Below are 55,430 nucleotides of genomic sequence, written 5' to 3'. Positions count from 1 at the left end.
TCGACGCCATCGGCCTGCATGGTGGCCGCGCCGTCGGGCAGGATTTCGAATCGAACCGGCGCCTGTTCGCCAAGCTGGAATTCGAGGGCTTCAGCCTGCAGGCCGCCCATGTGAGCCGCACCAAGGCCTCGCCCACGCCGAGGCGCCAGAACGCCTTCAACCTGCCCTACTACCTGGTGGACGAATCCACCAGCGTCAGCGCCAAAGTCGACTTCAATATCGGCCGCGATCTGAAATCGGTATCGCGCCTGTACCTCGGCCGCTACGAGGACAGAACCTTCCGCCAGTACGTCGCCATAGATCCGGACGAACAGTTCCGCCGCAACCAGACCCTGGGCCAATGGTGGGGTCTGGACCAGAAATTTGCGCTCACCCGCTACGAGGGTCACACCCTGGTGTTCGGTGCCGAGTACCGCGACGATTTCCGCCAGCGCATTTCCAGCGTCGGCCTGGACGATCACTACGTCGAGCGCATCGAGTACGACCGCCTGCCCTATACCAACAAGACCTACAGCCTCTACGCCACCGACGAGTTCGTCGTCAGCAAGGCCCTCACCGCCAATCTCGGCGTGCGCTACGACAAGCCCCATGCGGTGGACTGCTCGGTGGCGCCCTGCATCACCTACGCCAGCAAGCCCGCCTTCAGCCCGCGGCTGGCCTTCACCCTGGCCGCCGGCCCCGACACCACGCTGAAGGCCTCCTACAGCCGCGCGTTCCGCCTGCCCAACCCCAACGAGATCAGCGCCTCCACGCAATCCGATCTGTACCGGCCGGAGCGCGTGGGTGCGGCCGAACTGGTGCTGGAGCAGGACTGGTCGCCGACGCTGCGCTTCACCGGCTCGATCTACGACTACCGCCTGGGCAACCAGCGCTACCAGGCCTCCGCCACCGGCGCCGAGCTGCACGATGGCCGCAGCCGCACGCGCGGGCTGGAGATCCAGCTCGACCAGCTCTGGGAGGGCGGCATCAAGCTGCGCGCCAGCGCGGCCTGGCAGGCCGCCCGCGACCCTGAGGGCAAGCAGCTGGTGAATTCGCCGCGCAGCATGGCCAAGCTGAACCTGAGCGCGCCGCTGTGGGAGCGCAGCTGCCGGCTGGGCCTGGAGGCGCAATACCTGGGTCGGCGCATCACCCAGGAGCTGCGCGATGACGATGGCATCGTGACGCGCGAGGGACGCCCCCTGGCCGGCGCCAGCCTGCTCAACCTGACGCTTAGCTCGGCGCAAGGCTGGCATGGGCTGAACTGGTCCATCGGCATCAAGAACGCCTTGAATCAGCGCTACGAGGTGCCGGCGTCCACCGTGCGCAGCGATGGCAACGGCGCCGTGCTCGACACCATGGCCATGGACGGCCGCCACTTCTTCGTGCAACTCAGCTGGGACGCCTGGCGATGAGAGCGGCCCGCGCGCGTCTGCTGCTGGCCGGCTCGCTGGCCCTGGCCCTGAACTTGGCCGCTGGCCAGCAGGCCCACGCCCAGGCCGTGCCCGAGTACGCGATGAAGGCCACCTATCTTTACAACTTCATGGTGTTCGCCGAGTGGCCCAACCAGGACGCCCATGGCGCGCCGGAATCCCTGCAGCTCTGCGTGTTCGGGCCGGACAATTTCGGCACCGCCCTGAACAGCCTGGAGGGCAAGAACGTCAATGGCCGCAAGCTGGTGGTGCAGCGCGCCAGCAGCCTGGCCAGCCTGCGGCGCTGCCATCTGCTGTTCGTCACCGAACGCGAGGCGCCCAATATGGCCGCGATCCAGAACGTGCTGGGCGAGGCCCCGGTACTGACCGTGGCGGACTCGCCGCTCGCCAGCGGCGCCGCCATCCTGCTCGCGCTCGACGGCCGGCGCCTGGTGTTCGACGTGAACGTGCAGCGCATCAAGAAGGCCGGCATCACGCTGTCCTCCAAGGTGTTGCAACTGGCGCGCTCCGCCAGCTAGGGCCATGGTCAGCATCAGCTCCCTGTGGAAGCGCCCGGGCCGTGAGCAGGGCTCCCTGGTCACCCGGCTGGAAAGCATCCTGGCCGCGACCATGGGCGCCGCCCTGCTGATCGCGCTGGTGTTGATCACCTCCAAGGAACTGCTCACCCAGCGTGCCGCGCTCAGCGAAGGCGGGCAGGCCTGGCTCAATACCCTGGCCGTGCAGGCCACCTCGCCGCTGGCCTTCGACGACGCCAAGGCCGCGCAGGAATTCCTGCAGGCCGCCAGCATCTACCCGGGCCTGCAGGCCGCCTACATCCTGCGCGCCGACGGCTCCACGCTCGCCAGCCATCTGGCCGCGTCGCAGCCGGAGCTGTCGGCCGCCGAGCTGGCGCGCGCCAACACCACGCCCTTCTTCGCCGGCGCGCTGCTGATTGCCACGCCGGTGCGGCTGTCGGAGGACATGCTGGGCAGCGTGGTGGCGAAAATCGACCTCACGCGCATGTGGCGCTCGATCCTGCAGTTCGCCATCTCGCTGATCGTTGCGCTCGGCGCATCGGGGGCGGCGGCAGCGCTGGCGGCGCGCAAGTTCCTGCACCGCGCGCTCGCCCCCATCAAGGGCCTCAAGCAGGTGATGGACGACGTCTCGCAGGGCCAGCGCTTCACCGTGCGGGCCGAGGTGGTGGCCGACGACGAGGTCGGCGCGCTCAGCACGGTGTTCAACAACATGCTCGACCAGATCATCAAGAGCGACAGCCTGCTGGCCGAGAACAATGCGCGCCTGCGCGCGCTCAAGGACGCCGCCGAGCAGGCCTCCAATATGAAGAGCGAGTTCCTGGCGCTGATGAGCCATGAGCTGCGCACCCCGATGGCAGGCGTGCTGGGCATGCTCAAGCTGAGCCTGCGCGGCCAGATGGACGCGACGGTGCGCGAGCGCATCGAGCTGGCCAGCCAGAACGCCGCCGTGCTGCTGCAGCTGGTGAACGACCTGCTGGACGTCTCCAAGATCGAGGCCGGCAAGCTCTCGCTCGAATGCGTGGACTTCGAGCTGCAGACCCTGCTCGGCGATGCCATGCGCCTGCTGCACGAGCGCGCCGTCGAGAAGGGCATCGCGCTCAGCTGGCAGATCGACGCCGCCGTGCCGGCCTATCTGCGAGGCGATCCGACGCGCCTGCGCCAGGTGCTCATCAACCTGGTGGGCAATGCCATCAAGTTCACCGAGCGCGGCGGCGTCAACGTCACGGTGCGCAATCTGCCGCCCGACGAGCGCCGGCCGGAGGCGCCGCCGCCGATCTACTTCGCGGTGCAGGACACCGGCATCGGCATCAGCGATGCCGCCCAGCGCCGCATGTTCCAGAAATTCGAGCAGGCCGACATGTCGACCACCCGCAAGTTCGGCGGCACCGGCCTGGGCCTGTCGATCTGCAAGCAGCTGGTCGAGCTGATGGGCGGCCAGATCGGCCTGCACAGCGTGCTCGACCAGGGCAGCATCTTCTTCTTCGAGCTGCCGCTGCCACCCGGGCAGCGCCCGGCCGAAACAAGCGTCGAGGCGCTGGGCCGCCATGCCTACCGGCTGCATGCGCTGGTGGCCGAGGATGCCAGCACCAACCAGCTCATCATCAAGGCGCTGCTGCAGGACATGGGCCACCAGGTCAGCGTGGTCGAGAACGGCGAGCAGGCCCTGGAAGCGCTGACCCGCCAGAGCTTCGACCTGATCCTGATGGACGGCCGCATGCCGGTGATGGATGGGCTGGAGGCCACCGCCCATATCCGCGCCGGCCACTGGCGCGAGCTGATCTTCGCGGACCGCCACATCCCCATCATCGCCCTCACCGCCAATGCCTCCGAGCAGGACCGCGCCAAGTTCCTCGCCGGCGGCATGAACGACTTCCTCAGCAAGCCCGTCGACGAGCTGGCCCTGCACCAGGTGCTCGGCCGCGTCATCGAACAGCGGCTGCGCGCCGGCCTGCCGATGAAGCCGCGCGCCGACGACGCCCTGGGCGCGCTGGACAGCTGGGCCGCAAACGCCGGTCTGACTGGTCTGGACGGCCAGGATGCGCCAGCGCCGCCGCCGCCCGCACCGCTACGTGCCAGCCAGGACGCGATGCAGCAGCGCGCGCGCAGCGTGCAGGCGCAGATGCTGCGGGCCTTCCGCGAGCAGGCGCCGCTGCGCCTGCAGGAGATCGCGGCCGCCGCCGCGGCGGCCGACTGGAACACCGCCGCCATCGTGGCGCATGGCATCAAGGGCTGTCTGGCCTATATTGAGCCCAACGGCAGCGCCTATCTGCTGAGCGACCAGCTCGAGCGCATGGCCGACCAGGGCGAGGTGGCCGAGTTCGACGCGCGCCTGCAGGCGCTGGGGCAGGCACTCGCCAACACATTGAAGCAGGACGCGGGGAGCGGGGCATGAAGGTTCTGGTGATCGATGACGACATGATTTCGCGCATGGCCCTGGTCGACGTCATCAACGGCTGCGGCAACTACCGCATCGTCGAGGTGGCCAGCGGCGACGAGGCCTGGCAGCAGATCAGCGGCCCCGGCGTGCCGCCGATGCTGGTGTGCTGCGACATCCGCATGCCGGGCATGTCGGGCATCGAGCTGCTCAAGAAGGTGCGCGCGACCCCGGCCACCCAGGACATGCCCTTCGTGCTGATCTCGATGGCCAACGATGCCGACACCATCAAGGAAGCGATCCAGTTCGGCGTGAGCGGCTACATCGTCAAGCCCTTCAGCCAGAAGGACGCGCGCGACCGCCTCAGCAAGGCGCTGGCGCTGTCCGGCAGCAAGGTGATGGAAAAACCCGCCGAAACCATGGCCCGGCTGAAGTTCGAACCCGACCGCTACCGCGCCTACCTCACCACCATGCAAAGACAGGTGACCCAGCTGATCGGCGAGCTCGCCACCATCCCCAACAACGACGCCCTGCCCCCGATACGCGAGAAGATGGCGGTGCTGCAGACCGGTTGCGCGCCGCTGGGCCTGTGGCGCGCGGCCGCCCTGCTGCAGAAGTTCTCGGCCGAGGGCTCGGCCAGCGCGGACATGCTGGACTGTCTGGACGAGCTGCAACAGCAACTTCATCACCAGTTGTTCGCGATTGACTGAGCCGCGGCGCACCGACGCAGGCCACAATGCGCGTTGATGAGATCTGCCCGCCCATTTTTCTGCCCGCCATGCTCGATTTCTCCAGCCTGACGCATTACGACTGGCTCGACGTCCCCATGTGGGTGTACGACCTTGAGCGCCAGCGCAATCTGTGGGCCAACGCCGCCGCCCTGAGCTTCTGGCGCGCCGAAAGCGCCGAGGAATTCCTCTCGCGCGATCATGCCGACACCAGCGCCGCGGTGCGCGAGCGCCTCGCCGTGACCGCCGCCGACCATGGCCAGGGCAAGATCGTGCGCGAGCAATGGACCCTCTATCCCAAGGGCCAGCCCACCACCGTGATGCTGACCTCGCGCGGCATCCGCACCCCCGACCGCCGCCAGGTGATGCTGTTCGCCGCCGACTCGCTGCCCGCCGGCAGCGACAAGTCGATGCTGCGCGGCGTCGAGGCACTGCAGCACACCTCGGTGCGCATTGCCGTTTTCTCGCTGCGCGACGGCAGCGCCCTGATGCGCAACCCGGCCGCGGCGATCTGCTTCGCCGCCCTGCCCAAGGCCGCCGGCATGAGCGACTTTGCCGCCATCTTCCCGGACCCCGAACTGGCCAGGCGCATCTACGCCCAGGTGCAGCGCGGCCAGACCTTTGCCGCCGATCTGGAACTCAACACCAGCTCGGGCCGGCGCTGGCATGGCGTGGATGCGCGCCCGATGCGCGACCCGGTGACCGGCGACCTGGTGATGCAGCTGAATGCGCGCGACATCGCCGACCTCAAGGCCAGCCAGGCCGCGCTGGAAGCCGCGCGCGAGGCGGCCGAGGCCGCCAGCCAGGCCAAGAGCAGCTTCCTGGCCAATATGAGCCACGAGATCCGCACCCCCATGAACGGCGTGCTGGGCCTCACCGAGCTGGTGCTGCAGACCGAGCTGAGCGAGCGCCAGCGCAAATTCATCGAGCTGGCCCATGGCTCGGCCAAGGGCCTGATGGTGATCATCAACGACCTGCTGGACGTGGCCAAGATCGAGGCCGGGCGCGTGCACATCGACGATGCCGCGTTCTCGCTGCACGACTGCCTGCGCGAGTCCCTGCACCCGCTGCTGCTGCAGGCGCACGACAAGGGCATCCAGCTGCATGCGCGCGTGCAGCCCGGCGTGCCCCAGCATCTGCATGGCGATGCCTTGCGGCTGCGCCAGGTGCTGGTGAACCTGGTGGGCAATGCGCTCAAGTTCACCGAGAAGGGCGAGGTGCGCGTCGAGGTGCAGCTGATCGCCGAGGATGAGGCGCCCGCCGGCGCGCCGGCGCTGCTGCGCTTCTCGGTGCACGACACCGGCATCGGCATGACGCGCGACCAGATCGCCCATGTGTTCGCGCCCTTCACGCAGGCGGATGGCAGCATCACGCGCCGCTACGGCGGCACCGGCCTGGGCCTGACCATCGTGCAGCGCCTGGTGAACCTGATGGGCGGATCGGTCAGCGTGGAAAGCCAGCCCGGCACCGGCTCCTGCTTCAGCTTCGAGCTGCGCCTGCCAAAAGCTCACACATCGGCGCCGGCAGCGGCGCAGCCCGAAGCCGTGGCGCAGCCGGCCGACTCAGACCAGCAGCACGCCTGAGCCGGTGGTGCTGCGCGCCTCCAGGTCGCGGTGCGCCCGCGCCACCTCGGCCAGCGGGTAGCGCTGGTCCACATGGATGCGCACCGCGCCGCTCTTCACCACCTCGATCAACTCGTCCGCCATCGCCTGGGTGCTCTCGCGCGTGGCCAGGTGGGTGAACAGCGTGGGCCGCGTCAGGTAGAGCGAGCCCTTGGCCGCCAGCGTGCCCAGGGCCACCGGCGGCACCACGCCCGAGGCATTGCCGAAGCTGGCCATCAGGCCGAAGGGCGCCAGGCTGTCGAGCGAGCCGGCCCAGGTGTCGGCACCCACCGAGTCATACACCACCTTGACGCCGCGTCCCTCGGTGATCTCGCGCACGCGCGCGGCGAAATCCTCGCGCCGGTAGTTGATGACATGGGTGGCGCCGGCGTCCAGCGCCAGCTGGCATTTCTCGTCGCTGCCGGCGGTGCCGATCAGGCGCAGGCCCAGCAGGCGTGCCCATTGGCAGGCGATCAGGCCGACCCCGCCGGCGGCGGCGTGGAAGAGCACGAAGTCGCCCGCATGCAGGCCGCCCTGCGGCAGCGTGCGGCGCAGCAGATACTGGGCCGTCAGGCCCTTGAGCATCATGCCGGCGCCGGTCTCGAAGGAGATCTCGTCCGGCAATCGCACCACGCAGCGCGCCGGCATCACGCGCGCCGTGCAATAGGCGCCGGGCGGCTGGCTGGCATAGGCGGCGCGGTCGCCCGGCTTGAGGTGGGTGACGCCCTCGCCCACCGCCTCCACAAAGCCCGCCGCCTCCATGCCGATGCCGGCGGGCATGGGCAGGGGGTAGACGCCGTTGCGGTGGTAGACGTCGATGTAGTTGAGCCCCACCGCCACATGCCGGATCCGCAGCTCGCCCGGCCCGGGCTCGCCCACCTCCACCGGTACCAGCTGCATCTGTTCCGGGCCACCCGGCTGTTGTATGCGCACCGCGAGATCGCTCATCAAAAACTCCTGCTGATGAATAAGGGCTGAGGGAATTCCGCTATCGTGCCAGCCTTTGCCATTCAGCGCTTGCCGTCGCCATGCAGCTCACGCCGCGCCTCGCACTTCTGCTCACCCTGCCGCCGCTGATGTGGGCCGGCAATGCCGTGGTCGGGCGCCTGATGGCCGCCAGCGTGCCGCCGCTGACGCTGAATGCCATGCGCTGGGCACTCGCCTTCGCGCTGCTGCTGCCGCTGGCGCGCGGCCTGTTTTTTCGCAAGCTCGGGCAGGTGCGCGCGCGCTGGCCCTATCTGGCCCTCACCGGCCTGCTGGGCATGGGTTGCTACAACGCCCTGCAGTACCAGGCCCTGCACAGTTCCAGCGCGCTGAACGTGACCCTGATCGCGGCCAGCCTGCCGGTCTGGATGCTGGCGGTGGGCGCCCTGGTCTTCAAGGTACATCCAACGCGCAAGCAGCTGCTGGGCGCCGTGCTCTCGCTGGCCGGCGTGGCCCTGGTGATCGCGCGCGGCCAGCTCGCCAGCCTGGCCTCTATCCATTTCGTCGCCGGCGACCTGCTGATGCTGCTGGCGATCTTCAGCTGGGCGATCTACAGCTGGCTGCTGGCGCGCCCGCCCGCGCACATGCAGGGCGCCGCCCGACCGGACTGGAACTGGGCCGAGATGCTGATGGCGCAGTTGCTGTTCGGCCTGCTGTTCGCGGGCAGCATGGCGGGCGTGGAACAGGCCGTCGGCAGCCAGCCCATCGCCTGGGGGCCAGGTCTTGCCCTGACCCTGGTCTACGTGGCGGTGGGGCCCTCGCTGATCGCCTACCGCTGCTGGGGCCTGGGCGTGGCGCAGGGCGGGCCGGCGCTGGCCGCCTTCTTCAACAACCTCACGCCGGTGTTCGCCGCGCTGATGTCGGCCGCGCTGCTGGGCGAATGGCCGCAGTGGTACCACGGCCTGGCATTCGTGCTGATCGCCGCCGGGATTCTGGTATCGGCGCGGCGCTGATGCGCGCTTAAAAGGTACCGGGGTAGGCGCCGCCGTCGAGCAGGATGTTCTGGCCGGTCAGGTAGCCGGCATGGGCGCTGCAGAGCATCGCGCAGAGTGCGCCGAACTCGGCCGCCTGGCCGAGGCGCTGCGCCGGAATCGCGGCGGCGCGCTTGGCCATCACCTGCTCCAGGGTCTGGCCAGTCTTGGCGGCGGCCGCGGCCATGGTCTTGCCCAGGCGCTCGGTATCGAAGGCGCCGGGCAGCAGGTTGTTGATGGTGACGTTGCGCCCCGCCAGCCGCGGTTGGCGCGCCAGCCCGGCCACGAAGCCGGTGAGGCCCGAGCGCGCGCCGTTGGACAGGCCCAGGGTATCGATCGGCGCCTTCACCGCGCCCGAGGTGATGTTGACGATGCGGCCGAAGCCGCGCTCGGCCATCGCATCCACCGTCGCCTTGATGAGCTCGATCGGCGTGAGCATGTTCGCTTCCAGCGCGGCCAGCCAGGCGGCGCGGTCCCAGTCGCGGAAGTCGCCGGGCGGCGGGCCGCCAGCGTTGTTGACCAGGATGTCCACCTGCGGGCAGGCCGCCAGCGCCGCGGCGCGGCCGGCCTCGGTGGCGATGTCGCCGGCCACCGCACGCACCTGCACCGCCGGGTTGAGCGCGCGCAGCTCGGCGGCGGTGCGTTCCAGCGCCTCGGCGCCGCGCGCGGTGATCACCACGTTCACGCCCTCGCCCACCAGGCTTTGCGCGCAGGCGCGGCCCAGGCCCTTGCTGGAGGCACATACCAGCGCCCAGCGTCCCTGCAGTCCCAGATCCATCACAACTCCTCTAGCGCCAACGCGCCAACAGCCACACGCCCGCCAGCACCAGCAGGGTGCCCAGCGCCACCCAGGGCGTGAAGGGCTCGCCCAGCAGCACGACGCCCATCAGTATCGTGGACATCGGGCCGATCATGCCGGTCTGCGCCGCCATCGAGGCGCCCAGGCGCTCGATCGCCATCATCACCATCAGCACCGGTGCGAAGGTGCAGGCGGTGGCATTCAGCACCGACAGCCAGATCACCGCCGGCGCCACCTCCAGCAGCCCCTGCAGCGGGCGCAGCAGCAGGAACTGTGCAATGCACAGCAGGCAGGCCACCGTGGTGGCCAGGCCGGTGAGGCGCAGCGAACCCAGGCGCTGCACCTCCTCGCCGCTGAAGAGCAGGTAGACCGCATAGCTGAGCGCACTGCCGAACACCAGCGCCGCGCCCAGCCAGACATTGCCGCCCTGCAGATGCAGCTCCTGGCCGAACACCAGCAGCACGCCCGCGTAGCTCAGGCCCAGGGCCAGCAACTGCCGGCCGCTGACGCGGCGCTTGAAGATCAGCCAGCCCAGCGCCAGCACCAGGGTCGGGTTGAGATAGAGGATGAGGCGCTCGAAACTCGCGCTCACATAGGCCAGGCCGGCAAAGTCCAGAAAGCTGGCCAGGTAGTAGCCGGTGAAGCCCAGGCCCAGGATGACGCGCCAGTCGCGCCCCGTCAGCGCCGGCTTGCCGCGGCCGGCCCACCAGGCCAGCGCCAGGAACAGCGGCAGCGCGAACAGCATGCGCAGCATGATCAAGGTGACCGCATCCACCCCATGGCGGTAGGCCAGCTTGACGATGATGGCCTTGCCCGAAAAGGCCACCGCGCCCATGGAGGCCAGGGCCAGGCCGGGCCCCAGGGCCGGTTTGGAACTCATGGCCCCATTCTAGGAAGGCCGCGGCAGCAGCCGCTTCGCGAGCCGGCAAGCTCAGGTTCGCAGGGGGGCCATCGGTGTGGTCGCGGTGAGCAGCTTTTCCATCAGCTCGCGCACGCTGCGGATCTGCTCGCCAAACGGCAGGCTGCCGGCGCCGCGGAAGAACAGGCCCTTCTTGATGTCGCCGCGCAGCGCGGCGGCGAGCTGGTTGTCGATGCAGAACTGGCCCCAGTCCTTCAGGCCGTCGCGCAGGCCGCATTGGGCCAGGCAGTCGAACGCCTTGGTACAGCGGCTCTTCACATGCGCCACCGCCTGCAGCTTCTGCTCGATCTTCAGATAGGCCTTCAGCCAGGGCGTGCCCACCGCGCGCGCCGGCAGGCCCGCGACGCTGGTGAACTCCAGCATGTCCTCGTCGCGCGCCTCGGCCAGCACGCGCTTGAACTCGGGGTGGGCATCGGCCTCCTCGGTGACGGCAAAGGGCGTGCCCAGCTGCACGCCGGCCGCGCCCAGCGCCTGCAGGCGCGCGATGTCCTCGAAGCTGCGCACGCCACCGGCGGCGATGAGCGGAATCCGCCCGGCCAGGCCGGCACGCTCGAAGAACTCCAGGCATTCGGGGATGGCGCGTTCGAAGTCGAAGCGCCCGTCCTGCAGATCGCTGATGCGCGCCGCGCCCAGATGGCCGCCGGCCAGGCGCGGGTGTTCGATCACAATGGCATCGGGCAGGCGCTTCTTGCGCTCCCATTTCTTCACGATCAGCTGCACGCCGCGCGCATCGCTGAGGATGGGCATCAGCAAGGTGTCGGGATGGTCCTGGGCCAGTTCGGGCAGGTCCAGCGGCAGGCCGGCGCCCACCACCACCGCGTCGATGCCGGCCTCCAGCGCCTTGCGCACCGAGGCGGCGTACTCGCTCACCGCCCGCATCACGTTCAGTGCCACCAGGCCGCGGCCGGCCGAGCGCTCGCGCGCACCGGCGATCTCGCGGCCCAGCGCCTCCAGATTGGCGGCATTGATGACGCGCTTGGCCTCCTCGCCGGCATGGTGGCCCTCGGTGCGGGCCATCAGGTCGGGATGGTGGCGGCGCAGGTCCACCGAGCTCAGCGTGCCCATGCCGCCCTCGGCCGCCACCGCGCCGGCCAGGCGCTGCGCGCTCACACCCACCCCCATGCCGCCCTGCACGATGGGCAGCAAGGCGCGGCCGCGCAGCATCAGGGGCTTGAGCCCGCTGCGTTCAAACAAGGGGCCCAGCTCGGGGGCGACGAAGGGAAGATTCATGGCGCGCTCGCATCGGCGAATAAGGGCAGGAACGCGATGCTGAGGGGCCGTGGTCCGTGACGTATTGACGCATATCAGGCACGGTTTCATCTTTTGCACCTCGCCCGCCTCAAGTGCCGCCCAAGCCCTCCGATACAGGCCCCAGCACCGCCCGCGCGAGGCGGCTTGAATGATGCGCACAAGGGAGCCGCCACGGCAGCCAGCCAGCTGCCTCTATGCAGCGCCATGGCGCGTCTGCATAGTCGGGGAACCAGGGAATCAGAGCATGAGGTATCAAGACAGCATCGCACGCAGCGCCGAGTACCTGCGCACCGCCTTGCCCATGATGTCGCGCCAGCGCGCCGCGCTGCATCCGGTCAGCTACGCCGTGTGGTACGAATTCGTCAGTGGCAGCAACCCGGCGCTGGCCCAGGCCCTGCAGGAATTGACCCAGGGCAATCGCCCGCTCGACGAGACCCAGACCTGGGAGCTCTACCGCAGCCATATCGCCGAGCTCGACACCGAGAGCGCCACCCGCCTGGGCGAGGGTCTGGGCAATGTGCTGGGCCAGATCGCCCACAGCGCCGAGCTCGCGGAAGACCAGACCCAGACCTTCGGCCGCTCGCTGGGGCGCTGGAACGAGCAGCTGCGCAGCGCCGCACCGGGCCAGCACACCCAGGTGCTGGCCGAGCTGATGGCCGGCACCCAGGACATGCAATCCACCATGAAGGCGCTGCGCGCGCGCCTGCATGCCAGCCAGTCGGAGATCGAGCACCTGCGCCACGAGGTCGAGCGCACGCGCGGCGAGGTGCTGCTGGACGCCCTCACCGGCCTGGCCAATCGCCGCGCCTTCGAGCAGCGCCTGAATGAATGCGCGCAGAGCGAGCATGCCGGCAGCCCGGTGGCGCCCTGCCTGCTGCTCAGCGACATCGACGGCTTCCGCCAGCTCAACGAGCGCTATGGCCTGGACTTCGGCGATCAGGTGCTGCGCAGCGTGGCGCGCGTGCTGCAGCGCTGCGCGCAAAGCCATCATGTGGTGGCGCGCGTGGGCGGCGAGGAGTTCGCCCTGCTGATGCCCGAGGCCGGCCTGCACGAGGCGCTGATGCTGGCCGAGCAGCTGCGCGAGGGCATGGCCAGCACCGGCATCGCCTCCGATACCCAGGGCCCGGCGCGCGTGACGCTCTCGCTGGGCGTGACCCAGCTGGGCCAGGGCGAGGCGCCGAGCGCCTTTCTGGCGCGCGCCGACCTGGCGCTGCAGGCCTCCAAACGCGGCGGCCGCAACCGCGTCACGGTGCTGTCGGCACAGGAATCGCTGTCCGCCTGAGGGCGCGCGTTGCATCCAGGGCAAGACCCGGCACCGACGGGCTTTGAGCCCTGGTTTTGTGTGGATAATCGCGCCACATCCCGCCGGCTGCCAAGCGGCCGGAGCCTGGGAGACGACATTCAAGCAAAGGCCTGCAAGTGCCCGTGAATCTGCCGCTGATCAATCAATCGCTGCGCATTGCGGTGGTGATGGCCCTGCTGGTGGGCCTGTTGCTGCCCACCGCGGTGGTGCTGGTCTACGAGCAGCAGCTCACGCGCGACACCGCCATGGAGGACCTCAAGCGCGACCTCGCGCGCGCCTCCGAAGTGCTGGCGCTCTCGCTGGCCGAGCCGATCTGGCAGGTCTCGCCCGATCTGGCCGAACCGATGGTGAACGCCCAGCTCGACGACCCGCGCTTCGTCTCGGTGCTGGTGACGGAGAGCTCGGCCCAGCAGGCCTTTCTGGAGCTGCCCAAGGAAAAGCGCGAGGTCAGTGACCCCGCGCTGACGCTCTCCGACACCCGCGCCGTGGTGCGCGACGGCCGCGAGATCGCCAAGCTGACCGTGGTGATGAGTGCCGAACCGCTGCTGGAGCGCAAGCGCGAGGACATGCTGCGCACGCTCTTGCGCAGCGGACTGACGCTGACGCTCTCGCTCGGGCTCATCATCATCCTGATCCAGCGCCGCGTGCTGCACCCGATGGACCGACTCAGCCGCGCCGCCGACGAGCTGGCCGCCGGCCATCTCGAGAAGCCGCTGGAGCTGGGCGGCGAGGACGAGATCGCGCGCGTCGGCAAGGCCATGGAGCGCATGCGCCAGGCGCTCTTGAAGGCCTTCGAGGAATTGCGCGGCCATGCCAACACCCTGGAAGACCAGGTGGCGCAGCGCACCACCGAGCTGACCCAGGCCAACAACGAGCTCACCCAGGCCCTGGGCAACCTCAAGACCGCGCAGCGCGAGCTGGTGGAGTCCGAGAAGCTGGCCTCGCTGGGCCGGCTGGTGGCGGGCGTGGCGCATGAGCTGAACACGCCGCTGGGCAATGCGATGACGGTGGTCTCGGCGCTGGAAGACCGCTGGGCCAAGCTGGACCAGATGCTCAGCGACAACACGCCGATGCGCCGCAGCCTGTTGGAAGACCTGGTGAAGGACACGCGGCGTGGCCAGGACATCCTGCAGCGCAATGTACAGAAGGCCGCCGACCTGGTGCGCGACTTCAAGCAGGTGGCGATCGACCAGACCACCGACTCGCGCCGCGAGTTCGACCTCGCCCAGGTGGTGGAAGACGTGATCGTGATGGTGGAGCCCAGCTTCAAGCACACGCCCTTCCAGATCGTCACCGACCTGGAAAGCGGCATCGCGATGAGCAGCTACCCGGGCGCGCTGGGCCAGGTCCTGACCAATCTGCTGATGAATGCGCTGGTGCACGGCTTCGAGGGCCGCGATGCCGGCCAGGTGCGGGTGCGCTGCCAGCGTGTCGAAGGCGGCAACCAGGTCGAGCTGATCGTGAGCGACAACGGCCGCGGCATGGATGCCTCGGTGGCGCGCCGCATCTTCGACCCCTTCTTCACCACCAAGCTCGGCAAGGGCGGCTCCGGCCTGGGCATGCACATCGTGCACAACATCGTCACGAACGTGCTGGGCGGCTCCATCGAGGTGATCTCCAACCTCGGCCAGGGTGCCACCATGCTGATGCGCATGCCCCTGGTAGCCCCCGAGCGTAGCGGCGATACCGACAACGCCATTCTCTAGGGCTGGCGCCAGGGCGGCTGCAGCGCAGCCATACCCCAGATGCGATAGGCCCAGAAGCTTTCGTCGTCCATGCGGCGGCGCAGCTCCTCGGGCGCGAAGCCGGTCACGCGCCGCGTCTGGCGGCATAGATGGGACTGGTCCGCATAGCCGGCACGTTCGGCCACGTCGGCCCAGCTCCAGTCCGCCTGCTGCACGGCCAGCACCGCCTCGAAGAAGGCGCGCTCCGACCTGCCCATGCCGCGCAACTCACGCAGCGGCTGTCCGGTCCACTGTTTGATGCGCCGCTCGATCTGGCGCACGCTGCGACCCAGCGCCGACGTGGCGGCGCGCAGCGCCAGGCCCTGGCTCCAATCCTCGATGCGATGCACGCCGACCGATCCCTCGGGCCGCGCCGCCTGCCACCAGGCATCCAGCCGCGCCTGCAGCAGGGCGATCCGCGCGGCGTCGTCGGCGGCCTCGCGCACCTCGCGGCAGAGCTGCCACCAGCGCTCGCCCAGCACCTCGCGCGCCGGCGCCACGCGATTCACCCAGTCGGACGGCGCAACGCCCGTGAGCGCCTGCAGCGCGTCGGGGCGCAGCATCAGCTTCATCAGATGCACCGAGCCCGCGCTCCAGCTCGCCACCGGCCGCGTCCAGGGGCCGGCAAAGACAAGCTCCGCCGGCATGGGCCGGCGCGGCCCCTCCTGCGGGCCGCCCGGCGGCAGCTCGAACAGCTCGACCTGGCCGTCAAAGATCCAGGTGATGCTGCACATGGGCGTGCAGGGAAAGTAGCTGCGGCGCTGCTGATCGTCCAGCTGCAGGCCGCGCGTATCGCGCAGCAACACCGCCTGCACGCAATGGCTCAGCGACAGGCGTGGCAGCAGCAGCTGCGCGTACTCGCGACGGCTGGTAGGCTGGGCAAGCGCATGCATGGGCGGCAGTATAGAAGTCGGCCGTCGCGTGTCGCAAAGCTTCAAGACAGGCCGCCCGCGCCTGGCCTAGCATGCGCAGCGATGCCCACCCGCCGCCGTCACCCCTGCTCCCTGCCCTTTCATGACGCCTGATTCCCTCCCCCCGGCCCCAGCCGTGCTGCTGGCCACCTCGGGCACCGGTGGCGACCTGCTGCCGTTCCTGCGCATCGCCCAGGCGCTGCAGGCGCGTGGCCGCCGCGTCTGCCTGTTCGCGCCCAGCCTGTACGAGGCCACGCTGCGCGAGGCCGGCGTCGATTACCGCCTGTTCGGCACGCCCGAGCAGGATCAGGCGCTGCTGGACAACCCGTTGCTATGGCATGAGCGCGAAGGCATGGGCGTGATCCTGCGCAGCCTGCTGCCGCGCCTGCAGGCCTTGCGCGAGCTGCTGTTGGCGCAGTCCGGCGACGCGCCCTGCACCCTGCTGTGCCACCCCATCCTGCTGCCCGGCGCGGCGCTGGCGCGCGCGCGCCGCCCCGGCCTGCGCGTGATCGGCGTGCAGTTGGCACCGTCCAATCTGCGCACCGTGCACGACCCGCTGATGATGGGCGCGCAAAGCATCGCGCCCTGGGTGCCGCGGTCCTGGCGGCAGGCGATGTGGCGGCTGGTGGACCGCTGCTGGATCGATCCAGCCATCCTGCCCGCGCTGAACGCGGCGCGCGCCGGGCTGGGGCTGCCGGCCGTGCCGCATTTCCTGGCCCATATGCAGGAGGCCTGCGACGCCTCGATCGCGCTGTTCCCGGACTGGTTCGCGCCCGCGCATCCCGACTGGCCGGCCAGCCTGCAGGCGGGCGACTTCCTGTTTGCCGAGGCGGCCGGCAGCGCGCCGCTGGCGCCCGCGCTGCAGCAGTTTCTGGCGGCGGGCGCAGCGCCGATCGCCTTCACGCCGGGCACCGGCCACCGCCATGCGGCCGAGTTCTTCGCCGCTGCCCTGCGGGCGCTGCGCGGCCTGGGGCGCCGCGGGCTCTTCATCAGCCCGCATGCCGAGCAGATTCCGCAACCCCTGCCGCCCGAGGTCCTGTGGCAGGCGCAGGCGCCATTCGAGACCCTGCTGCCGCAGGTGGCGGCGATCGTCCATCACGGTGGCATCGGCACCATGGCCGAGGGCCTGCGCGCCGGCGTGCCGCAGCTCATCGTGCCCAGCGGCTTCGACCAGTTCGACAACGGCGAACGCGCCAGGCGCCTGGGCGTGGCCGAGGTGCTGCCGGCCAAGCGCGTGAACGCGCGGCGTCTGCAACGCCGCTTGCAACGCCTGCTGGACGAGCCGGGGCGCCGGCAGCAATGCCAGGCTGCCGCCGCGCGGCTGGCCCAGGGCCTGGGGCGCGCGGGCCTGCTGGACCGGATCGAGGCGCTAGTGGATCACCAGCACCGGCAGGCGTGACTTCGCCAGCACCGCCTTGGTGTGCGAGCCGAACAGCCATTCGCCCAGGCGGCTGCGGCCATGGGTGGCCATCACGATGAGGTCGCAGCCCTGCTCGCGCGCGGCGTCGACGATGGCCTGATCGACGTCGTCGGAGCGCAGCTGCAGGCCCTTGAAGGCCACGCCGGCCACGCGCGCCGCGGCCTCGAACTCGCCCAGCACCTTCTCCGCATGGGCATCGGTGTAGGCGCGGTGCTGGTCGGCCGCGAGCTGGTAATTGCTGGGATGCATGCCCACTGCTGGCAGCACCGGCAGCGATTCGCACACCAGGCCGCTGACTTGCGCGCCCAGCGGCTTGGCCAGGGCCAGCGCGGCCTGCACCGCATGCTGCGACAGCTCGCTGCCGTCGACGGGGACCAGAAGATGCTTGTACATGGCGGACCTCCTGAAGCGGGAGCTTAGCCGCAAGACATCGGTTCTTAGCGCCGTGGCGCCCAGGCGTCGTCGATCTCGTTGAACAGCGCGCCCGGCTCGGCCGCGCGATAGGGTCCGGTGCCGCTGTGCTCGGAGCTCGACGCCGGCACGAAGGCGCCCTTGTTGACGTCGAACACATGCACCTCGCCGGCCTCGATCACATAGTGCCAGCCATGCAGGGCGATGCGGCCCTGCTCGACGCGGGCGCGCACCATCGGGTAGTCCATCAGCCGCTCGAGCTGCAGCACCACCGAGCGCTCCTCGGTGCGGCGCAAGGCCTCGTCGCTGAGCTGCACCGGCAGCGTGGCCTCGCGGCCCAGATCCAGCCAGGCCTTCAGGTTGGTGGCCTCGTTCGGCACCTCGCCATAAAGCGCGCGGATGCCGCCGCAATGGCTGTGGCCGCACACGACGATATGCTGCACCTCCAGCGCCAGCACCGCGTACTCGATCGCCGCGGCCGTGCCATGGTGGCCGGCCGAGCCGTCGTAGGGCGGCACGAAGGCGCCCACATTGCGCACCAGGAACAGCTCGCCCGGCCCGGCGCCGGTGAGCATATAGGGCACCAGGCGCGAATCGGAGCAGCCAATGAAGAGCGTGGTGGGATGCTGCCCCTGCTCCACCAGATCCTTGAACTGGGCCTGGTATTGCGGGAAATAGTCGGTGTTGAAACGACGCAGTCGGGACAGCAGTTCGTCGGGCATGGTGTTACTGCAACAGCGGTGAGTCGGCAGCTTCCAACTCTATGCCTTCCAGCACCGCCTCGCCGGCCAGCAGATTCAGGTACTGGCGCAGGGCCGTCACATAGGCCTGCTGCCTGAGCGTCTGCGCGATCGCCGCGGCCACCGCCTCGAAGGGTTGGGCCACGCCGGGCTCACGGGCCTCCACACGCACGATGTGGAAGCCGAAGCGGGTGCTGACCAGGCGCGGCAGCACGCCCACATGGGCGCTGGCCTCGTCCTGGCCGAACAGGGCCGCGCTGAACTCGGGCACGCAGTCGCCGCGCGCGAGCCAGCCCAGCTCGCCACCATCGGCGCCGCTGGGGCAGTTGGACTGCTCGGTGGCCGCCGCCGCGAAGGCCGCGGCATCGCCGCAGCGCAGCCCCACCAGCAGGCCCTCGGCGCGCTTGCGCAGGGCGTCCACATCCACGCCGGGGGTGACGGCAAACAGGATGTGGCTGGCCTGCACGCGCTCGCCCTGGGCGAAGCGCGAGGCATGGGCATCGAAGTAGCGCTGGCAGGCGGCCTCGTCGGGCTCGGGAATGCGGATCTCGCGCTCCAGCAAGGCCTCGATGGCGGCCGAGGCGGTTTCGCTCAGCACCCCGTCCAGGCTGGGCAGATCGCCCACCGCCAGCAGGCCCTGGCGCTGCGCCGCTTGGCGCAGCAACTCGCTATAGGCGCGCTGGCGCAGCTGCTCCAGGTCGGGGCTCTCGCCCTCGCCCTGCAGCGGCACGCCGTTGACCATGGGCAGCGGCGCGCGCGGGTCGGCCTTCAGCTCCAGCGCGTCCTTGGCGCCGCCACCACCACCACCGCAGCCGCAGGAGCCGCCACCACATCCAGTTGATCCAGACATTTTTTTGTCTCCTCTCAGCGCCGTTGCGGCGTGGTGTGGCCGGGCGGCAGCGAAATACGGCGGCTGCGCACCATCTGGTAGGGCCGCGCGATATAGGCCAGCGTGCCGAAGCCGCTCCACACATGCACCAAGCGGGTGAAGGGGAAGACCAGGAAGATGCTCATGCCCAGGAACATGTGCAGCTTGAAGACCCAGCTGGCATGGGCCAGCATTTCCACCGCGCCGCCCTGGAAGGTGACGATGCGCTGCGCCCAACCGGCCAGCTGCATCATCATGCCGCCGTCCAGATGCTGGGCCGACAGCGGGATGGTGGCCAGGCCCAGGGCGAGCTGAATCCACAGCAGCACCAGCAGCATGATGTCGCTGAACTTGCTGTTGAGGCGGATGCGCTCGTCGGACAGGCGGCGGTGCAGCAGGATGCTGACGCCCGCGAAGCCCGCCAGGCCGGCCAGGCCGCCGCTCACCATGGCCATCAGCTGCTTGTTGCCGGCGCTGATGAAGTGCTCGTACAGAAAGTGCGGGGTCAGCATGCCCACGCTGTGGCCGAAGAACAGGAACAGCACGCCGACGTGGAACAGATTGCTGCCCCAGCGCAGGCTGCCGGCGCGCAGCAGCTGCGAGGAATCGCTCTTCCAGCTGTACTGGTCACGATCGAAGCGCAGCAGGCTGCCGATCAGGAACACGGCCAGGCAGATATAGGGGTAGATGCCGAACAGGGCGAAGTCTAGAGAGCTCATATGCGGGCTCCTTCTTGGCTAGGGTTCTTCTTGACGATATGGATGGGCTGGGGCGCACCGGGCCGGCTCTGGCCCTTGGACGAGCAGCCATCGAAGGCCGGGGGCTCCGCCCAGGCCTCGTCCATCGGCTCATCGGGCGTGATCTGCACCGCCTGCGGCTTCTCGCCGGCCAGCTCCAGCACCGCGCCGATGGCGGCGGCGTAGGGGTTCTCGCGTTTGATCAAGGCCGTGTGGATGGCGTTCAGGATATGCGCCATCTCGCCCAGGAACTCGCGCGCCACCGCCGGCGGCTGGGTGGAGGCGAACTCCAGCACCACCGGCAGATAGTCGGGCAGCTCGCTGGCATCGAAGAACATGCCGGCCTGCTCGTAGGTCTTGGCCAGGTCTACCAGGGCCGGGCCGCGTTCGCGCGAGTCGCCATGCACATGCTCGAACATGTGCAGGCTGGTGGCGCGGCCGCGGTCGAAGCTCTCGACATACAGGGCCTGCACCGCGAAGGCACCATCCTGGCCAGGGCGCGCCAGGCGCGCCACCAGGGCCTGCATCTCGGCCAGCCGCGCCGGGCTCAGCGCGCGCTCCTGCTGCAGGGCCTGCAGCAGCTCGGGCAGCAGCGCGCGGGTTTCGTCGCTGGGATAGTCCAGCAGCTTGGCCAGCACGCGGCAGCTCAGGGAGATCGCTTGATTCTGTTTGCTTGTCATCGTGCGTCTCCTCAGACCGTGGTCTTGATCGGGATGGTGCGCTTCTTCTGGCCGCCGAACAGGCTCACATTGGTCTCGCCCTCCGAGCAGCCGTTGCCGAAGCTGAAGCCGCAGCCACCGCGCAGGTCGTAGGCGTTTTCGGCGTACTCGCGGTGCGTGGTCGGGATGACGAAGCGGTCCTCGTAGTTGGCGATCGCCATGGTCTGGTACATGTCCTCGACCTCGTGCTTGATCAGGCCCACCTGGTCCAGCACGGTCTTGTCCTCCACGCCGTCCACATGCTTGCCGCGCTGGTAGGCGCGCATCGCCAGCATGCGCTCCAGCGCCCGCTCCACCGGCTTCACGTCACCGGCGGTGAGCATGTTGGCCAGGTATTGCACCGGGATGCGCAGCTGCTTGACGTCGGGGATCTGGCCGTTCACGCCGATCTGGCCGGCGTTGGCGGCCGAGCTGATGGGCGACAGCGGCGGCACATACCAGACCATCGGCAGGGTGCGGTACTCGGGGTGCAGGGGCAGCGCGACCTTCCAGTCCACCGCCATCTTGTAGACCGGGCTCTTGCGCGCGGACTCCAGCCAGGCCTCGGGGATGCCGTCCTTGCGCGCCTGCTCGATCACGCGCGGGTCATGCGGGTCGAGGAAGATGTCCAGCTGGGCCTGGTAGAGGTCCTTGTCGTCCTTGACGCTGGCGGCTTCCTGGATGCGGTCGGCGTCGTACAGCAGCACGCCCAGATAGCGGATGCGGCCCACGCAGGTCTCGGAGCACACGGTCGGCTGGCCCGCTTCGATGCGCGGGTAGCAGAAGATGCACTTCTCGGCCTTGCCCGACTGCCAGTTGTAATAGATCTTCTTGTAGGGGCAGCCCGACACGCACATGCGCCAGCCGCGGCACTTGTCCTGGTCGATCAGCACGATGCCGTCTTCCTCGCGCTTGTAGATCGAGCCCGAGGGGCAACTCGCCACGCAGGCCGGATTCAGGCAGTGCTCGCACAGGCGCGGCAGGTACATCATGAAGGTGTTCTCGAACTGGCCGTAGATGTCCTTCTGGACATCGTCGAAGTTCTTGTCCTTCGAGCGCTTGGCAAATTCGCCGCCCAGGATTTCCTCCCAGTTCGGGCCCCACTCGATCTTCTCCATGCGCTTGCCGGTGATCAGGCTGCGCGGCCGCGCCGTCGGCGGTGCCTTGCTCTTGGGCGCCGACTGCAGATGGTCGTAGTCGAAGGTGAAGGGCTCGTAGTAGTCGTCGATCTGCGGCAGGTTCGGGTTCGCGAAGATGCGCATCAGCAGCTTCCACTTGCCGCCCTGGCGCGGTTCGATCTCGCCATTGGCCTTGCGGATCCAGCCGCCATGCCACTTGTCCTGGTTCTCCCATTCCTTGGGATAGCCGATGCCGGGCTTGGACTCGACGTTGTTGAACCAGGCGTATTCCATGCCCGGGCGGTTCGTCCAGACGTTCTTGCAGGTGACCGAACAGGTGTGGCAACCAATGCACTTGTCCAGGTTCAGCACCATGCCGATTTGTGCTCTGACTTTCATGCGTGTGCTCCTTCCACGGCTGCCTCGTCGTCCATCCAATCCACCTTGGCCATCTTGCGCACCAGCACGAACTCATCGCGGTTGGTGCCAATGGTTCCGTAATAGTTGAAACCGTAGGCCAGCTGCGCGTAGCCACCGATCATGTGGGTGGGCTTGGTGACGATGCGGGTCACCGAGTTGTGGATGCCGCCGCGCGTGCCGGTGATCTCCGAACCCGGGGTGTTGATGATCTTCTCCTGCGAGTGGTACATCAGCACCATGCCGGGGTTGACGCGCTGGCTCACCACCGCGCGCGCCGCGATCGCGCCGTTGCTGTTGAAGAGCTCGACCCAGTCGTTGTCAACGATGCCGGCCTTGCCGGCGTCGTCCTCGCTGAGCCAGATCACCGAACCACCGCGGTTCAGCGTCAACATCATCAGGTTGTCGCTGTAGGTCGAGTGGATGCCCCATTTCTGGTGCGGGGTGATGAAGTTGAGCGCGATCTCCTTGTTGCCGTTCGGTTTGACGTTGTGCACATCCACCAGCGTCTTCAGATCGACCGGCGGGCGATAGCTCGAGAAGCCCTCGCCGAAGGCCTGCATCCAGGGGTGGTCCTGGTAGAACTGCTGGCGGCCCGTCAGCGTGCGCCATGGGATCAGTTCATGCACATTGGTGTAGCCGGCGTTGTAGGAAACCTTCTCGCTCTCGAGACCCGACCAGGTCGGGCTGGAGATGATCTTGCGCGGCTGCGCCTGGATGTCGCGGAAGCGGATCTTCTCGTCCTCGCGGTGCAGGGCCAGATGGGTATGGTCCAGGCCGGTCTGCTTGCCCAGCGCCTCCCAGGCCTTCACGGCCACATGGCCGTTGGTCTCGGGCGCCAGCGACAGCACCACCTCGGTGGCGTCGATGTCGGTCTCGATCCTGGGCATGCCCTGGGTCACGCCCTCCTCGCGCACCCGGCCGTTCAGATCGCCCAGCTGCTCGACCTCGGTCTTGGTATCCCAACCGATGCCCTTGCCGCCGTTGCCGGCCTTGTTCATCAAGGGGCCCAGCGCGGTGAAGCGCTTGTAGAGATTCGGGTAGTCGCGCTCGACCACCGCGATCGAGGGCGCGGTCTTGCCAGGGATCAGCTCGCACTCGCCCTTCTTCCATTCCGCCACGCCGAAGGGCTGGGCCAGTTCGGCCGGGCTGTCGTGCATCAGCGGGGTCAGCACCAGCTCCTTCTCGACGCCCAGATGGCCGACGCAGAGCTCGCTCAGCTTCTTGGCAAAGCCCTTGTAGATCTCCCAGTCGCTGCGCGCCTGCCAGGCCGGGTCCACCGCGGTGGAGAGCGGGTGGATGAAGGGGTGCATGTCGCTGGTGTTGAGGTCGTTCTTCTCATACCAGGTGGCGGTGGGCAGCACGATGTCCGAGTACAGACAGGTGGTGCTCATGCGGAAGTCCAGCGTCACCAGCAGGTCCAGCTTGCCTTCCGGCGCCTTGGCATGCCATTCCACTTCCTCGGGCTTGGCATCGTCCTGGCCCAGGTCCTTGCCCTGCACGCCGTTGGTGGTGCCCAGCAGATGCTTGAGGAAGTACTCGTGGCCCTTGCCCGATGAGCCGAGGATGTTGGAGCGCCACACAAACATATTGCGCGGCCAGTTGGCGGGATGGTCGGGGTCCTCGCAGCTCATGCGCAGCGAGCCGTCCTTGAGCGCCTTGACCGCGTAGTCCTTGGCGTCCATGCCGGCGGCCTGTGCGTCCTTCACCGCCTGGATGGGGTTGGTCTGCAGCTGCGGCGCGCTCGGCAGCCAGCCCATGCGCTCGGCGCGCACGTTGTAGTCGATCAGGCTGCCGCCATAGGCCTTCTTGTCGGCCAGCGGCGAGAGCACCTCGGTGACATCAAGCTTCTCGTAGCGCCACTGGTCGGTGTGGGCGTAGAAGAAGCTGGTGCTGTTCATCTGGCGCGGCGGGCGGATCCAGTCCAGCGCGAAGGCCAGCGCGGTCCAGCCGGTCTGCGGGCGCAGCTTTTCCTGGCCCACGTAATGCGCCCAGCCACCGCCCGATTGGCCGATGCAACCGCACATCATCAGCATATTGATGATGCCGCGGTAGTTCATGTCGCAGTGGTACCAGTGGTTCATCGCCGCGCCGATGATGACCATGGACTTGCCTCGGGTCTTGTCGGCGTTGTCGGCGAACTGGCGGCCCACCGTGATGATCTGCTCGCGCTTCACGCCGGTGATGGACTCGGCCCAGGCCGGGGTGTAGGCCTTGTTGTCGTCGTAGCTGGTGGGGGTGTCGTCGCCCAGGCCGCGGTTGATGCCGTACTGCGCCACCTGCAGGTCGAACACCGTGGCCACCAGGGCCTCCTCGGCGTCTTCGTGCTTGCCCAGCTTGAGGCGCACCACCGGCACATTGCGCGAGAGCACGTCCTGCTGCTTGTTGGCGGTGAACTGCGGCGACTCGATGCCGCCGAAATACGGGAAGCCGACCTCGGCCACCTCATGCGCCTGCGCGCCATCCTCGATGATGGAGAGCTTGAGCTTGACGTCGCCGTCGTGGATGGCTTCCTTGGATTCCAGGTTCCACTTGCCCAGGTCGGGGCGCTCGCCGGCGCCCCAGCGGAAGCCGATCGAGCCGTTCGGCAGCACCACCTTGCCGGCGGTGTCGAAGGCCACGGTCTTCCACTCGGGGTTGTTGTCCTGGCCCAGCTTGCCGCCGAAATCGCTGGCGCGCAGGTAGCGGTCCGGCACCAGCAGCTCGCGGCCATCGGCCGTGACCTGCTTCTTCATCTTCACCAGCAGCGGCAGGTCGGTGTAGCGGCGCGCGTAGTCGTCGAAGTAGGCGCTGCGCTTGTCGAAGTAGAACTCCTTCAGGATCACATGGCCCATCGCCATCGCGATGGCCGCATCGGTGCCCTGCTTGGGGTGCATCCAGATGTCGGCCAGCTTGGAGATCTCGGCGTAGTCGGGCGTGATCGCCACCGTCTTGGCGCCCTTGTAGCGCACCTCGGTGAAGAAGTGGGCGTCGGGGGTGCGCGTCTGCGGCACGTTGGAGCCCCAGGCGATGATGTAGTTCGAGTTGTACCAGTCGGCGCTCTCGGGCACGTCGGTCTGCTCGCCCCAGATCTGCGGGCTGGCGGGCGGCAGGTCGCAGTACCAGTCGTAGAAGCTCATGCACACGCCGCCCAAGAGGCTCAGGTAGCGGCTGCCGGCGGCATAACTGATCATCGACATGGCCGGGATCGGCGAGAAGCCGATCACGCGATCCGGGCCATGCTTCTTGATGGTGTAGATATTCGCCGAGGCGATGATCTCGTTGACCTCGTCCCAGGTGGAGCGCACAAAGCCGCCCAGGCCGCGGTCCTGCTGCCATTCACGGCGCTGGTCGGTGTTCTCGACGATATTGGTCCAGGCATCCACCGGGCTCTTGGCCACCGCGCGCGCGGCGCGCCAGTGCTTGAGCAGGGAGCCGCGCACCATCGGGTACTTGACGCGGTTCGCGCTGTAGAGATACCAGCTGTAGGAGGCGCCGCGGGCGCAGCCGCGCGGCTCGTGGTTGGGCAGGTCCGGGCGGGTGCGCGGGTAGTCGGTCTGCTGGGTTTCCCAGGTGACGATGCCGCCCTTCACATAGATCTTCCACGAGCAGGAGCCCGTGCAGTTGGTGCCGTGGGTGGAGCGCACGATCTTGTCGTGCTGCCAGCGCGCCCGGTAGGCGTCTTCCCAGGTGCGGTCTTCACCGGTGGTGCGGCCATGGCCGTCGGCGAAGTCTTCTTTCGGTTGAGCGAAATAGCTCAGGCGGTCGAGGAAATGACTCATGTTGTGCTTCCTTAAAGGGTTCCGCTCAAGGATTCTTGACGTAGGCGTTGGCGCGCAGGTAGAACCACCAGTTCAGCACCAGGCACACGGCGTAGAAGACGGCAAAGCCGTAGAAGGCGTATTGCGGCGTGCCGGCCTTGATCTGCTGGCCGATCAGCACCGGGGCGATGAAGGCGCCGTAGGCGGCCACCGCCGAGGTCCAGCCCAGCACCGGGCCGGCCTGCTGGCGGTCGAAGATGAAGCCGACGCTGCGGAAGGTCGAGCCGTTGCCGATGCCGCTGGCGGCGAACAACAGGATGAACAGGCCCATGAAGGTGCCGAAGTACTGCTCTGGCGTGGCCGACTGGTAGGCCTGCAGCATCACATAGCCCACCGCCGCCGAGGCCACCACCATGATGGCCGAGATGATCTGGGTGACGATGGAGCCGCCCACCTTGTCGGAGATCCAGCCGCCCACCGGGCGCACCGCGGCGCCGACGAAGGGGCCGATCCAGGCATAGGTCAGCGCTGACGGGGCGTTGGGGTTCTTCAGGGTGTGCTGCAGCACGCCGGCGGCATCGGGCACATGCTGGAAGCCGAAGATCACGGTGATCGCCAGCGGCAGGGCCATCGAGAAGCCGATGAAGCTGCCGAAGGTGACGACGTAGAGCGCCGTCATGGCCCAGGTGTGCTTGTTCTTGAAGATCTCGAACTGCTTGGCGACGTTCTCCTTCATGGTGCCGAAGGCGGCCAGCTTCATCACCAGCAGCGCGGCGACGATGTCCAGCGGGATCGCCACCCACATGTTCAGCAGGCCCAGCCCGGTCGGTGCCGGCAGGTAGAGGTAGAGCATGGCGATCGAGGGGACGAAGGCCAGCGAGTACAGATAGATGATCTTGAAGAAGGCGGTGATGGGCGAGCCGGCCGCCGGCGTCACCGTCTTCAGGTTGTTCATGCCGAACCAGCACAGGATGGACAGCGGCACCAGCGAGAGCACCCAGGCGAAGCCGGCGTTCTGGATATAGGTGGGCGTGCCCGCCTTGATCTTGCCGAGGATCCAGCCGCTGTCCTTGATGAGGGCCTTGGCCTCGCCGCCGAAGGCGCCGAACAGGCTCATCGTCATCACCAGCGGGATCACCACCTGCATGGTGGTGACGCCGAAGTTGCCCAGGCCGGCATTCAGGCCCAGGGCCGTGCCCTGCAGGCGCTTGGGGAAGAAGGTGCTGATGTTGGACATCGACGAGGCAAAGTTGCCGCCGCCCACGCCCGACCACAGCGCCATCAGCTGGAACACCCACAGCGGCCACTCGGGATGCTGCAGGGCCACGCCGGTGCCGATGGCGGGAGCCAGCAGCATCGCGGTGGTGAGGAAGATGGTGTTGCGGCCACCCGCCATGCGGATCAGGAAGCTGGCCGGGATGCGCATGGTGGCGCCCGAGATGCCGGCAATGGCGGTGAGCGTGAACAGCTCGGCCTGGCTGAAGGGGAACCCCAGGTTCAGCATCTGCACGGTGATGATGCCCCACATGCCCCAGACCGCGAAGCCGCACAAGAGCGCGGGGATCGAGATCCAGAGGTTGCGGTAGGCGATCTTGCTGCCGGTCTTGGCCCAGAAGGCATCGTCTTCGGGACGCCAATCCTGGATGTCAGCCGTGCTGCCGCCGGAAGCGGTGGCGCCGGTCTGCGTGGTGGTATTCATGGTGCTTGTTCCTTGTTGTGCACCCGGCTCAGCGGGCGAAGGACTGGGAGATCGGCGAGACCGGGGCGTTCTTGCCCATCATTTCGGTCTTGCGCACCTCGGTCCAGTACATCCAGATCAGCGACACCCAGACCACGCCATACATCAGCATGAAGCAGCTGGAGCGGATGCCGGTGAGGTCCATCAGGGCGCCGAACATGATGGGCAGGACGAAGCCGCCCATGCCACCGGCCAGGCCGACGATGCCGCTGATGGTGCCGATATTGGCGTGGTAGTCGTCGCTGATGTACTTGAACACGCTGGCCTTGCCGAAGGCCCAGGCAATGCCCAGGGCGAACATCAGCGCGGTGAAGACATAGACGTTCAGGCCGACGTGGAAGGTCTTCAGGCCGTTGACGGTCTGGATGCTGAAGTCGGTCTGCGGGTAGCTGAGCAGGAACAGCACGATCCAGCTCACCCACAGCACCCACCAGGTGACGTTGTGGGCGCCATGCTTGTCGGACAGCCAGCCGCCGATGGCGCGCAGCACGCCGCCGGGCAGCGAGAAGCAGGCCGCCAGCAGCGCCGCCACGCGGATGTCCAGGCCGTACTCGCCGACGTAGTACTGCACCATCCACAAGCTCATCGCCACATAGCCGCCGAACACGATGCTGTAGTACTGGCAGTACTTCAGCACCTTGGGATCCTTCAGCGCCTTGAGCTGGCTGACGAAGCTGGACTGGCTGGAGACCTGGTGATCATCGTCGGTGGCGCTGAAGAGCCAGAACAGGATGGCCGTGCCCAGCAGCACGGCGGCATAGACCTGCGGCACCATGGTCCAGCCGAAACCCACCACCAGGGCGGGAGCGACGAACTTGTTGACCGCCGCGCCCGAGTTGCCGGCGCCGAACACGCCCATCGCGAAGCCCTGGCGGTTCTTCGGGAACCAGCGCGCCACATAGGGCGTGCCCACCGAGAAGGAGCCGCCGGCCATGCCGACGAACAGGCCGATGGTGAGGAAATGCCAGTAGGCGGTGGCATAGCTCATCAGCCAGATCGGGATCACGCAGGAGAGCATCAGCGCGAAGAACACGATGCGGCCGCCGAACTTGTCGGTCCAGATGCCCAGGGGCACGCGGATCAGCGAACCGGTCAGCACCGGCATGGCGGTCAACAGACCGAACTCGGTGGCATTCAGGCCGAGCTGCTTCTTGATCGGAATGCCGATCACGCCAAACATCATCCAGACCATGAAGCACACGGTGAAGGCCAGGGTGCTGACGATCAGCACCGAAAGCGCCTTGCCGTTGGGCTTGGGACTTGCAGACATGGGATTGCTCCTCGCTTTTTCCATGCTCAGCACTTTCCCGCATGCGCGGCCGCGCGCACATCCTCCGCTAGCAGGGCTCGAGCGCGGCAGAGGGAGGAGGCGCCCACAGCACGCCATCGTTCTGAAGAACTACTCCCTTCGGAATTGCGGTCGGCTTTGCACCAGATCAAATCCGCATACCCCAGTGAAACGGTCAACTTAGGGGCCCTCTGCAATACCCCCTTGGGGCGCGTTTGCGAGAGAACGGGCCGGCGCGTAGGCGCAGCGTGAAGGTCGGGCTTGATGCCCGAAGCCGAGCGCTGCAACGCCCGGGCAGGCCCGTTATCTCGCAAACCCTTCGGGGCGGGCCTTTGCGGGCGCTGGCCGGCGTTACGAACCTTGCCCAGACATCGGTCTGGGCGGCGGTTCGCGCCTTGGCCGGCATCCCGCAAAGATCCCGCCGCGCCCCAAGGAGGTATTGCAGAGGGCCCCTGACCTGGAGGACCGCCACATGAATTCCATCGCCCACGCCAGCCCAAGCAGCCGCCTCAGCGCCGCACAGCGCCGCGCCAGCTATCCCAGCGCCTACCAGCGTGCGCTGGGCCTGGCCCTGAAGAAGGCCCTCGCGCCCGCCGACGACCTCGACTACCTGGCCGACGAGCTGATGCAGCTGGGCCAGCCCCAGCAGGTGCGCGCGCGCAAGCCGGTGTTCCAGGCCGGCGAACGCGATGCCCAGCTGTGGCTGCTGGTGAGTGGCAAGGTGGCGCTGGGCAAGCATGATGCCCAGGGCCGCTGGTGGCAATCGCGCGAGTTCGGCCCGGGCGACTGGATCGACCTGCTGAGCGCCTGGGTGGGCGAACCCCATGCCGAGACCGCCATCGCGCTGACCGAGGTGCAGGCCCATGCCCTGCCGGTGGAGGCGGTGGCCCAGCTGTGCGACACCCAGCCCGGCCTGGCGCGCGCGCTGCTGCGCTGCGTGGCGGCACGCGCACGCGGCGTCACCCTGGACCGCCAGGCCCTGCTCACCAAGGACATCCACGCCCGCCTGGCCGCCTGGCTGCTGGAGCAATCGCGCCTGGCCGGCGATACCGACGAGCTGCAGCTGCAGCTGCAGAAAAAGGACCTGGCCTCGCAACTGGGCGTCACGCCCGAGACCCTCTCGCGCAGCCTGCGCGCCCTGCACGACCAGGGCATCGCCCGCGTCGATCGCTACCAGCTCTCCATCACCGACCGCCCCGCCCTGCAGGCGCTGGCGGATCGGCAGCCGTCGAGGTATTCACGGTAAAGGGCAAACGTCGTGCCCGACCAGGAAGCCACCGGGCCGCACCAGGATCAAAAACCCGTGAGACCTCGAATCGAGCTCAGGGAACCGGGAACAGCAGTCCCTGGCTTGCACCAGCGACATTGTCCGGTGCCGTCACCATCACCCCCAAGAACGGTGTCAGGGCAGCTTCGCCAGCATCACGCGTGATCGTGATTGCCCGCGTTCCATTTGCCGGCACCCCACCGGCGCCAGCAAAGCTCAGCGCCGGCGTGAACGCGTTGAACGAACCAACGCCAGGCACCAGTGCGCCAAAGCCATCGGTGCCGTAGTAGAACACCCGGTACTTGAAGCGCGGCTGGCCCGCCGTCAGGCCCAGACCGCCGGCTCCGGCACGCGGGACCGGCACTTGCAGGACAGAACCGTCGGTGGGCTGCGTCACGGTGAACAAGAGCGTACCGCCACCGTTGATGTTGCAATTGGCATCGGTTGGGAACAGGGCCGTCGTGAATTTGTTGGCCACGCTGGCGTTGGTGGTCAGCGCCGTGCCGTTGATGCCGATCAGGATCTTGTTGGGCGTGAAGCCAGCACCGCCACTAGTATCTATGCAGATGTCAAACTCCTGGAACGCCAGCGACGTGGAGGTGCGATTGTGGGTGTTGATGCCGAAGATGACGTTCGTCCCGGACAAGGCGGCGCCGATTGCACGCACGTCAGCCTGCGTAATGCCCTGCGGCGTCGGTTGGTGCAGCCCCCAGGTAAACAGCCCCGGCGTGGTGCTTGCCAGCGCGCTGCCCGCGTTGCTGAGGTTCAGCGTCGAGCCGTCGATGGAGCCGGCCACGTTGGAGCGGCCATGCGTCACCAGGTAGTACGGTACCGACAGCTTGACGTTGCCATTCAAGCGTGAGCTGGAAGGCGTCAGCTGAACATAGCCGCCGATGTCCTGGAACGTTGTGCCTCCGGTGCCGGCGCTGGCCGGCACACTGAGGGTCACCGGGAACACGGCATCGCTGTTGGCGTTGACGATGACCGAGGCCGGTGTCGTCACATTGACGCCGGCCGGGCCGACGCTCTTGGTGACCGAGATATTGAACTGCACCGCCTTCGGGCCGCTGTTGTGAACGGTGACCTGCTTGGTCGCATTGAAATCGTTCAGCAGATCGGCGAAGCCGAAGGACAGGCTTTCATCCGGCAAGCGCACCACCGCCTGGGTGCTCACCGCGGCCTGTGCCTGCACCAAGCCGGCACCCTCGTTGCGCGGTGAATAATCACCCAGCAGGTTCGGTGCAGAGGTTTGCACCAGTGCCGCGCGCAAATCAGCCACGGACCAAGTTGGATTGGCCTGTTTGAGCAGTGCCGCAACCCCAGCCACATGCGGCGTGGCCATCGAAGTACCCGACAGCACGGAGAAGCCATTACCCGTCCCGGATGCCGCAGACACGGTGGCCACCCCAGGCGCGGTGATTCCCGGCCTCAGGACGCTGTCGCCGATGCGCGGCCCGGCCGATGAGAAGCTCGCGATCTTTTCAAAATTGGCGTTGGCGACAATGCCGGCGCTGTTGGCCAGGGCACTTGCGGGAGCCGGGCCGCCTTGCGGACCGCTCAGCGTGGCGGCATCTGCCTGCGCGACGCCAAGGAAGGGAATGGTCACGGGCTCGTAGATATTGCCCGAATTGGGATCCGGCGCACCACCCGGGATCGGGCCTTCGTAGGCTGGGAAGCCCGCCGAGCTGTTGATCATTGCCGCTGCGGCGGCGCCGAAATGCTGTGCCGCGCCGGCACGGAACACGCGGGCGCAGGTTCCCCGCATCGTGACGACCAGCTTGCCGCTGATGTCGATGCCACCGTTTTGGGTCTTGTCGTACTCCGCGGGGTTGCAGCCCAGCGAGACGGTGCCGTCAGGGTTGCGCAGCACCACGACAGGCCAGTTGCTGCCATTGACGACAGCGGCGTTGTTGGAGTTCTGGACCGTGATCGAAGGACCGGTGCTGAGCTTCAGCGTGTCCATGGGTATGCCGGCCATTGCATCGGTGGCGGCCACCGACACGGCGCCGGGAAACACCGCCGGTGCGCTGGTGATGTAAGGCGTAGGTCCGGCGTTGCCGGAAGCAGCCACGACCACGATGCCGGCTGCTACCGCATTCGCAACGGCGCTCTCTTCGGCAAGGGAGCCTGCGTCAGCGTTGGCAATAACACCCCAGTTCGACCCCAGCGACATGCTGATCACGTTCATGCCGTTGGCCACCGCCCAGTCGATGGCCTCGGCCACGACATTGGTAGAGCCGCTGCAACCGAAAACCCGCACCGCGTACAGGTCTGCCTTGGGCGCCACGCCCGGGCCGATGCTGAAGGCGCCTGGCACATAGGCAGCGCTGTTGTACGGACCGGTGTAGGTGCTGCCGTCAGCCCTCACGCCCAGGCCGGTCGCCGTCCCTGCCACATGGGTACCGTGCCCGACACTGCCGCTGGTGCTCGGGCAGTCCAGGGGATTCGGATCCGGTACCGGCGCGTTGGCACCGGTATAGGCGTCGCCAACCAGGTCCGTGCCGCCCTTGACTTTGAGAGCAGCAGGGCCGAACAGCGCCGGATTGGCAGGCAAGGTGTTGGTGGCTTGGGCGGCACTGTAGGCGGCGACCGTTCCCGGGCCGCCGAAGTCGGCGTGCGTGTAATCGATGCCCGTGTCGATGACCGCGATCTTGACGCCCTGGCCTTGATACTGCCCAGGCATCTGCCAAGCCAGGGGGGCGCCAATCAGCGGCACGCCGATGGTGTTGTTGCGCTGATAGGTGCCCACGGCCTGGATGCTGGCCACGCCCGGTATGGCACGCAGGCTTGCAAGCCGGTTGCGCGCGATTTCAACCTTCATGCCATTGAGCGCGCTGTGGAAGTGCGCCAGCACCTTGCCGCCCAGGTGCTCGATATGCTGGCGCGGCCCGGCGTGTTCGGCGTGCCGCTGCGCGATGATCGATTCACGCTCACTGCGGGTCAGATCGCGCCCGAGGCCCTTGCGCACCAACGCCACCGGATCGCCTCGCAGGATAACGACCACCTTGACCGGCGCCGTATCCGTTGCACGCGGCCCCGAGGAGGTGGCCGTTGGATTGCCTGGCACGGCCTGGATATCCACCTGCGCCGCGGCCTGCCGGCCGTACATCATGCCGAGCGCCAGAATGGCGGCGACAACTGGAGTGCTTCGAAGTTGCAAGCTCATGATCCACTCAGCCTTTGTCAAGGGTCAATGAAATGCGTCACAACCTTTCGGCGTACCAGAGCTATGGCGCCAGCCGGCGCCAGAACCCGATTACCACGCCTAGCCAGGAAGTGCGCCCACCTGGTAGCCTATGCAAGGAATCGTCATCGTCAGAAAGGCAGTTTCCAAATTCCACGCGGTCCTTAGGCGCCAACGGCCGCCTTGCGCCGACGCCGTGCCTGCAGCACAAGCAGGCCACCGCTCAGGCCCAACAAAGCCAGAGAACTGGGCTCGGGAACGTGAGCGGTGACCGAGACATCATCCATGTCCCAGAACGCCGGCGTTTGGCTGAATGCAAAACGCAAGTCGGTCGATCCGGACGAAGCCGTCAACAAGAACGAGTAGTGCGTGTAACCAAAGGGCGCCGCGTCGGCCACGCTCAAGACGGCAGCACCGTCCCAGTCAAACTCGAAGCTGTTCGATGAGGAAACACCCGTCACGTCGGCCTCGTTTTGCAGCCAAAACTCGACCATATAGCTGCCGCCTGCCGTGGTCGCCAGTGATTGGGAAATCCCCCCGCCCACCGGACTACCAAAATAGGCCGCATAGGTGCCGGACAGAGGTACAAAGCTGTCGACCCCGCTGAACGATGAGTCCCCGAAGGTCGTCCATCCAGTGAAATCACCTGTCTCGAACCCGCCGTTGAGGACGAGGTCGGCGCGCGCCGCGGTACCCACAAACATGGCCGCCGCGAACAGGCTGCCCGCAGCCAGAGTTGAAATTCGGCTCTTCATAGGGCGATCTCCAAGGTTGCAAGAAATGAACTGTGCATCAGGAGCAGTCACCGGCCCGCAGCATGGGCTGACCGGTGCGGCACGAGGAGCGCTTGTCCTCGTCGGTGGCCCTTATATTGATCGCGGAATCCCGCCGTGGCTATGGCAGCCTCCCTTCTTTATCCCCCTTAGTCAGGGGCCGGATCTACCCTATTGCAAAACCCTGAAGCTCGCTGCACGGCCGGTGGACGCCCGCACCGCGGGGCCCTGACCACCAACGGCATCCACGCCCGCCAGGCCACCTGGCAGCTGGCGCAATCGCGCCGGGCCGGCGATACCGTAGAGCTGCAGTTGCAGAAAAAGGACCTGGCCTCGCAACTGGGCGTCACGCCCGAGACGCTATCGCGCAGCGTTGCGGGCACGAGCGCAGCGCCACCGAGAGTTCAGAGGCCCACAGGAGACGTTTGCGAGTTCATGCGGGCATCCTCCCCCAAAGCTGAAGCCTTGCTGCGACCCGAATCGGGTGCTACAACTCAGCCACACTTCGAATTGCCCCGCCATGAAGAAGCCCGTACTGCAATCCGTCGCCCTGGCATCACTTGCCGCCGGTTCCATCGGTTGCGCGGAAGCGGCGCCGGTCAGTCCAAGTTTCAGCTGCGTCGACGGCGCGGACCCGTCAGCAGGCGGCAACATCAACTGGCCCTACGCGACAGCGACGGCGCCCTTGCTGAGCTTCGACTTCTACGACAACAGCGTTGATCCCGACATCACATCGAAGCTCGACTGCAGCGGCGGCATATTCTCGGAAACGGTCGTCGGCCGCAAGTCCGGCGAGGGCCAGAAGGATTTCCTCAAGGTCACGCTCACCGAGGTCTTGGTGTCCGGCTTCGCGCCGGCCAACGACAACCACATCAAGCTGGGCTTCACCCAGGTGCTGGGTGAGCTTTTGAATGGCGTCCAGACCTACGATGCCTACTGGGATATCACGGGCGACTACCTGCTCAGCAACTTCGACGGCGGCTACATCCCGTCGTCAAACTTCCTGGGAATCAAACTGAGAACCACGCAAAAGTTCGATGGCCTCTCGGCTCTCAAGTACGACTATGACAACAGGATGCTGACGTTTTCTGCCGAGCTGCAGCAAGGCGCTGGTGCGTTGAGTTTCACCAGCAGCCCCCACGTGGTTGGCGAGCCCGCGACGCTGGCGCTGCTGGGCACCGGCCTGCTTGGTGCCGCGCTGAACCGCCGTCGGCGCGCCTGGTAAGCCTGCACACCCGAGCGTGACAGCGACGCCCTACGACCAGGTCCGCTATCCAGGGAAGTTCTATCCCCAGTCGTCTGCCGATCGGCTGGCCACATTGGGACGGCTCTGCGGTCTGCCAACCACCTTGCCCGCGCACTGCAGGCTGTTGGAACTCGGATGCGGCGATGCCGGCAACCTGATCCCGCAAGCGCTGGCCTTCCCGCAAGCACGTTTCCTTGGCATCGACCTCGCCGCTTCGGCGATCGAGGACGGCAGACGCATGATCACCGCCCTGGGGATCCGGAACATCGAACTCCAGGTGGCCGACATCGCCACCTTCGATCCTGGCCCGGAACCCTTCGATTACATCGTGAGCCACGGCGTGCTGTCCTGGGTGCCGCCGCTGGTGCGGGAGGCGCTGATCTCGCTGTGCGGCCGCTGCCTCGCACCCTGCGGCGTGGCCTATGTCAGCTACAGCGCGCTGCCAGGCGGTCACCTCCGGAACGTCCCACGCGACCTGATGCGCTTCCACACACGCGCCATCGCAGACCCTCAGCTGCGCCCACCTGCGGCGCGCGCGGCGGTGGAATTCATGCTGGCAGGGGCACAGGGCAACAGCTTCACCCGAGAGTTGATCGAGCGCGAGATGGCTGGCTTCGAGGGCAAGGACTATTTCCTGCTGCACGATCTGCTGGCCGACGAAAACGATCCGCTGTACTTTCTTGATTTCATCGCCGCCGCTGCGGAGCACGGCCTGCAGTTTTTGGCCGAGGCGGAGTTCGGCGCAATGTCGACGGAGGCCTACCCGCCATCGGTGCGGCGCCAGCTCGATGCGATGCCCAGACTCGAGCGCGAGCAGTACATCGACTTTCTGCATCTGCGCCGCTTCCGCCAGACCCTGTTGTGCCGCAGCGGACGAGCGGTAGACCTGGACGTGACGGCACAACGCCTTGCCGGGCTGCAGTTCTCGACCCGCCTGCGGCCGCTCCGCTCCGGCGCCGACGCTCGCGACGCCGGCACGCTGGACTTCCAGCATCCCTACCAGGGCAGGTTCCGGGCCGACGAGCCGACAGCCAAGGCGCTGGCCTTGGTGTTGGCCAGCGGCGACCCGCGCGGCACAGAACTCAGCGCGCTGGAGGCTGGCGTGGCCGAGGCCTTGCAGCAGGCCGGGCGAATTGGCGAGGCCCTCCGCAGCGCGCTCCTGCCGGCGCTACTGTCGCTATATGCCCGTGACTTCGTCGAGATTCACGCTGCGCGCTGGGATTTCTGCACCACGGTCAGCGCCCGCCCTTGTGCGAGTCTGCATGCGCGTCTGCTGGCGGAGCGCGGCGCGCCCGTGGTGAACGCGATGCACGGCACCTTTGTGCTCCCATCGCCTTCGCTGCGCCGGCTGCTCATGCTGCTTGACGGCACGCGCCATGTCGACGAGCTGCTCGACGCATTGGCCGCCGCGACGCCGCCCGCCGAGCGAGAAAGCCTGAGCCCGGAGTCATTGGGCCGACGCCTGCAGTTGCTGGCGGAAAACGCGCTGCTGGTGGGCTAACGCCGCGCCATTGTCTGAGCCAGCCAGGAACAGGCCTGCCGCCTTGCCACCCTTGATACTTACGTCACCCCACGCCCGACCACCAACCAGGCCATTGTCAGCCCGAACCACAGCAGCGCCAGCCCGTGGCCGGCCCCTGCCAGCGCCAGGCCAAGGGGCCAGCCCCACAAGCTGGCCGCGCTGCGCAGCAGCAGGCTCAGCCCCAGCAGGGCCAGCGGCAGCAGCGCCCAGCGGCTGTGCCGGGGCCGCAGGCCGGCCAGCGCCGGCAGCATGATGGGGGCGTGGCCGAACACCATCGCGAACACAAAGCCCAGCCACAGCAGATGCCAGGCGATGCCGCCCGGCAGACCCTGACCGGCAAGACCTGACACCGCGGCCAGCAGCAGCCAGCCATAGCCCACCAGCAGGCAGATGGCGGTGTGGCCGGCCCAGCCCGGGGCGCGCCATTGCAGGCGCGCCAGGTCGAAGCGCAAAAGCCAAAGCGCCAGCAGGCCCAGCAGCCCAAAGCCCAGCGGGCGGCCCAGTTCCGGGCGCCAGAGCAGCAGCGCGGCCGCCAGGGCGAAGCCGGCCCAGCCGGCCAGGAAGGCGCGTTGGCCCCAATGGGGCAGCGGCAGCAGGCGCATCAGCTCGCGGCGCTCGCCGGCAATCGTCAGCACCAGGAACAGGCTCCAGCCCCAGCGCGCCAGTTCGGCCTGCCCCGCGGCATGCGCGGCCGCGCCAGCCAGCAGGGCCAGCGCGGCGCTCGCCTCCACCGCCAGCGGCAGCGACCAGGCGCGGTGTCGGCCGGCCCACAGATAGAGTTCCAGCAGGCCGGCCGCCGTCAGCAGCCACAGCAGCGCGGCCGCGTCCGCCTGGCCGGCCAGGGCCAGCAGGCCGGCCCCGCCCGACAGCAGCGGAATCCAGCGGCCGCGCCGCAGCGCCACCACGCGCTCCAGCGTGACCAGGCTGGCAAAGAAGCCCGCCATCATCAGCGCGCCATGCAGGGCCAGGGCCTGGCCGGCCGCGGCGCCGCCGGACTGCAGGGCACCCAGGCGCAACAGGCCGCCCAGCAAGGCGGCGAGCAGATTGGCCACGGCCAGGCCGGCACAGGCGGCGATCAGCCCCCGCCCGACCGCAAGCGGTTTGGCACGCGCCATCAGCCGCCGCCCCAGCCGAAGCGGGCGCGCAGGCCGGGCGCCATGCGCTCGGGCGTCCAGACCTTGTCCCAGTCCATGTCCACCTCGATCACCCAGCCCGGCGGGCATTGCGCCTCGATGGCGCAGCCGGCGTCGTTCATGATCTGGTCGGCCATCGGGCAGGTGGCGCTGGTGGGCAGCAGCACCAGGGAGGCGAAGTCCTGGCGCAGCTCGAGGGTCTCGACCAGGCCCAGATCGACGATGTTTTCGCCGATCTCGGGGTCGGCCACCTTGTGCAGTGCCTGCATGATGGCGGCGCGCAAGCCGGCGAGTTCTGCTTCTGTCATGTGCTTGTTCTTTCTCTTCGCTGTGATGGCCGCAGCAGCCATGGACCATAGCGCAGCAGCCAGGCCGCGGCCAGCAGGGCGAAGCCGGCGGCCGCGGCCGGCAGCCACCAGCGCGGCGCCTGCGGCCAGCAGGCCGTGGCCACACGCAGCGCGCTTAAGCCCTGCAGCAGGCCGTGCATGAGGCGCAGCGGCAGATCCACCACCACGCTGATGCCCTGCTGCACCGCGGTGACGCGGCTCACCATCGCCAGCATGGTGGTGCACATAAAGCCCAGCGTCAGCGCATGCAGTGCGGCCAGCTCGAACTGCAGGGCGGCGAGCGCGAAGCTCGCCATCAGCCACAGCAGGCCATGGTGCAGCTGGCCCACAAAGGGCGTGCGCCGGGCCGCGGCCAGGGCGGGATTGAAGGCGGCACGCGCCAGCAGTGCGGCCAGGGCCAGATAGGCCACGGCGGGCGGCCAAGCCGGCAGCCCGAGCGCCGGTGCCAGGCCGCGCAGCCACAGGCCCAGCAGCAACGCCAGCAACAGACCATCGGCGCGCCGGCCCTCGGCATGCAGAAAGGGCGTGAGGCGCTGCAAGGCGCAGGCAAACACGCTGCCCAGGCCGCCCCACAGCCCGAGCCGGGTGGCCAGGGCCGGCCAGCCCAGCGCCGCACACCACAGCGCCAGGCCCAGCACGGCCATGCCCAGCAGCACGCCCTGGGCATGGCGGCGATCCGGCTTGGCGCTGACGCGCAACAGCGGCGCCAGGCGCAGCAGCAGCCAGCTCCAGCCGGCGGCCACCAGGCCCAGGCCCAGGCCCAGGCCGGGCGAGCCCAGCGCGGCATGCAGGCACCAGCCCAGCATCAGCAGCCCGAGCGGCCCCAGCCAGGCCGAGGCCGGCAGCGCCGCCACGCCCAACCATTTGGGCAGGGCGGTGAGCGCAAAGCCGGCGATGAAGAAGGGCAGAAAGCCCAGCGTGAAGAGCAGACCATGCTGGGGCGCGCCCTGCCCCTGCCAGACCCGCGCGCACCACCAAAGGCCCAGGCAGGCCCAGGCCAGGGCGCCGGCGAGGAACCAGGCGCGGTGCGGGGCCTGGTTCGGGTTCATCGCTCAGCGCGGCAGGTAGAAGCTGGCACTGCTGTCCACCCGCGAGCCCCGGCCGCCCTGGCCCTCAAGCCTGAAGTGGATGGGGCGCGAGCCGCTGCCCAGGCGCGCGGCCTGCTCGGCCGGCAGGCGCAGCTGCAGCACCTGGGCATGGATGGCGGCGGGCGGCAGCACCACCTCGGCCGGGCCCACGCGGTACAGGCCGTCCAGCCCGTCGACCTCGATGTGCAGGGTCAGCGGCCGCTCGGTGCGGTTCATCAGCTGCAGGCGGTAGACGTTCTCGATCGCGCCGTTCTCGACCTGGCGCGCCAGCGTGTTGCGATCCTTCAGCACATCGACCTGGAAGTCGGGCCGGCGCCACAGGCTGGTGGCAAAGCCGATGCACAGGGCCAGCAGCACCGAGCCATAGATCAGCACGCGCGGCCGCAGCGCACGCGCCAGCATCTGGCGCGGCGTCCATTGCTGCTTGACGCCGTTCTCGGTGGCGTAGCGGATCAGGCCGCGCGGCGCGCCCAGCTTGTCCATCACCTGGTCGCAGACGTCGATGCAGGCGGCGCAGCCTATGCATTCGTTCTGCAGGCCCTTGCGGATGTCGATGCCGGTGGGGCAGACCTGCACGCACAGGGTGCAATCGACACAATCCCCCTGCCCCAGGTCCAGCGCCGCGACCTTGCGGGCGCGCGAGCCGCGCGGCTCGCCGCGCTTCTCGTCGTAGGTGATGATGAGCGAATCGGCGTCGATCAGGGCGCTCTGGAAGCGCGCATAGGGGCAGATGTACTTGCACATCTGCTCGCGCAGCCAGCCGGCATTGCCATAGGTGGCACCGGCGTAGAACAGCACCCAGAACCATTCCCAGGGCGAGAGCCCCAGCTGCAGCAGGCTGCTGCCGAGCGCGCGGATGGGCGTGAAGTAGCCGACGAAGCTGAAGCCGGTGACGAGGGCCAGCGCCACCCAGCTGGCGTGCTTGGCGGACTTGCGCGCCAGCTTCTCGGCCCCCCAGGGCGCGCGGTCCAGGCGCATGCGGGCCTGGCGATCGCCCTCGGTATGGCGCTCCAGCCACATGAACATCTCGGTGTAGACGGTCTGCGGGCAGGCATAGCCGCACCACAGCCGCCCGGCCAGGGCGGTGAAGAAGAACAGGCCCAGCGCCGCGATCACCAGCAAGGCGGCCAGGTAGATGAAGTCCTGCGGATAGAGCACCAGGCCCAGCACATAGAAGCGCCCGGCGTCCAGATCGAACAGCAGCGCCTGGCGGCCCTGCCATTGCAGCCAGGGCATGCCGTAGAAGAAGGCCTGGGTCAGCGCCACCATGATCCAGCGCCAGTTGGCGAAACGGCCGCTGACCGCGCGCGGATAGACCTTGGCCTCGGCCACATACATCGAGGTGGCGACCGGCGTGATGGGAATGACTTTGGGAGGCGTGGACACGGAGGAGACGGTTTCTTCAGGCGCGGGCATCGCGGGCCTGAGGCAGGCTGATCTTGGCCAGGCGCTTGGCGGTGGCGGGTTGCAGGAGGTCGGCGAGGTTGTGACCGTCGAGCTCGGCCAGGAAGGCGGCCAGCGCGTCGTTGAAGATGCCGGTGAGCCGGCAGGCGCCGGTGAGCGAGCAGCTGTTGCCGCTGCCCAGACATTCGACCAGCTGGAAGTCGGACTCCACCGCCCGCACCAGATCGCCCAGGCTCAGCTCGGCCGGATTCATCGCCAGCTTCATGCCACCGCCCTTGCCGCGCACCGTGGCGATGAAGCCCTGCTGGCCCAGCTGGTGGGTGATCTTGGTGAGATGGGCCTCCGAGATCTGGTAGGCCGCGGCAATCTCGGCGGTGGTGCAGAGGCGGTCCTGGTGCTGGCCCAGATAGATCAGCAGGCGCAGCGCGTAGTCGGTCATGGTGGTGAGTCGCATGGCAGCATTCTCAACCGGCTTGGCCGTCGGGGCGCGGACGCATCAGCAGCGGGGTGTAACGAAGCAGGTAAAGCACAAAGCTCAGGCTCCACAGCGCCGCCGAGAGCTGCACGCCCAGCATCAGGCTGGCGGGCGCCAGCAGCGGGAACAGCACGCGCAGCAGCGCCGCCAGCAGCATGCTCAGATAGGCGCTGATCTCGACGGGCCCGGCCTTCAGCGGCCGGCCAGTGTGACCCAGCGCGGTGCGCGTGATCATGCCCAGGGTGATGAGGCCGATCACGCCCAGGGTCAGGGCATGGGTGGCCGGGCCCGGCGCGATCCAGCCCAGCGTGGCGCCAGCGCGCAGCAGCAGATGCACGGGCAGCCAGGCATAGGCCAGGTGCAGCACCCAGACGAGCGGATTGCGCCAGCTCTTCCAGGGCTGCCACAGCGCCAGGCGCAGGCCCTGCGCCAGCGCGGCGGCCAGCAGCGCGGCGGCCAGCACCGCGCCCTCGACGGCCAGCAGATCCAGCGCCAGCAGCAGCAGCACCGAACCCAGCGCCGCCTTCTCCACTTGGGGCTGACGCGTGGCGCGCATGCCCGGCACGCCGTTGTTGGAGAACATCGGCACAACGCGGCCGGCCATCACCGCGATCATGAAGAGCAGCAGGTCCAGGCCGATGTTCAGCCCGGGCAACCGTAACACGCCGGCCTGGCCCAGGTGCACGGCCGCGCTGGCCAGACCCATGGCGACGAGCAGGCCGACGAAGAAGTAATTGCGCTTGTTGCCGGCGGCATGCAGCGCGCGCCAGAGCCCCCAGGCGGCCGCCCAGGGCACGGCCAAGTTCATCAGCAGCGAGGCCCACAACCAGGGGCTCAGCACCAGCAGCCGCGCCAGCAGCCACAGCGCCGCCAGCGCCATCAAGGGCTTGCCGGTGGGCGTGGGCTGGCCGGACCAGTTGCGCCCGGCGGTGAAGAGGAAGCCGATCACCACCGCCAGCGCGTAGCCGAACACCATCTCATGCGCATGCCAGGCCGAGCCGCGCAGCACCGGCTGCGTCAGCAGACCCGAGAACTGCAGCGCCCACAGCGGCACCGAGAGTGCCGCCAGCAGCGCCGCCAGCAGGTAGAAGGGCCGGAAGCCCAGGTCCCACAACGCCAGGCGCTGCGCGGCGGGCTGCGGGGGCTCTTCAATGCGCATGAAGGAGACGGTGCTCATGATCGATCAGCCGCCGCAGCAGCCGCAGCAGCTCTTGCCGGCCGGCTTGCGGCTGATGCGCAGGCGCCATTGTGCGGGGCCGGTTTCCAAGGCCTCCCAGTCGAACTGCCCGGGCCACTGGGCCTCGAACTGCTGGCGCAGGGGCAGCGGCTCGTGGTCGCTCAGCAGATAGAACCAGCTGCCCACGGGCAGGGCCTGGAAGGTCTCGAAGATGCGCGCATGGCGCTCTTGCGGTGCGATCAGGCGCACATCGATCACTTCGGCGGCGGGGGTGGCGGCAACGGTCATGGTCGTCCTTAAAGTTGCATTTGCAATATAGCTATTGTCGCCAAGCGCGGCGCCTAAAGCAATATTCAAAATGCGACTTTTGATCTGCCTCAAGCCAAATCCTGCACGCCATGGGCAGCATGGCGGCCATGTCCGATGCCCCAGCCCTCCCCCTGGTCTACAGCTGCTCAGGCTGCTCCGACGCCGCCCAGCTGGCCAATCACCTGGCGGTCCGCCTGGATCGCGCCGGCCTGGCCGAGATGTCCTGCATCGCCGGCGTGGGCGGCGGCGTGCCCAATCTGGTGCGCAAGGCGCGCGAGGCCGCCGAGTCCGGCCGGCCCATGCTGGCCCTGGACGGCTGCGTGCTGGCCTGCTGCAAGGCCTGCCTGGCCCAGCAGGGGCTGGCACCGACCCGCCATATCCGCCTGCACGAGATGGGCGTGCGCAAGCATTACCACGCCGATTTCGACAAGACCCAGGCCGACGCGCTGTTCGAACAGCTGGCGCACGAGGCGCGCGCCCTGCAGACCGCGCTGGGCTGAGCAGGGCCGGGCCAAGCTCAAGCTACAGTTCGGCCCATGCGACGTTTCCTGCCTGCCCCCTTGCTGGGCACTTTGGCCGCCATCCTGCTGGCCATCAACACCGTCACCGGCGTCACGCTGATGATCCTGCCGGCCCTGCTCAAGCTGGTGCTGCCCTTTCCCTTCGTGCGCAAGCCCTGCGACCTGGCGCTGAACGGCATCGCCTCGGGCTGGGTGGCCGTCAACAACGCCTGGATACGGGCGCTCAACCCGCAGGTCTGGGACGTGCAGGGCGTGGAAGGCCTGCACCAGCGCGGCTGGTACCTGGTCTCGCCCAACCACCAGACCTGGGTCGACATCCTGGTGCTGCAGCGCGTCTTCCATGGCCGCATCCCCTTTCTGAAGTTCTTCCTCAAGCGCGAGCTGATCTGGGTGCCGGTGATCGGCCTGGCCTGGTGGGCGCTGGACTTCCCCTTCATGAAGCGCGGCCGCAGCGCCGGCTCGCAGGCGGCCGACCTGGCCACCACCCGCAAGGCCTGCGAGAAGTTCAAGACCATCCCGACCACGGTGATCAACTTCGTCGAGGGCACGCGCTTCACGGCCGCCAAGCATGCCGAGCAGAAAAGCCCCTACCAGCACCTGCTCAAGCCCAAGGTCGGCGCGCTGGGCATGGCCCTGGCCACCATGGGCGAGCAGTTCGAGGCCCTGCTGGACGTGACCCTGGTCTACCCCGAGGGCACGCCCAAGTTCTGGGATCTGCTGTGCGGCCGCTGCGGCCAGGTGCAGGTGCGGGTGCAGCAGCGCCCCATCCCCCCCGAACTGGTGGGGGGCAACCCGATGGAAGACAAGCGCCTGCGCGCCGGCATTTCCATGTGGATCAAGAAGCAGTGGAGCGAGAAGGACGCGCTGATGGCGGCCCTGCTGAAGCGCAGCCCCCCACCCTGAGCAGGGGGTGCGGATTGCCCTGATGGACCTCGGCTGGCCCCACAGCGACAGTCGAGGCCTCAACTTTCCAACAAGGAAGTGATCCATCATGAGCATGCTCAACAAGCTGTCGACCATCCAGAGCGCAACAACCTTGCTGGTACTGGCCCTGTCGACCTCAGCGGCGCTGGCCGCCGCCCCCGCCCCCGACGCCATGATCGTGGCCTACAAGGCCGGCAAGGCCGCCGCCGTGCGCGCCGAGGTGCTGAACGCCGGCGGCAAGATCGTGCGTGAACTCGGTCGCGCCAGCGCCTTCGCGGTGCGCCTGCCGGCGGCCGGCGTGGCCGCCCTGCAGGCCAGCGCCAGTGTCGATTTCGTCGAACCCGATGTGGAACGCCGCCTGCTGGGCGTGCCGTCCCGCACCATGGAAGGCATGGTCCAGCCGCAGTCGGCAGTGCTCGACGAAGTGACCAGCGGCACCGAGGTCCTGCCCTATGGCATCAAGATGACGCAGTCGATGTGGGTCAGCGACGGCCTCACCGGCAACCGCAAGCTCTGCATCGTGGATTCGGGCATTGACCGCAACCACCCCGACCTGGCGAGAAACTTCACCAACGGCAATGTCAGCGGCGACAACCTGAGCGGCTCAGGCACCTGGGACAGCGACGAGAACGCGCACGGCACCCATGTGGCCGGCACCATCGCGGCGGAGGGCAACAACGGCCTGGGCGTGTGGGGCGTGAACCGCAGCGCCCTGCTCAAGCTGCACATCGCCAAGGTGTTCGACGCCACCGGCTCGGCCTCCTCTTCGACGGTGATGGAAGCCGTGGCACGCTGTGCCGACGCCGGCGCCAACATCATCAGCATGTCGCTGGGTGGTGGCGACCCGAGCCAGGCCGAGCGCCGCGTGTTCCGCGCCCTGCTCAACGAGGGCGTGCTGACGATCGCCGCCGCCGGCAATGACGGCGATACCAGCACCTCCTACCCGGCCGGTTACGAGGAAGTGATGTCGGTGGCCGCGCTGGATGCCAACAAGGCGCACGCCGCCTTCTCGCAGGTCAACAACGACGTCGAGATCGCCGCACCGGGCGTGGCCGTGCTGTCGACCATCCCGCCCAATCTGGAATCGCTGGGCCAGCTCTCGGTGGCCGGCACGGGCTACGCGGCGGCGGCCATGACCGGCTCGCCCCGGCTCAGCGCCACCGCGGCGCTCTATGACTTCGGTCTCGGCACGGCCAACGACGCCGGCGCTGCGGGCAAGGTCTGCCTGATCAAGCGCGGCCTGGTCAGCTTTGCCGAGAAGGTGACGCGTTGCCAGCTCAGCGGCGGCGTGGCGGCGGTGGTCTACAACAACCGCCCCGGCATGCTGTTCGGCACGCTGGGCGGTGCGCCCACCACCATCCCCTCGATCGGCACCACCGACACCACCGGCGCCGTGCTGATGGGTCTGACCGGCCAGGCCGCCACCGTCAGCGTGGTGCCGGATCCGGCCGAGTACGCCTACTTCAATGGCACCTCGATGGCCACGCCTCATGTCTCCGGCGTCGCCGCCCTGGTGTGGAGCCATTTCCCGACCTGCAGCGCCAAGCAGATCCGCCAGGTGCTGAACGCCAGCGCGATGGAACTGGGCAAGCCCGGCAAGGATGCCGAGTTCGGCTTCGGCCTGGTGCAGGCCAAGGCGGCCTACGACCGCCTGGCCCAGACCGGCTGCGGCAACTGAGCCGATGAACACACCCGCCGCGGCCGCGAGGCCGCGACGGGCTACCATGCGGGCCCTTGCGGCCCGCTTTTTTTCGTCTCAGCTCTTGCCCACCTCGTCCGACCCCCAACGCCACCCGGCGCTGCAATGGCTGCAGGCCCTGCGGCCCCAGCCCCTGGCGATCGACTGGCGCGAGCGCCTGCGCGTGGTGGCCGGCGCCACCCTCGGCATCCTGCTCACCGCCTGGCTCTGCCATGCCCTCGCCGGCAGCGGGCCCCTGCCCTGGCTGGTGGCACCGATGGGGGCCAGCGCGGTGCTGGTGTTTGCCGTGCCCAACAGCCCGCTGGCCCAGCCCTGGGCGGTGGTGGCCGGCAACAGCCTCTCGGCCCTGGTGGGCGTGGCCTGTGTGCACTGGGTGGCGGCGCCCGAATGGGCCGCGGCGGCGGCGGTGGGCGGCGCGATCGCGCTGATGATCGCCACCCGCAGCCTCCATCCGCCCGGCGGCGCCTCGGCCCTGCTGGTGGCGCTGAGCGGCGTGCGCGACCCCATGTTCGCGCTGCACCCGGTGCTGCTGAACTCGCTGCTGCTGGTGCTGGCCGGCATCGCCTACAACCACGCCACCCGCCGCCCCTACCCGCACCGCCCGGCCCCGGCCGCGCCGGCTGCCGAGCACGACCTGGACGAGGTGCTGGCGCGCTACAACCAGGTGCTGGACATCGGCCGCGACGAGCTGCGCGCCCTCATCGAAGACACCCAGCTGCAGGGCTACCAGCGCCGCCTGGCCGACCTGCGCTGCGGCGACATCATGTCGCGCCAGCTCATCACGGTGACGCACAGCACGCCGCTGCAACAGGCCTGGCAGCTGTTCCGCGCCCACAAGATCAAGGCCCTGCCGGTGGTGGATGCGAACGGCGAGATCCTGGGCATCGTCACGCCGGCGGACTTCATGCGCGCCGCCGAGGTCAGCCCCGAGGCCAGCTTCGACACCCGCTTGCGCGCGCTGCGCGACTGGGCCCTGCGCTCGGGCACCGGCAAGCAGGAGCTGGTGGGCCACATCATGACGCGCTCGGTGCGCGTGGCCCAGGTGGACCGTCACCTGGCCGAGCTGATCCCGATGTTCGGCAGCACCGGCCACCACCACATCCCCATCGTCGGGCCCGGCAAGAAGCTGGTGGGAATGATCACCCAATCGGACGTGGTGGCCGCGCTCAGCCGGCCAGCCAACCCAGCGGATGGTGGGCGCGCGCCACCGTCACCATGAAGCCGAACACCGCCAGCGCGGCCAGATAGCCCAGCGCGCGCTGGCCGCGCGTGCGGCCCCGCTTGAGGGCGATGCTGCCCAGCACGATGTAGACCAGCAGCAGCATGAGCTTGACGCCCAGCCAATGCTCGCGCGCCGGGTTCAGCCCCAGCAGGGTCCAGAGGCTGACGCCGGCGCTGAGCAGCAGCACATCGATCCAGACGCTCAGCCGGCGCGCCCAGGCCTGCATGGGCCAGGCCGCCCCCGCCAGCACACCCAGGCCGCGCAGCGCGAACAGCGTGCCGCTACAGCTCACCAGGCCGATGTGCAGGTTCTTGATGAGGGGGTAGTTAGCCTGGAGGGCTTGCAGCAAAAAGCTCATGGGCCGGCATCATCGCCGATCTGCCGCCGCCGCGAACACCACGACTACCACTGCCCGCGCAGCGCCAGGCGCCAGGTGCGCGGCGCCTCGGCCCAGGTGAACAGCGGCGAGCGTTCGCTCAGCTGGGTATTGCCGAGGTTGCTGACGCCCAGGTCCAGCGCCAGCTGCGCGCCCAGGCTGCGACCCACATGGGCACCCAGCATATTGAGCGCCGGCACCGGCTGCAGAGGCTGGCCCGGCTGCGCCGCGGCCAGCAGCTGGCCGCTGCTGCGCTCCAGGCGCAGGCCGGCACGCCAGGGGCCCTCGGCCCAGTCAAGACCTGCCCCCAGGGTATGGCGCGGGCGCTTCTCGAGGCGCTGGCCGGCCGCGTCGGTGGCCTCCAGGTACTGGTAGTTGGCGGCCAGGGCGAAGCCGCCGGCGAGGCGCCAGCGCAGCGAGGCCTCGGCGCCGCGCAGCCGCGCACGCTCGATGTTGTCGAAGCGAAACAGGCTGCGCGGGCCGCTGCTGCTGATCAGCAGCGGCACGATCAGGTCGCGCACCCGGTTGTCGAACAGCATCAGCTGGGCACCGGCATCGCGCTCGTCATAGCCTAGGCCGAGCTCCAGCGCGCGGTTCTTCTCGGGCCGCAGGGTCGGATTGCTCTGGTAGGTGTAGGGGCCCTCGTCTTCCTGGTAGCCGGGCGTGATCTGCTTGAGCGTGGGCGGCTTGAAGCCCTCGCTGTAACCGCCCTTGAGCGTCCAGCGCCTGGCAAGGTGCCAGACGCCGTAGAGGCGCGGGCTCCAGACCCCGCCGAAGCGCTGGTGCTCGTCGCGGCGCAGGCCGGCGGTGAGGGTCAGGGCCGGCTGCAGCCGCCACTCGTCCTGCAGGAACAGCGAGGCATGGCGGGCCTGGGCCTCGCCACCGGGCAGGCCCTCGTTGCGCAGCGCTTCTTCGCGCCATTCCAGGCCGGTGGTGAGCCAGTGCGCCTCGTTCACGCGCCCGTTCAGCTGCGCCTCCAGCACCTGGTCGTTCAGGGTGTTGGGCCGCAGCGCCGCCACGCCGTTGCTGCGCTCGTTGCTCATCGCGATGCGGCTGGCGTAGGCGCGCGCCACGCTGTGCCAATGGCGCGCGGCATCCCAGTCCGCCTCCCAGCCCAGCATCAGGTGCTGGCGCTCCAGCAGGGTGTCGCTCGCGTAGACGCGCTTCTTGCCGCTGCGCTCCACCGCCAGCGCGTCGCGCTGCTCGCGCCCGACGCGCCCCTCCAGCTCGAGTTGGTGCTGGGGCTGCGGCTGCCACTGCAGGGTGAGGCCGGCGTCCTGCTTGTGGCGGCCCTCGATGTCGGAGATGCGCGGGTCCGGGCCGGAGGCCACCGCCTCGCGGCGCGTGTCGGCCAGGCTCAGCGCCGCCCGCACGCCATCCGGGCCGGCGACCAGCGGGCCGGCCAGGCGCGCCGAGGCGCGATGGCCATCGCCGCCACGCCCGCCATCGGCCCGGCTACCCTCCAGGCGCGCGCTGCCCTGCCATTGCTCGCCGGGCTGGCGCGTGATGATGTTGACCACGCCGCCCAGCGCCTCGGCGCCGTAGAGCACCGACAAGGGGCCGCGCACCACTTCCACGCGCTCGATGTCGTCGGCGGCCACCCAGTCGAGCTGGAAGTCGGAATGCCCGATCACGCCATCGCTGGCGCCGACGCGCTTGCCGTTCACCAGGATCAGGGTGTGGCGCGCATCCATGCCGCGCAGGCTCAGCGTCTTGCGGCCACTGATGGTGCGGCCGAACACGCTGATGCCGGTCTCACCGCGCAGCGCCTCCAGCAGGTTGTCGGCCCCGCGCGCCTCGATCTGCTCGGCGCTGATGACGCTCACCGCGGCGGGCGCGTCCACCAGGCTCATCGCGTGGCGCGTGGCCGAGACCAGCACGGTCGGCAACTGCTCGGGCTCGGCACGGGCCGTGCCCAGACAGGCCAGGGCGGCGAGGGTCGGCAGGCTGTAGCGCAGGGGTCTCATAGGGCTCTTGTTGAACATGATGAGCGCCAGCATGCCGACAAATATCAAGACGCACCTTGACCCAGTTCGGGTTTCCCCGTGCAAACGCGCAACAAGCGGGCCGGGACTTGAACCAGTTCAAGGACGCTGGGGTCAGCGCGCAGGACGATGCCGTCACAAGCTGGATCCCAAACCCATAGGAGTCACCATGAAGAAGCTGCCCACCGCCAAGCTGCTGATGCTCGCAGCGGCATTTGCCGTACTGCCCCTGTCGGCCCAGGCACAGGAGAAGAAGGACGTGAGCCCCGGCGATGTGAAGTACCACGCCGCACCCTCGGCCCTGACCGACGTGCCTATGGTGCAAAGCACCAACCCAAAGGCCCCGCAGATGACGATGGCCGAGTTCGACGTTGCGCGCAAGATCTATTTCGAGCGCTGCGCCGGCTGCCACGGCGTGCTGCGCAAGGGCGCCACCGGCAAGCCGCTGACCCCCGACATCACGCTGGGCAAGGGCACCGACTACCTGAAGGTCTTCATCGCCTACGGCTCGCCGGCCGGCATGCCCAACTGGCAGACCTCGGGCGAGATGACCGAGCAGCAGGTGGACCTGATGGCGCGCTACATCCAGCATGAGGCGCCCACGCCGCCCGAGTTCGGCATGGCCGACATGAAGGGCACCTGGAAGGTGATCGTGCCGCCCGAGAAGCGCCCCACCAAGAAGATGAACAAGTACAACATCGAGAACATCTTCTCGACCACGCTGCGCGACACCGGCGAGGTGGCCCTGATCGACGGCGACACCAAGCAGATCATCAACATCGTCAAGACCGGCTATGCGGTGCACATCTCGCGCACCTCGGCCTCCGGCCGCTACCTGTTCGTGATCGGCCGCGATGCCAAGATCAACATGATCGACCTGTGGATGGAGAAGCCCGACAACGTGGCCGAGATCCGCGTCGGCCTGGAAGCCCGCTCGGTGGAAGCCAGCAAGTACAAGGGTTATGAAGACAAGCTGGTGATCGCCGGCTCCTACTGGCCGCCGCAGTACGTGATCATGAAGGGCGACACGCTGGAGCCGCTGAAGATCGTCTCGACCCGCGGCAACACCGTCGACAAGCAGGAATACCACCCCGAGCCGCGCGTCGCCTCCATCGTCGCCAGCCACTTCCGCCCCGAGTTCATCGTCAACGTGAAGGAGACCGGCAAGACGCTGATGGTCGACTACACCGACCTGAACGCGCTCAAGACCACCGAGATCGGCACCGCCCGCTTCCTGCATGACGGCGGCTGGGACAGCACCAAGCGCTACTTCATGGTGGCGGCCAACCAGAGCAACAAGATCGCCGTGGTGGACGCCAAGGAAGACAAGCTGGTGCAGCTGGTCGAGGTGAGCAAGATCCCGCACCCGGGCCGCGGCGCCAACTTCGTGCACCCGAAGTTCGGCCCGGTCTGGAGTACCGGCCACCTGGGTGACGAGGCCATCTCGCTGGTGGCCACCGACCCGGTCAAGCACAAGCAGTACGCCTTCAAGGAAGTGGCGCAGCTCAAGGGCCAGGGCGGCGGCGCGCTGTTCATCAAGACGCACCCGAAGTCCAAGCACCTGTACTCCGACACGCCGCTGAACCCGGATGCCGCGATCTCGCAATCGGTGGCGGTGTTCGACATCAACGCGCTGGACAAGGGCTTCAAGGTGCTGCCGATCGCCGAATGGGCCGGCCTGAAGGACGACGGCGCCAAGCGCGTGGTGCAGCCCGAGTACAACAAGGCGGGCGACGAGGTCTGGTTCTCGGTCTGGTCGGCCAAGAACAAGGAAAGCGCCATCGTGGTGGTGGACGACAAGACGCTCAAGCTCAAGACCGTCATCAAGGACCCGCGCCTGATCACGCCGACCGGCAAGTTCAACGTCTACAACACGCAGCACGACGTCTATTGACCACCCCCGAGGCGCTGACGCGCCTCCCCCTCAAGGGGGCGCCGCCAGTGGCCCGGCGAAGCCGGTTCCACGGCGTCCGCTGGACGGGCCTGGGGCTGCGCCCCTTGGCTTCTGGAATACGAACGGAGATTGGACTTATGCGTATTGCAATGACTTTGCTGGCCGGTTTCGGCCTCTTGATCGCCCCCGCCGCCCAGGCCGACGAGGCCGCCCTCACCAAGGCCGGGTGCATGGCCTGCCATGCCAAGGACAAGAAGCTGGTGGGGCCCTCGTTCAAGGAGGTGGCCAACAAGTACAAGGGCCAGGACGTCACGGCCACGCTGATGGCCAAGGTGCGCGCCGGCGGCAAGGGTGTGTACGGGCCCATCCCGATGCCGCCCAACCCGCCCGACAAGATCGGCGACGCCGAGCTGAAGGATTCGGTCGGCTGGATCCTCAAGCAAGGCGGTTGAGGCAGCGTGTCATCACCCTCCAGCAAGGCGCCTTCGGGCGCCTTTTTCATGGTGCAGGGCCACCGGCGGCAGACGCCGGCCAAAGCCACTATGCTGCGGGCTCATGACAGCCCAAGACATCCTGCACTTCTGGTTCGAAGAGACCGCCCCCAAGGCCTGGTGGGCGGTGGACCCGCTGTTTGACGCGCTGATACGCCAGCGCTTCGGCGATGTCTTGCGGCGCGCGGCCCAGGGCGAGTGCGAGGCCTGGCGCGGCCAGCCCAAGGGCCGGCTGGCGGAGATCGTGGTGCTGGACCAGTTCTCACGCAATGCCTACCGCGGCAGCCCCCAGGCCTTTGCCCAGGACGGCATGGCCCTGGTGCTGGCGCAGGAAGCGGTGGCCCGCGGCGAGCTGGCCGGGCTCGAGGCCGTGGAGCGCGGCTTCCTGCTGCTGCCCTTCATGCACAGCGAGTCGCGCCTGGTGCATGAACGCGCCGAGCAGCTCTACCGCGCCCATGCCCTGCCCGACAACCTCCAGTTCGAGCTGCGCCACAAGGCCATCATCGACCGCTTCGGTCGCTACCCGCATCGCAATGCCATCCTCGGGCGGACATCGAGCGCCGAGGAGCTCGAGTTCCTGCAGCAGCCGGGCTCGAGTTTCTGAACCAAGGCAGGATGGTTCGCCACCCATGAACCCAGGAAGGAAGCCCCCATGAGTGCAGATCAACGCATCCTCGAGCTTGGCATTGCGCTGGGCGCGGGCAGCGCGCCGGCCGGCAACTACGCCGCCGCGGTGCAGACCGGCGACCTGCTGTTTCTCTCGGGCAAGGCGCCGCAGGCGCTGGACGGCCAGGTGCCCAAGGGCCGGCTGGGCCGCGAGTACGACACCGCCCAGGGCTATGCCCTGGCGCGCTCGGCCTGCATCGAGCTGCTCGCGGCGATACGCGCCGAGCTGGGTTCGCTGGACCGCGTGGCGCGGGTGGTGGACCTGCAGGGTTCGCTCAACACCACGCCCGAGTTCGAGGACCATGCCCAGGTACTGGACGGCGCCTCGGACCTGCTGGCCCAGGTGTTCGGCCCCGCGGGCATGCATGCGCGCTCGGTGATCGGCGTGGCCTCGCTGCGCAAGGGCCTGCCGCTGACGCTCAAGGCCATCGTCGAGGTGCGGCGGCAGCCCTGAAGCGCCGCCGCCGGCCTCAGCCCTGCCCCGCTACCTGCGCGCGCAGGCGCTCCTCCTGCTCGCGCAGCTCGGGCGTGAAGGCCTCGCCGAAGTCGTCGGCCTCGAAGACCTGGCGGATCTCGATCTCCGAATCGCCCAGCATCGGATTGGGGCAGCGCTTGACCCATTCGATCGCCTCCTGCAGCGAGGCGCATCGCCAGATCCAGAAGCCGGCCACCAGCTCCTTGGTCTCGGCAAACGGCCCGTCGATGACGCTGCGCCCCGTGCCCGAGAAGCGCACGCGCGCGCCCTTGCTGCTGGGGTGCAGGCCCTCGCCGGCCAGCATCACGCCGGCCTTCACCAACTCCTCGTTGAACTGGCCCATCGCGGCCAGCAACTCCTGGCTGGGCATCACGCCGGCCTCGCTGTTGTGGTCGGCCTTGACCATCACCATGAATTTCATTGCCTTCTCCTGTTGGCGGCTCGCGCCGGCATTGTCGTCACATCCGCACGACGAACGACGCGGCACGCCATCGACAGGTGAAAATGCCGCATGGACACCGCAAGCATCTTCTGGGGCCTGCTGTTCGGCTCCATCGGCGCCGGCTTCTTCATGTATGGCAAGAAGCAGGGCAAGCCGGTGCCGCTGCTGTGCGGCATCGCGCTGGCGGTATTCCCCTACTTCGTCAGCAATCTGCTGGGCCTGGTGGCGCTGGGCATCGTGCTCTGCGCGATCCCGTACTTCTACCGGCCCTAGCTTGCCGCCATTGCATCGGGACGAGGGTCACCATGTCGAGTGAAGAAGACGAACCGAACGCCCGCTACGTCTATGTATGGGCGTTTCTGATCGCGCCGGAGCACCGCGCCGAGTTCCTGCGCGCCTACGGGCCGGGCGGCGCCTGGGAGGCCCTGTTCCAACGCGCCGACGGCTTTGTCGGCACCCTGCTGCTGCAGGACCAGGCCGATCCGAATCGCTACCTCACCATCGACCGCTGGCGCAGCGCCGCCGCACATGCCGCCTTCCGCACCCGCTTCGCCGCCGACTACGAGGCCCTGGATCGCGCCTGCGAACGCCTGACCACACAGGAGCAGAGCCTGGGCGAGTACTGGGAGAGGTAGCGAGTTCGGCGGAAGGTCTTGCCTGCAAAGCGCAGGGCGCACATCACGATATCTGCGCAGTGCACTGCCCGAGCAGCCCAGGCCGGCGGGTGCGAGGCCCCATTTGCGGCGCCGAGGCGCGCAGCCGAGCCGGGTTGCGCATCGCGACAAGCGATGCGTCGAGCACGCCCTGTTTGAGCACCGAGCACAGTTGGCCGCCACCGGCGGACAACGGCCCGCAGGGGTGCGAGGGCGAGTTGCGCGCGAGTCCCGGTGAGGTGAGCACCGAGGGCAGCCTGAGCGCATGCGCGAAGGCCGCCGCAGCTGGGGCCGAGTGCCTGCCGGCCTGGGCTGCGGCACTTACCGCCATCCCTGCTGGCACACTCCATATGAGGCATTCCCGCGCTACGCTTCCGAACCAGAACTTGCCCCAAGTTCCAAGCTAGAACGACCATGAATAACGTTGAGGAACGCTACATCCATTTCTCTTGCTGCTTGGAGTGGCTGAACGAATCCTGGAGCTTGCTTTGCAAGCTAAGAGACGACCGGCACAACCCGCTGGTTGGCGCAGCATTCCGCTTCGCGCTCATTCTCTACGCGAAGCCATACAGACAATCGCATGGGCCGAACACCTGGCGGCTTCAACTAGACAGCGCTTTTGTTCCCCCCGAGCATCTGGATCTACATGACAAAGTGCTCGCAGAACGAGATCACCTACACGCGCACTCAGATCTCACCGTGATGGACGCCGTTGTATCTGTCCATACGTTCGAAGAACAGCGATACGCATTGGTAGTCCGAAATCGCATTGATCCAACAAAGCTGCTCTCAAGATTGGATGACGTCATCAGCCTTGTCGAAGGATCGCTGGACCTAATGTACGTTGAGGCAAAGCGACTCGAGGCGCTGTTGCCACTGTCTAACGTGTAAATGACTGCAGCAGCTGTTCGCACCTGAGCCCCAGTTCTCAGTACAACTCAAACGTTGAAGCGTTGCTTCACCGCCCCCCTCAATGCGAGGTCCCTTCCTCCCGGCTGATCTTGTTCCAGACGTTGTACTTGCCCACCGGCTTGCTCATGGGGATGCGCTTCACTTCCTTGAAGCTGACGGCGTCGTAGACGATCAGGGCGCCGTCCATTTCCCAGAGGCTGGCCAGCACATAGCGGCCGTCCTTGGTGAACTCGACATGGGCCAGGGTCTTGCCGGGCTCCCTGACCTGGGCCACCAGCTCCAGGGTCTGCTTGTCGATGATGCTCAGCGTGTCCTTGGCCGCGGGGCTCATCATCGAGTCGGTCCAGGCATAGCGGCTCTTGGCGTGGCTGCGCATGAAGAAGCCGGGGCCGGGGGTGGTGATCTCGCGCAGCGCGCTCCAGTTCTTCAGGTCGATCACGCTGATGCGGCCATCCTTCAGATTCGGGCTGGCCATGACGCGCCGGCCCTGCCAGTCGAAGCTGATGCCCGAGCCCAGATGCGGCATGCCGGCGATCGGCAGGTTGCTGATCTTGCGGCGCACATCGAGGTTGACCACCTGG

At 68.0% G+C, this 55,430-nt stretch carries 50 protein-coding genes (2 of these 50 only partly in view); 23 read left to right on the top strand and 27 right to left on the bottom strand.

Annotation, left to right across the window (positions count from 1 at the left end; genetic code table 11):
• The 5 genes from AC3WQY_RS13085 to AC3WQY_RS13065 form a co-directional block, all read left to right on the top strand.
• A protein-coding gene (locus AC3WQY_RS13085; protein ID WP_492708943.1) for a TonB-dependent receptor plug domain-containing protein crosses the window boundary here: on the top strand, positions 1–1,391 show its 3' portion. Its footprint begins 661 nt before the window's first position; the window shows 1,391 of its 2,052 coding nt (coding positions 662–2,052); its start codon lies beyond the left edge, outside the window; it ends in the stop codon at positions 1,389–1,391.
• A complete protein-coding gene (locus AC3WQY_RS13080) occupies positions 1,388–1,927 on the top strand; it encodes a YfiR family protein (protein ID WP_492708941.1) in 540 nt (179 codons plus the stop codon). The genes AC3WQY_RS13085 and AC3WQY_RS13080 overlap by 4 nt, the downstream gene beginning before the upstream one ends.
• A gap of 4 nt (positions 1,928–1,931) precedes the next feature.
• Positions 1,932–4,316 carry a hybrid sensor histidine kinase/response regulator gene (locus tag AC3WQY_RS13075; protein ID WP_492708939.1) on the top strand — a complete coding sequence of 795 codons (2,385 nt, stop codon included), beginning with the start codon at positions 1,932–1,934 and terminating at the stop codon, positions 4,314–4,316.
• On the top strand, positions 4,313–5,008 hold the full coding sequence (locus tag AC3WQY_RS13070; protein WP_492708937.1) for a response regulator: 696 nt from the start codon (positions 4,313–4,315) through the stop codon (positions 5,006–5,008). Before AC3WQY_RS13075 ends, AC3WQY_RS13070 begins: the two co-directional genes overlap by 4 nt.
• Positions 5,009–5,076: 68 nt before the next feature.
• A complete protein-coding gene (locus AC3WQY_RS13065) occupies positions 5,077–6,609 on the top strand; it encodes a hybrid sensor histidine kinase/response regulator (RefSeq protein ID WP_285231743.1) in 1,533 nt (510 codons plus the stop codon).
• On the opposite strand, the gene AC3WQY_RS13060 is transcribed toward AC3WQY_RS13065, so the two are convergent.
• Positions 6,589–7,575: a quinone oxidoreductase family protein gene (locus tag AC3WQY_RS13060; RefSeq protein WP_285231742.1), complete on the bottom strand. Its 987-nt coding sequence runs from the start codon at positions 7,573–7,575 to the stop codon at positions 6,589–6,591. The two genes, AC3WQY_RS13065 and AC3WQY_RS13060, sit on opposite strands and share 21 nt — an antisense overlap.
• 80 nt (positions 7,576–7,655) lie before the next feature.
• Between AC3WQY_RS13060 and AC3WQY_RS13055 the strand changes: the two genes are divergently transcribed.
• Positions 7,656–8,564, top strand: a complete 909-nt coding sequence (locus tag AC3WQY_RS13055; RefSeq protein ID WP_285231741.1) for a DMT family transporter — start codon at positions 7,656–7,658, stop codon at positions 8,562–8,564.
• A 7-nt stretch (positions 8,565–8,571) separates the two neighbouring features.
• On the opposite strand, the gene AC3WQY_RS13050 is transcribed toward AC3WQY_RS13055, so the two are convergent.
• Genes AC3WQY_RS13050 through AC3WQY_RS13040 form a run of 3 tightly spaced genes read right to left on the bottom strand, consistent with a single transcriptional unit; the run spans position 8,572 to position 11,530 of the window.
• Positions 8,572–9,360 carry an SDR family oxidoreductase gene (locus AC3WQY_RS13050; RefSeq protein ID WP_492708934.1) on the bottom strand — a complete coding sequence of 263 codons (789 nt, stop codon included), beginning with the start codon at positions 9,358–9,360 and terminating at the stop codon, positions 8,572–8,574.
• A 10-nt stretch (positions 9,361–9,370) separates the two neighbouring features.
• Entirely contained in the window at positions 9,371–10,261 is an 891-nt protein-coding gene (locus AC3WQY_RS13045; protein WP_492708932.1) for a DMT family transporter, read from the bottom strand.
• 51 nt (positions 10,262–10,312) lie between these two features.
• Complete coding sequence (locus AC3WQY_RS13040) at positions 10,313–11,530, bottom strand: NAD(P)H-dependent flavin oxidoreductase (protein WP_425334621.1); 1,218 nt, start codon at positions 11,528–11,530, stop codon at positions 10,313–10,315.
• A 265-nt stretch (positions 11,531–11,795) separates the two neighbouring features.
• On the opposite strand from AC3WQY_RS13040, the gene AC3WQY_RS13035 reads away from it, so the two are divergent.
• Positions 11,796–12,833, top strand: coding sequence for a GGDEF domain-containing protein (locus tag AC3WQY_RS13035; protein WP_492708930.1), 1,038 nt, complete (start codon positions 11,796–11,798; stop codon positions 12,831–12,833).
• Positions 12,834–12,976: 143 nt separating this feature from the next.
• Positions 12,977–14,560 (top strand): sensor histidine kinase, encoded by a 1,584-nt coding sequence (locus AC3WQY_RS13030; RefSeq protein WP_285231737.1) that lies wholly within the window; start codon positions 12,977–12,979, stop codon positions 14,558–14,560.
• On the opposite strand, the gene AC3WQY_RS13025 is transcribed toward AC3WQY_RS13030, so the two are convergent.
• Positions 14,557–15,471, bottom strand: a complete 915-nt coding sequence (locus tag AC3WQY_RS13025; protein WP_492708928.1) for an AraC family transcriptional regulator — start codon at positions 15,469–15,471, stop codon at positions 14,557–14,559. The two genes, AC3WQY_RS13030 and AC3WQY_RS13025, sit on opposite strands and share 4 nt — an antisense overlap.
• Before the next feature lie 121 nt (positions 15,472–15,592).
• On the opposite strand from AC3WQY_RS13025, the gene AC3WQY_RS13020 reads away from it, so the two are divergent.
• Positions 15,593–16,888 (top strand): glycosyltransferase, encoded by a 1,296-nt coding sequence (locus tag AC3WQY_RS13020; RefSeq protein ID WP_492708926.1) that lies wholly within the window; start codon positions 15,593–15,595, stop codon positions 16,886–16,888.
• Here AC3WQY_RS13020 and AC3WQY_RS13015 read toward each other — a convergent pair.
• Genes AC3WQY_RS13015 through AC3WQY_RS12975 form a run of 9 tightly spaced genes read right to left on the bottom strand, consistent with a single transcriptional unit; the run spans position 16,859 to position 28,646 of the window.
• The gene (locus AC3WQY_RS13015; protein WP_492708924.1) at positions 16,859–17,302 is read right to left on the bottom strand and encodes a universal stress protein; all 444 of its coding nucleotides are present in this window, start codon (positions 17,300–17,302) and stop codon (positions 16,859–16,861) included. The genes AC3WQY_RS13020 and AC3WQY_RS13015 overlap by 30 nt on opposite strands.
• A 44-nt stretch (positions 17,303–17,346) precedes the next feature.
• A complete protein-coding gene (locus tag AC3WQY_RS13010; protein ID WP_285231733.1) occupies positions 17,347–18,042 on the bottom strand; it encodes a carbonic anhydrase in 696 nt (231 codons plus the stop codon).
• 4 nt (positions 18,043–18,046) lie between these two features.
• Positions 18,047–18,910 (bottom strand): peptidylprolyl isomerase, encoded by an 864-nt coding sequence (locus AC3WQY_RS13005; protein ID WP_492708922.1) that lies wholly within the window; start codon positions 18,908–18,910, stop codon positions 18,047–18,049.
• 14 nt (positions 18,911–18,924) lie between these two features.
• On the bottom strand, positions 18,925–19,647 hold the full coding sequence (narI, locus tag AC3WQY_RS13000) for a respiratory nitrate reductase subunit gamma (RefSeq protein ID WP_492708920.1): 723 nt from the start codon (positions 19,645–19,647) through the stop codon (positions 18,925–18,927).
• Entirely contained in the window at positions 19,644–20,345 is a 702-nt protein-coding gene (gene narJ / locus AC3WQY_RS12995; protein ID WP_492708918.1) for a nitrate reductase molybdenum cofactor assembly chaperone, read from the bottom strand. Before narJ ends, narI begins: the two co-directional genes overlap by 4 nt.
• A gap of 11 nt (positions 20,346–20,356) precedes the next feature.
• Positions 20,357–21,880 carry a nitrate reductase subunit beta gene (narH, locus tag AC3WQY_RS12990; RefSeq protein WP_285231729.1) on the bottom strand — a complete coding sequence of 508 codons (1,524 nt, stop codon included), beginning with the start codon at positions 21,878–21,880 and terminating at the stop codon, positions 20,357–20,359.
• Positions 21,877–25,659: a nitrate reductase subunit alpha gene (locus AC3WQY_RS12985; RefSeq protein ID WP_492708916.1), complete on the bottom strand. Its 3,783-nt coding sequence runs from the start codon at positions 25,657–25,659 to the stop codon at positions 21,877–21,879. Before AC3WQY_RS12985 ends, narH begins: the two co-directional genes overlap by 4 nt.
• Before the next feature lie 25 nt (positions 25,660–25,684).
• Positions 25,685–27,337 (bottom strand): MFS transporter, encoded by a 1,653-nt coding sequence (locus AC3WQY_RS12980; RefSeq protein WP_492708914.1) that lies wholly within the window; start codon positions 27,335–27,337, stop codon positions 25,685–25,687.
• Between the two features lie 28 nt (positions 27,338–27,365).
• A complete protein-coding gene (locus AC3WQY_RS12975; protein WP_492708912.1) occupies positions 27,366–28,646 on the bottom strand; it encodes an MFS transporter in 1,281 nt (426 codons plus the stop codon).
• A 490-nt stretch (positions 28,647–29,136) separates the two neighbouring features.
• Here AC3WQY_RS12975 and AC3WQY_RS12970 point away from each other — a divergent pair, with 490 nt between their 5' ends.
• A complete protein-coding gene (locus tag AC3WQY_RS12970) occupies positions 29,137–29,910 on the top strand; it encodes a Crp/Fnr family transcriptional regulator (RefSeq protein WP_492708910.1) in 774 nt (257 codons plus the stop codon).
• 76 nt (positions 29,911–29,986) lie between these two features.
• Here the strand turns inward: AC3WQY_RS12970 and AC3WQY_RS12965 are convergent, their stop codons facing one another.
• Positions 29,987–33,097 (bottom strand): S8 family peptidase, encoded by a 3,111-nt coding sequence (locus AC3WQY_RS12965; protein ID WP_492708908.1) that lies wholly within the window; start codon positions 33,095–33,097, stop codon positions 29,987–29,989.
• A gap of 182 nt (positions 33,098–33,279) precedes the next feature.
• Positions 33,280–33,870, bottom strand: a complete 591-nt coding sequence (locus AC3WQY_RS12960; protein WP_492708906.1) for a PEP-CTERM sorting domain-containing protein — start codon at positions 33,868–33,870, stop codon at positions 33,280–33,282.
• A 538-nt stretch (positions 33,871–34,408) separates the two neighbouring features.
• Between AC3WQY_RS12960 and AC3WQY_RS12955 the strand changes: the two genes are divergently transcribed.
• Both AC3WQY_RS12955 and AC3WQY_RS12950 read left to right on the top strand, forming a co-directional pair.
• A complete protein-coding gene (locus AC3WQY_RS12955; RefSeq protein WP_492708904.1) occupies positions 34,409–35,113 on the top strand; it encodes a PEP-CTERM sorting domain-containing protein in 705 nt (234 codons plus the stop codon).
• Positions 35,114–35,129: 16 nt separating this feature from the next.
• Positions 35,130–36,635: a methyltransferase regulatory domain-containing protein gene (locus AC3WQY_RS12950; RefSeq protein ID WP_492708902.1), complete on the top strand. Its 1,506-nt coding sequence runs from the start codon at positions 35,130–35,132 to the stop codon at positions 36,633–36,635.
• Between the two features lie 59 nt (positions 36,636–36,694).
• Here the strand turns inward: AC3WQY_RS12950 and AC3WQY_RS12945 are convergent, their stop codons facing one another.
• From AC3WQY_RS12945 to AC3WQY_RS12915, 7 genes are read right to left on the bottom strand one after another with little or no spacing between them, the layout of a single operon-like run.
• The gene (locus tag AC3WQY_RS12945) at positions 36,695–37,771 is read right to left on the bottom strand and encodes a DUF8744 domain-containing protein (RefSeq protein ID WP_492708900.1); all 1,077 of its coding nucleotides are present in this window, start codon (positions 37,769–37,771) and stop codon (positions 36,695–36,697) included.
• The gene (locus tag AC3WQY_RS12940) at positions 37,771–38,097 is read right to left on the bottom strand and encodes a metal-sulfur cluster assembly factor (RefSeq protein ID WP_492708898.1); all 327 of its coding nucleotides are present in this window, start codon (positions 38,095–38,097) and stop codon (positions 37,771–37,773) included. The genes AC3WQY_RS12945 and AC3WQY_RS12940 overlap by 1 nt, the downstream gene beginning before the upstream one ends.
• Positions 38,094–39,185, bottom strand: coding sequence for an NnrS family protein (locus AC3WQY_RS12935; protein ID WP_492708896.1), 1,092 nt, complete (start codon positions 39,183–39,185; stop codon positions 38,094–38,096). Before AC3WQY_RS12935 ends, AC3WQY_RS12940 begins: the two co-directional genes overlap by 4 nt.
• A 3-nt stretch (positions 39,186–39,188) precedes the next feature.
• Positions 39,189–40,640 (bottom strand): cytochrome c oxidase accessory protein CcoG, encoded by a 1,452-nt coding sequence (gene ccoG, locus AC3WQY_RS12930; RefSeq protein WP_492708894.1) that lies wholly within the window; start codon positions 40,638–40,640, stop codon positions 39,189–39,191.
• Positions 40,627–41,082, bottom strand: coding sequence for an RrF2 family transcriptional regulator (locus AC3WQY_RS12925; RefSeq protein ID WP_285231720.1), 456 nt, complete (start codon positions 41,080–41,082; stop codon positions 40,627–40,629). Before AC3WQY_RS12925 ends, ccoG begins: the two co-directional genes overlap by 14 nt.
• Before the next feature lie 10 nt (positions 41,083–41,092).
• A complete protein-coding gene (locus AC3WQY_RS12920; protein ID WP_492708891.1) occupies positions 41,093–42,280 on the bottom strand; it encodes an NnrS family protein in 1,188 nt (395 codons plus the stop codon).
• Positions 42,281–42,286: 6 nt separating this feature from the next.
• Complete coding sequence (locus AC3WQY_RS12915) at positions 42,287–42,568, bottom strand: DUF2249 domain-containing protein (RefSeq protein ID WP_492708889.1); 282 nt, start codon at positions 42,566–42,568, stop codon at positions 42,287–42,289.
• 119 nt (positions 42,569–42,687) lie between these two features.
• Here AC3WQY_RS12915 and AC3WQY_RS12910 point away from each other — a divergent pair, with 119 nt between their 5' ends.
• From AC3WQY_RS12910 to AC3WQY_RS12895, 4 genes are all read left to right on the top strand, one after another.
• Positions 42,688–43,089 carry a putative zinc-binding protein gene (locus tag AC3WQY_RS12910; protein WP_285235621.1) on the top strand — a complete coding sequence of 134 codons (402 nt, stop codon included), beginning with the start codon at positions 42,688–42,690 and terminating at the stop codon, positions 43,087–43,089.
• Positions 43,090–43,125: 36 nt separating this feature from the next.
• On the top strand, positions 43,126–44,013 hold the full coding sequence (yihG, locus tag AC3WQY_RS12905) for a 1-acylglycerol-3-phosphate O-acyltransferase, YihG family (RefSeq protein WP_492708887.1): 888 nt from the start codon (positions 43,126–43,128) through the stop codon (positions 44,011–44,013).
• A gap of 88 nt (positions 44,014–44,101) precedes the next feature.
• Positions 44,102–45,712, top strand: a complete 1,611-nt coding sequence (locus tag AC3WQY_RS12900) for a S8 family serine peptidase (RefSeq protein WP_285231716.1) — start codon at positions 44,102–44,104, stop codon at positions 45,710–45,712.
• A gap of 85 nt (positions 45,713–45,797) precedes the next feature.
• The gene (locus AC3WQY_RS12895; RefSeq protein WP_492708885.1) at positions 45,798–46,952 is read left to right on the top strand and encodes an HPP family protein; all 1,155 of its coding nucleotides are present in this window, start codon (positions 45,798–45,800) and stop codon (positions 46,950–46,952) included.
• Here the strand turns inward: AC3WQY_RS12895 and AC3WQY_RS12890 are convergent.
• Both AC3WQY_RS12890 and AC3WQY_RS12885 read right to left on the bottom strand, forming a co-directional pair.
• Positions 46,900–47,313 (bottom strand): SirB2 family protein, encoded by a 414-nt coding sequence (locus AC3WQY_RS12890; RefSeq protein WP_492708883.1) that lies wholly within the window; start codon positions 47,311–47,313, stop codon positions 46,900–46,902. The genes AC3WQY_RS12895 and AC3WQY_RS12890 overlap by 53 nt on opposite strands.
• A 44-nt stretch (positions 47,314–47,357) precedes the next feature.
• Positions 47,358–49,298: a TonB-dependent receptor plug domain-containing protein gene (locus AC3WQY_RS12885; protein ID WP_492708881.1), complete on the bottom strand. Its 1,941-nt coding sequence runs from the start codon at positions 49,296–49,298 to the stop codon at positions 47,358–47,360.
• 187 nt (positions 49,299–49,485) lie between these two features.
• Between AC3WQY_RS12885 and AC3WQY_RS12880 the strand changes: the two genes are divergently transcribed.
• The 4 genes from AC3WQY_RS12880 (at position 49,486) to AC3WQY_RS12865 (ending at position 52,821) form a co-directional block, all read left to right on the top strand.
• Positions 49,486–51,210 (top strand): cytochrome D1 domain-containing protein, encoded by a 1,725-nt coding sequence (locus AC3WQY_RS12880; protein ID WP_492708879.1) that lies wholly within the window; start codon positions 49,486–49,488, stop codon positions 51,208–51,210.
• A 149-nt stretch (positions 51,211–51,359) separates the two neighbouring features.
• Entirely contained in the window at positions 51,360–51,662 is a 303-nt protein-coding gene (locus tag AC3WQY_RS12875; protein WP_492708877.1) for a c-type cytochrome, read from the top strand.
• 103 nt (positions 51,663–51,765) lie between these two features.
• Positions 51,766–52,305: a DUF924 family protein gene (locus tag AC3WQY_RS12870; protein ID WP_492708875.1), complete on the top strand. Its 540-nt coding sequence runs from the start codon at positions 51,766–51,768 to the stop codon at positions 52,303–52,305.
• Positions 52,306–52,353: 48 nt separating this feature from the next.
• A complete protein-coding gene (locus AC3WQY_RS12865; protein WP_492708873.1) occupies positions 52,354–52,821 on the top strand; it encodes a RidA family protein in 468 nt (155 codons plus the stop codon).
• Positions 52,822–52,837: 16 nt separating this feature from the next.
• Here AC3WQY_RS12865 and AC3WQY_RS12860 read toward each other — a convergent pair whose 3' ends face one another.
• Entirely contained in the window at positions 52,838–53,263 is a 426-nt protein-coding gene (locus tag AC3WQY_RS12860; RefSeq protein ID WP_285231707.1) for a YciI family protein, read from the bottom strand.
• A gap of 90 nt (positions 53,264–53,353) precedes the next feature.
• Between AC3WQY_RS12860 and AC3WQY_RS12855 the strand changes: the two genes are divergently transcribed.
• The 3 genes from AC3WQY_RS12855 (at position 53,354) to AC3WQY_RS12845 (ending at position 54,828) form a co-directional block, all read left to right on the top strand.
• Positions 53,354–53,557 (top strand): hypothetical protein, encoded by a 204-nt coding sequence (locus AC3WQY_RS12855; RefSeq protein WP_492708871.1) that lies wholly within the window; start codon positions 53,354–53,356, stop codon positions 53,555–53,557.
• A 32-nt stretch (positions 53,558–53,589) separates the two neighbouring features.
• Positions 53,590–53,919: an antibiotic biosynthesis monooxygenase family protein gene (locus tag AC3WQY_RS12850; protein WP_492708869.1), complete on the top strand. Its 330-nt coding sequence runs from the start codon at positions 53,590–53,592 to the stop codon at positions 53,917–53,919.
• 432 nt (positions 53,920–54,351) lie between these two features.
• Complete coding sequence (locus AC3WQY_RS12845) at positions 54,352–54,828, top strand: hypothetical protein (protein WP_492708867.1); 477 nt, start codon at positions 54,352–54,354, stop codon at positions 54,826–54,828.
• 79 nt (positions 54,829–54,907) lie between these two features.
• Here AC3WQY_RS12845 and AC3WQY_RS12840 read toward each other — a convergent pair whose 3' ends face one another.
• Positions 54,908–55,430, bottom strand: the 3' end of a protein-coding gene (locus AC3WQY_RS12840; protein ID WP_492708865.1) for a cytochrome D1 domain-containing protein. Its footprint extends 1,091 nt past the window's final position; 523 of the gene's 1,614 nt are visible here — the last part of the coding sequence; its start codon lies off the right edge, out of view; the stop codon is at positions 54,908–54,910.

The organism is Roseateles sp. FW301-B2, from assembly GCF_058788955.1.
This window is presented reverse-complemented; position numbering and strand designations above follow the sequence as displayed.

What these genes read in the sequence shown, in the direction of transcription:
- AC3WQY_RS13035 (WP_492708930.1), top strand. Translation starts at nt 11,796, where the DNA reads ATGAGGTATCAAGACAGCATCGCACGCAGCGCCGAGTACCTGCGCACC.
- AC3WQY_RS12975 (WP_492708912.1), bottom strand. Translation starts at nt 28,646, where the DNA reads ATGTCTGCAAGTCCCAAGCCCAACGGCAAGGCGCTTTCGGTGCTGATC.
- AC3WQY_RS12870 (WP_492708875.1), top strand. Translation starts at nt 51,766, where the DNA reads ATGACAGCCCAAGACATCCTGCACTTCTGGTTCGAAGAGACCGCCCCC.
- AC3WQY_RS12885 (WP_492708881.1), bottom strand. Translation starts at nt 49,298, where the DNA reads ATGAGACCCCTGCGCTACAGCCTGCCGACCCTCGCCGCCCTGGCCTGT.
- AC3WQY_RS13010 (WP_285231733.1), bottom strand. Translation starts at nt 18,042, where the DNA reads ATGCCCGACGAACTGCTGTCCCGACTGCGTCGTTTCAACACCGACTAT.
- yihG (WP_492708887.1), top strand. Translation starts at nt 43,126, where the DNA reads ATGCGACGTTTCCTGCCTGCCCCCTTGCTGGGCACTTTGGCCGCCATC.
- AC3WQY_RS13020 (WP_492708926.1), top strand. Translation starts at nt 15,593, where the DNA reads ATGACGCCTGATTCCCTCCCCCCGGCCCCAGCCGTGCTGCTGGCCACC.
- narJ (WP_492708918.1), bottom strand. Translation starts at nt 20,345, where the DNA reads ATGACAAGCAAACAGAATCAAGCGATCTCCCTGAGCTGCCGCGTGCTG.
- AC3WQY_RS12965 (WP_492708908.1), bottom strand. Translation starts at nt 33,097, where the DNA reads ATGAGCTTGCAACTTCGAAGCACTCCAGTTGTCGCCGCCATTCTGGCG.
- AC3WQY_RS13080 (WP_492708941.1), top strand. Translation starts at nt 1,388, where the DNA reads ATGAGAGCGGCCCGCGCGCGTCTGCTGCTGGCCGGCTCGCTGGCCCTG.
- ccoG (WP_492708894.1), bottom strand. Translation starts at nt 40,640, where the DNA reads ATGCCCGCGCCTGAAGAAACCGTCTCCTCCGTGTCCACGCCTCCCAAA.
- AC3WQY_RS13025 (WP_492708928.1), bottom strand. Translation starts at nt 15,471, where the DNA reads ATGCATGCGCTTGCCCAGCCTACCAGCCGTCGCGAGTACGCGCAGCTG.
- AC3WQY_RS13055 (WP_285231741.1), top strand. Translation starts at nt 7,656, where the DNA reads ATGCAGCTCACGCCGCGCCTCGCACTTCTGCTCACCCTGCCGCCGCTG.
- AC3WQY_RS13070 (WP_492708937.1), top strand. Translation starts at nt 4,313, where the DNA reads ATGAAGGTTCTGGTGATCGATGACGACATGATTTCGCGCATGGCCCTG.
- AC3WQY_RS12865 (WP_492708873.1), top strand. Translation starts at nt 52,354, where the DNA reads ATGAGTGCAGATCAACGCATCCTCGAGCTTGGCATTGCGCTGGGCGCG.
- AC3WQY_RS13015 (WP_492708924.1), bottom strand. Translation starts at nt 17,302, where the DNA reads ATGTACAAGCATCTTCTGGTCCCCGTCGACGGCAGCGAGCTGTCGCAG.
- AC3WQY_RS12920 (WP_492708891.1), bottom strand. Translation starts at nt 42,280, where the DNA reads ATGAGCACCGTCTCCTTCATGCGCATTGAAGAGCCCCCGCAGCCCGCC.
- AC3WQY_RS12970 (WP_492708910.1), top strand. Translation starts at nt 29,137, where the DNA reads ATGAATTCCATCGCCCACGCCAGCCCAAGCAGCCGCCTCAGCGCCGCA.
- AC3WQY_RS12910 (WP_285235621.1), top strand. Translation starts at nt 42,688, where the DNA reads ATGGCGGCCATGTCCGATGCCCCAGCCCTCCCCCTGGTCTACAGCTGC.
- AC3WQY_RS13075 (WP_492708939.1), top strand. Translation starts at nt 1,932, where the DNA reads ATGGTCAGCATCAGCTCCCTGTGGAAGCGCCCGGGCCGTGAGCAGGGC.
- AC3WQY_RS12955 (WP_492708904.1), top strand. Translation starts at nt 34,409, where the DNA reads ATGAAGAAGCCCGTACTGCAATCCGTCGCCCTGGCATCACTTGCCGCC.
- AC3WQY_RS13050 (WP_492708934.1), bottom strand. Translation starts at nt 9,360, where the DNA reads ATGGATCTGGGACTGCAGGGACGCTGGGCGCTGGTATGTGCCTCCAGC.
- AC3WQY_RS12880 (WP_492708879.1), top strand. Translation starts at nt 49,486, where the DNA reads ATGAAGAAGCTGCCCACCGCCAAGCTGCTGATGCTCGCAGCGGCATTT.
- AC3WQY_RS13005 (WP_492708922.1), bottom strand. Translation starts at nt 18,910, where the DNA reads ATGTCTGGATCAACTGGATGTGGTGGCGGCTCCTGCGGCTGCGGTGGT.
- AC3WQY_RS12875 (WP_492708877.1), top strand. Translation starts at nt 51,360, where the DNA reads ATGACTTTGCTGGCCGGTTTCGGCCTCTTGATCGCCCCCGCCGCCCAG.
- AC3WQY_RS12945 (WP_492708900.1), bottom strand. Translation starts at nt 37,771, where the DNA reads ATGGCGCGTGCCAAACCGCTTGCGGTCGGGCGGGGGCTGATCGCCGCC.
- AC3WQY_RS13040 (WP_425334621.1), bottom strand. Translation starts at nt 11,530, where the DNA reads ATGAATCTTCCCTTCGTCGCCCCCGAGCTGGGCCCCTTGTTTGAACGC.
- AC3WQY_RS13045 (WP_492708932.1), bottom strand. Translation starts at nt 10,261, where the DNA reads ATGAGTTCCAAACCGGCCCTGGGGCCCGGCCTGGCCCTGGCCTCCATG.
- AC3WQY_RS12860 (WP_285231707.1), bottom strand. Translation starts at nt 53,263, where the DNA reads ATGAAATTCATGGTGATGGTCAAGGCCGACCACAACAGCGAGGCCGGC.
- AC3WQY_RS12850 (WP_492708869.1), top strand. Translation starts at nt 53,590, where the DNA reads ATGTCGAGTGAAGAAGACGAACCGAACGCCCGCTACGTCTATGTATGG.
- AC3WQY_RS12960 (WP_492708906.1), bottom strand. Translation starts at nt 33,870, where the DNA reads ATGAAGAGCCGAATTTCAACTCTGGCTGCGGGCAGCCTGTTCGCGGCG.
- narI (WP_492708920.1), bottom strand. Translation starts at nt 19,647, where the DNA reads ATGAGCTCTCTAGACTTCGCCCTGTTCGGCATCTACCCCTATATCTGC.
- AC3WQY_RS12940 (WP_492708898.1), bottom strand. Translation starts at nt 38,097, where the DNA reads ATGACAGAAGCAGAACTCGCCGGCTTGCGCGCCGCCATCATGCAGGCA.
- AC3WQY_RS12845 (WP_492708867.1), top strand. Translation starts at nt 54,352, where the DNA reads ATGAATAACGTTGAGGAACGCTACATCCATTTCTCTTGCTGCTTGGAG.
- AC3WQY_RS13065 (WP_285231743.1), top strand. Translation starts at nt 5,077, where the DNA reads ATGCTCGATTTCTCCAGCCTGACGCATTACGACTGGCTCGACGTCCCC.
- AC3WQY_RS12890 (WP_492708883.1), bottom strand. Translation starts at nt 47,313, where the DNA reads ATGAGCTTTTTGCTGCAAGCCCTCCAGGCTAACTACCCCCTCATCAAG.
- AC3WQY_RS13060 (WP_285231742.1), bottom strand. Translation starts at nt 7,575, where the DNA reads ATGAGCGATCTCGCGGTGCGCATACAACAGCCGGGTGGCCCGGAACAG.
- AC3WQY_RS12925 (WP_285231720.1), bottom strand. Translation starts at nt 41,082, where the DNA reads ATGCGACTCACCACCATGACCGACTACGCGCTGCGCCTGCTGATCTAT.
- AC3WQY_RS12855 (WP_492708871.1), top strand. Translation starts at nt 53,354, where the DNA reads ATGGACACCGCAAGCATCTTCTGGGGCCTGCTGTTCGGCTCCATCGGC.
- AC3WQY_RS12900 (WP_285231716.1), top strand. Translation starts at nt 44,102, where the DNA reads ATGAGCATGCTCAACAAGCTGTCGACCATCCAGAGCGCAACAACCTTG.
- AC3WQY_RS12980 (WP_492708914.1), bottom strand. Translation starts at nt 27,337, where the DNA reads ATGAATACCACCACGCAGACCGGCGCCACCGCTTCCGGCGGCAGCACG.
- AC3WQY_RS12985 (WP_492708916.1), bottom strand. Translation starts at nt 25,659, where the DNA reads ATGAGTCATTTCCTCGACCGCCTGAGCTATTTCGCTCAACCGAAAGAA.
- narH (WP_285231729.1), bottom strand. Translation starts at nt 21,880, where the DNA reads ATGAAAGTCAGAGCACAAATCGGCATGGTGCTGAACCTGGACAAGTGC.
- AC3WQY_RS12915 (WP_492708889.1), bottom strand. Translation starts at nt 42,568, where the DNA reads ATGACCGTTGCCGCCACCCCCGCCGCCGAAGTGATCGATGTGCGCCTG.
- AC3WQY_RS12935 (WP_492708896.1), bottom strand. Translation starts at nt 39,185, where the DNA reads ATGAACCCGAACCAGGCCCCGCACCGCGCCTGGTTCCTCGCCGGCGCC.